This window comes from Saccharothrix obliqua (assembly GCF_019375475.1).
Classification (GTDB): domain Bacteria; phylum Actinomycetota; class Actinomycetes; order Mycobacteriales; family Pseudonocardiaceae; genus Actinosynnema; species Actinosynnema obliqua.
On record NZ_JAHXGQ010000003.1, the window covers coordinates 518,189 to 575,859 of the forward strand.

A 57,671-nucleotide genomic window follows, 5' to 3' on the forward strand; every position below is an offset into this window, starting at 1 on the left:
TCATCCCCGACTCGGTGCTGAAGAACATGACGACGCTGTCGGCGTTCGCCGAGACGCAGCAGGCAATCGTCGTCAACGCCATCAAGCCGTTCCTCGACTCGCAGGCCGCGTGGCAGAAGCAGTTCTCCGTAATCAACAGCGACATCTTCCGGACCACTGCGCTACAGCAGTCCAACCTCAACCGCATCGCCTCGCACTTGACCAGGAACATCGACTTCGGCCTCGGCGGCACGCTCGCCGAGGTCGCGTCACGGTTCGCCGCGCAACAGACATCCTGGCTGAAGGCCATAGGACCGTCGCTTGCCAACCTCAAGTGGACGTTCTATCCACCGAACCTGCAGGACATCGAAGGTCTGAGGTTGGAGCAGGTGGAAGAGGTCGTCATGGTCGACGGCATACCGCTCTACGGGGTGCCGCGCGCCTCTACGGCAGAGGCACTGATCCGCGCCGACAGCGCGAGCAAACGTAGGGGTATTCTCGGACGACGCTGGAGGACCATCTCAGCGGACTGCCGTGAGGTGGTCACGGCCTGCACGACGACGGCCGTCGCCCCGTACGTCCGCTTCGCCGTCGCCGCGCTCGACGCCCTCGATGCCGGCCACACGGAGGCTGCGCAGGCACTCGCCGGTTCACTCATTGACGCCGTCCTCAGCGCCTACTTCAAGAAGGACCGATACAAGTTCACGCCCGACCGGAAGGGCAAACGCACGAAGGACGCCTACGACGAGTTCACGGTCCGTCAGTTCATCGCGTTCGCTCCCATGTGGCAGACGTACCAGCAGTTCTTCGTCGAGGACGGAGACGTCGTGCCGAACACCTTCAGTCGCAACGCGACGGCCCACACCGTGAGCCCTCGTCAGTACAGCCGTCGCAACGCGGTGCAGGCATCGATGCTCGCCTGTTCACTGTTGTGCCGTCTCGACGAAGAGGCCGCAGCCCGGAATGCCGCCTGAGGTCAGGCACCCGAGGACCGGTACCGCACCGGAAGTGACCCTTTTGCCCGCCGTGTGTCGGATGCCGAGCTCAGCGGGACTGTTTCAAGATCGATGTGTTCGGCCCGACATGCCCAGTCGGAGGTCCGACGGGATGGGCACTGTAAGCGATGACATCTGAGCTCGTGGGGACGAGGAAGAGCAGGACCGGGACCGGGCGGCAGCTGTCGCCGGAGCAGGCCGCCGCGGCGGTGGCCTAGGCCAGGCTCGGTGGCTGGCGCTGACCGGGCCCGGACGGGCTGCTCAAGCTGTTCATTAAGGGTGTGCTGGAGACCGCCCTGGCCGAGGAGATGACCGAGCATCCCGGGCACGAGAAGAACCGGGCCGAACCGGGCTGTGAGTTGACCAATGTGCGCAACGGCACGCGGTCGAAAGACGGTGATTTCGGACGCTGCCGGCGAGGTGCAGGTCGAAGTGCCCCGCGACCGGGAAGGCACCTTCGAACCGCAGATCGTCAAGAAGCGGCAGCGTCGTCTCACCGACGTCGACGAGATCGTATTGTCGATGTACACCAGGGGATTGACCACCGGGGAGATCTACGGCGCCCCGGTGTCGGAGGAGACGGTCTCCCGCATCACCGACAAGGTCGTGGCGCAGATGAACAACTGGGCCGCCCGCCCGCTGGCCGCCGTCTATGCGGAGGTGTTCCTCGACGCGATCGTGGTCAGGGTCCGTGACGGCCAGGTCGCCAACCGGCCGGTCCATGCCGTAATCGGGGGGTGACCGTGGATGGCGCGAGGACGTGCTCGGATTTGGACGGGCACCGCGGCGAGGGGGCCGAGTTCTCCGACGGGCGTGCCGGTCGATCTGAAGTACCGCGGCGTCGGGACGTGTTCTTCCTGGTCTGCGACGGTCAAGGGCCTACTGGAGGTGGTGCCAACGTGTGGCAGCGGACCGTGGTCCAGACCTGCATCGTGCATCTGATCCGCAGTACCTTCGCCGCTGGTGGCCCGTCAGGACGGGACGCAGGTGGATGATGCGCCGGAAGCCTGTGCTGAACGCCTTCGCCATCACGTTCGGTGACCGCTGGCCGAACGCCGAGAACTACTGATCAACAACGCCGGGCACACCGATCACGAAATAGACCTGGCCTCCAGCGGGTCGTCGAGGAAGCGGCCGACGTAGCGTACAGTCGCCAGCTGCACGGCGTAGCCGAGCCGGTTGTGGTCGCGGCGCTTGGTTTGGACCAGCGCCCGGTCGACGTTGTCGAGGACGAAGTACCGCTCCAGCTCGGCGCGGGCGAACCCACCGGTGAAACGGCCGTAGGCGGCGGCCTGGTCGTCGGACAGGAACTCAACGGGTACTGCGCTCTCCTGCTGCCTCTCGTCCGCCCACCGTGGTGGGATCGGGGCGAACTTCAGCAGCACGAACGGGTTATGGTCAACCGGTGTATGCCCTGGCCCGGCGCAAATTAGCGCTGTTACCTGTTCCATCGTTCCTCCTCCCTATACGGTGGTTTTGCGCCAGGGTGCTTCGGGGTCGGCGAGGGTATCGAGCAGGAGTTGGCACCAGGTGACCGCGGCGTTGACGGCGAGGTGTGCGTGGCGTGGGCGGAGTCCGACGCGGGCGGCGGCAGTGCCGTGTCCGGTGCCGTAGCCGCGGTTGCGCAGTTCGCCCAGTCCGGCCGTGATGGTGGTGACCGCGCCGAGGATCTTCTTGACCGCGTCGCTGCTGTCGGGGCCGAGTGCGGACGAGGAGGGGTGCAGTGCGAGTGCTTCCTGGGCGGCCCGGGCGAGGGCGGGCAGGTCGTCCTTGTCGTTGACGGGGCGGCCTCGTTCGAGGAGCACGACCTTGGCGGTGCTCTCGACGAGTTCCTTGGCGCTGCCGATGGCCAGTGCGGGGTCATCGGGGATCGCGCGCTGGATGCGGTCGAGTTGCTCCTGGATGGCCGTCGGATCGGTGAGCGTGGCCAGGAATCGCAGCGGCCGTAGCGGGCCTCGGTCGGCGGGTGGGGTGATCAGCCCGGTACCGGGGTGGTCGACCGTGCACCCGTCCCTGCGCAGGGAATCGTAGAAGCGCTGGAGGTAGGGACTGTCGGGCCAGTCGATCAGCAGCCGCTCGAAGACCCGGCAGACGCGGGCGACGTGCCCCGGATGGGTCCAGTCGACGGACTCCAGGTACTGCTGGGTGGTGGTGCGTCGGACGCTGGTGTCGTCGTAGCGGCAGTCCGGGTTGGGGGCGAAGCCCTCGTCCTGGAACGCCGTGCTGATGGCGCCGACTGAGCTGTCAGTCATCAGGCTGCGGAACAGGCCGCGGGTGCTTGTGCTGATCATGTCCTTCACCTGCTGCCCTCCTGCAGTGTCTGTGTGGGCGCTCCGGCGGTGAAGTCCGGGCGTGTGTGCTGAATCTTTGCGCGGACGGTGAACCGGCAGTCGCCGCTCAGGACCTCGCGGATGTCGTCGATGTCGCTCCTGGCGGTGCTGGTGAGCCCATGGGCCAGCGCTAGGCGCACGACTCCGGCGGGATCGGAGGCCAGTCGTCGACCGATGCCCTCATCGCCGCTGTCGATCTCTGCCCAGCAGTGGGCGGCGAAGGCACGGATCGAGGGAGAACGTGATGCGGCGAGCGCGAGCAGGTCGTTCTTGAAGGTGTCGGCCGGAGCCTGGGCCAGCGCGCTCTGCAACAGCCGGGGGTTCTCGATGTCACCGTCCATGAGGGTCAGCAACAGGTTGCGGGCGATCCGGTCGCGTTCCTGCTCGTCCGGGGCGAGGATGACCAACAGTCTGTTCGCCGCGAGCACCAACTCTTTCGGGGAAGCCAGCCGTCGCAGGAAAAGATCCTCGCCGCTGCCGACCCCCTGTCCGGCGGCGATCGGTCGTACGGCCTGGAGGATCGTGGCGCGGAGGTCGGTGTCGAGCGATGCGGCGCCGCATCGTTGGGCGACGGCGGCGATGGCGTCGATCGCCTCGCGGCGCTCGACGTTCAGTTCCCGCGGTTCCAGCGCGATGTCGAGCATGGCGGCCACGAAGCGGTCACGTCGATCCGGGGCGCCGAGGTGGGAGAGGCCGGCCACGCTGACCAGGTCACTGCCGAACCCCGCGGAGCCCGGCGTGTAGGTGCGTGGTTTCGCTGCGGCCTCCAGCGCCGAGTTGGCGTGCTCGACCACGACAGGTGTCCTCACCTCCAGTTCCCCGAGCACGGGCATGAGCCACGGCGCCTCGCCCGTCTCGACCGCACGTGACAGCCGTTCGACCAGGTACTCCTTGGCCGGTGCCAGGAGCTCCAAGGCACGGCCGAGCGCTTTCGGCACCGCTTTCTCCGTCACGCACAGCAGGACGGCGAACTGGCGTGCGGCGTCGGCCACGAGGTCGGGATGTACCCGGGCGCACCCCAGCAGGAGGTCGACGTGCGACTCGATCGAGTGCCGCAGTCCTCCCTTCCCGGCGACCGGCGCCAGGCGGGCGAGCAGTCTGCCCGCCGCGTCCCGCGGCGAGGCCCACACCAAGGCGGCCAGCGCCGTCAGCAGCGTCTCGTTCGCCCCCAGGGTCGCCCAGTCGCGGATGGGCCCCGTGGTGATCAGCCTGCCCTCCAACTTCTCGAACAACTCTCGCGCATGCCGCTCGGCGACCAGATCACCGTGCGCGCCGAGGAACTCGTACGCTGCCCTGGCCTGCCATACCGGTCCGTCGACCCACGACTGCTCGGGCACCAGGTCGGCGTCGGGTTGCTGCCGCAACAGCGCCGTGGCCTTCTTGTGCTCGGCACCCCGCAGATAGCGGTCGACGGCCAACGGCACGTTGTCGTCGCCCAGGGCGTCGCCGAGGCTGGTGTCGCATTGGCGCTGGTTGGCCAGGGCCGCCCCGGTCGACATGCGGTGCCTCAGGCGCATGAACACGCGGTGGGCCCGGTCGCGTTGTTCGGAGGCGAGGGCTTCAAGACCGCGCGCCAGCAGTTGTTCCTTGCCCTCGAACACGGTGAGCTTGTGACTGCGGGGAAGCGACTGTGCAGTGTGGTGCGTCTCGTAGCCCATGCCGGGCCCGCCGAGGGCGAAACGCAGATTGCGCAGGTCGTACAACCATGTGCGCACCTCGGCGTACATCCGCTCACGAGTGCCAGCGGCGACGGCCCGCTCGTAGTTCTCGACCGCGCCCGCGAGGTCGTTGCCCCGTGCGAGCGCCTGCCCGTGTCGGGCGCGGGCCAACACGTACAGCTCGGGACCGCAGTCCGCCTCGATCGAGGCCAACAGGGGCGACCAGTCCCGACGGCACTCCGCGACGGCGATACGCACGCGCCCGGCGAACTCCGCCGCTTCGTCGGGCGCCGCCGCCGCGTGCCCGAGGGCGCGATCGCCCAAGCTCTCGAAGAGCTCGGGCAGACCGGCGGCGATCGCTTCTTCGGCCAGCCACAGCAACAACTCGCCGGCGAACTCGTCGTCATCGCGCATGGCTGCGACGCGTTCGGCCGCAACCGGCAACGACATGTCTCCGGCCTCGTACCGCAACACCGCGTACACCGCCGTGCCGACACGTGCACGGGCGTTTGGCGAGTGCCGGAGCTCGTCGACCAGCTTGAACTCGTCCGGGAACTGGGACGGTACCTCTCCACGCCGCACCGGCCCCCAGGCGGCGGCGACGGCCGCGCGCATCGCGGCATCGTGCTGTCCGCTCGCCCGCAGTGCCCGCGTCAGCTGCGGCTGCAGGCCGGCTGCCTGGTGGAGGTAGCCGTCCTTCTGCAGGTCGGCCATCACCGACTTGTACCGCTGGGCGGCGGCCCGTGGGTCGGACTTCGACATCTTGTCGGCTTCGGCGAGCCGGTCGCGCAGCGCACCGTCGGCGAGAGGGCCGTGAAGGACGGCATCCGGAGCGAACACCGGTCCGGCCTCGTCCTGGGGGTGGAGGATCTCCCTGCAGTCGAGTCCGTCGGCGGCAAGCTCGCCGCGCAGCTCCTGGGCGTTGGTGAACGTCCGGTCGGCCGAGAGGTTTTCGCAGGTCACCAGCAGACTGCGCCAGGCTGTGTCGACCCGGGAGGCATCGGCCATCGTCCTGCCCAGCATGGCGTGCACGGTCTGCAGGTCCCGTCCGCCCGGCTGGAGGTCGAACGCCATCACCCGCAACACCGAACAGAATGCGCGAAGATCCTCGCGCGCGATCTCCGAGTCGGCCTGCTGTCGCCACAGTTGTCGCACGTGCCCGGTGAAGACCGCCAGCGCCGTCCGCTCGCCCGCGCTGTTGGCCAGTTGCTCCTCGCCAGAGGAAGGGGGCGCCGTCGCGAGCCGGTTGACCACGGTCACCAGGTGGCGACGAACCGGTTCGGGAGCATCCGTGTCGGTCGCGATCACGATCCGGTCGATCGTCGGGTTCCACTCCCGTTCCGTTCCCGGTTCCGCTGCCGCGCCCGGCGGTTTCCGACGGAACATCCGGACCGCCTGCTCGAGTGCCTGTGCCAGCGGGGACTCTTCCGTCCGGCCGAGCTTGAGGCCTTTCTTCGCCTGTACGGCGATGAAGCCCTCGTTGTCCGTGAAGGCCACGATGTCGTCGACGGGGTAACCGGCCTGCAAGCCCACATGGGTGAGCCAGCCCGCGGTGCGCGGCCATGGCCGCGTGGCACTGGTGGGCAGGCGGGTTCCCGTCACCACGTGCGCGGCCAGCAACGCGCCCACCTGTATCTCGAACCGGAAGCCGCCAGCCGCTGCCGATCCCCCGCCGCTACTGGTCGCCATCCGCGAACCCTAGCGGTCGCGCGCCCGGCCGGGCCGTCATCCGCGACGCGGACCCGCCGGGCAACGATCTTGGGCGTCTGCCTTTGGCGGGACTGCCCCAACGGGCCGCTCGTGCTGCCGCGGCTCGACTTGGAGCTGGTCCCCGGTCGCACGGTGGCGCTGGTCGGCGCGACCGGCGCGGGCAAGACCACGGTGGCCAAGTTGATCGCACGCTTCCACGACCCCAGCGGAGGCGCCGTGCTGTTGGACGGTGTCGACCTGCGTGAGATCTCCGAGGCCGACCTGCAGGCGAGGGTAATCCTGGTGACCCAGGAGAACCACCTGTTCTCCGGTACGGTCGCGGAGAACATCGGCTTGGGCGTGACCGATCCGGCGGCGATCCGGCGCGCCGCCGAGGCGGTGGGCCTGCACGAGCACATCGCCGCGCTACCCAGCGGTTACGACACCGAAGTCGGCAGACACGGCGTGCGCTTGTCCGCCGGCCACCGCCAGCTCATCGGCTTCGCTCGCGTATTCCTGGCCGACCCGGCGGTGCTGGTGCTGGACGAAGCCACGTCGAGACTGGACCGGTCGAGCGAGCAAACGGTGCAACGAGCCTTGACCACCGTGCTGGGTAGACGCACCACCCTGGTGATCGCGCATCGCCTGTCGACAGTCCTGATGGCAGACCGCGTCCTGGTCCTCGATGCCGGGCGCGTGGTCGAGGACGGCCCGCCCGAGACGCTGATCGCTCAGGGGGAACAGTTCTCCTCGCTGCATGAGAACTGGCAGAGGTCCACCTCAGCGAGATGATCCACCGGAGAAACCGGCCTCGTCGGCCAGCCAGATCATCAAGCCGGCGATCGTGAGGGCGGCCAGGTAGGAATGGGCGGTCTTGTCGTAGCGGGTGGCCGGTGCCCGCCATTGTTTGAGGCGGTTGCTACAGCGCTCCATGGTGTTGCGCTGCTTGTAGGCGGTCACGTCGGAGGCGGGCGGCATGCCGGCTCGGCTGCCTCTGGCCAGTCGGTGACGGACCCGCGTGCTGATGCGCCCGGACCACTGTGGAGTGCACACTCACTGACGACTCCACCGCACCGACGGCGTCGTCACGCACCCGGACGTGTTCCGGCGGCCGCGCCCAGGTCCCGTCGGCCTGCCGCCGACGGAACCGGTCGTAGACCGACTGCCACGGGCCGTAACGCTCCGGCACGTCCCGCCACGGCGCGCCGGTCCGCAACTTCCACAGGATCCCGTTGACCGTCACCCAGCTATCCCTCCACGGCCTGTCCCGACGGACACCCACGGGCAACAACGGCTCGATCCGCGACCACGCGGCATCGGTGGGCTTCCCCCCAACCTGCACAGCCTCCTGGGCGTGCCGACGCGGGTCCGCGAGGAAATCTTCGGCAACCTGTACATGACCGAGAAGACCGATGGCGCCGACTTCACCCCGGACGACGAGGTGGTGCTCACGGCGCTGGCGGCGGCCGGCGTGGCGGTGGAGAACGCGCGGCTGTTCGAGCAGTCCCGGATGCGCGAGCGGTGGTTGGAGGCCACCGCCGAGGTCAACGGCGAGCTGCTGGGCGGTGCGTCGGCCGAGGAGGCGTTGCGGCTGATCGGGTCAGCGCACGGCGGAGCTGTCGCAGGCGTCGCTGTCGCTGGCGTGCTCGCGGAGGGGACGCCGCGCCGGCTGAGCATCGCCGCCGGCGTGGGCGACCAAGTCCAGGCTCTGGTCGGCGGACCGTTCAACGGCACCGGCCGTTCGTCGACGAGGTGTTGGAGTCGGGGATGCTGATCGACACTTGGCGGCGCGCTGGCGGCCATCTCGGTGCACGTGGGGCTGGGAATGGCGGTGCCGTTGCGCACCGGCACGGCCGTGACCGGCGTGCTGCTGGTGGCCGGGACAAGGGAGGCGCGCGGTTCAACACCGAGCAGGTGCCGCTGTTGACGTCGTTCGCCGACCAGGCCGCGGTGGCGCTGGAGTCGCCGAGAACCAGCGGGCGCGCAGGCTGGTGGACCTGCTGGAGGACCGCGACCGCATCGCGCGCGCGACCTGCACGACCACGTGATCCAGCGGCTGTTCGCCACCGGCATGAGCCTCCACAGCGCGGTCGGTTCCATCCGCGAGCCCCGGGCACGCGAACGGGTGCGGAGGGCGGTGGTCAGCCTGGACGAGACGGTGCTGGAGATCCGCACCTCCATCTTCGACCTCCAGGCGAGCGAGGACGCACCCGGCCTGCGGCGACGCCTGCTGGACCTGATCTCGGAACTGACCGAGGACGTCCCCGTGGCGCCGACGGTGCGGATGTCGGGCACGGACAACTCGGTGCCGGAGCACGTCGGTGAGCACGCTGAGGCAGTGGTGCGCGAAGCCGTCAGCAACGTGGTCCGCCACGCCCGTGCGAGCGGGTTCGTGCTCGCATGACCCGCCTCCGGCGACGGTGCGCACGGCGTTTTGCAGGTCGTGGCCCAGGATGCGCTTGCGCACGAACCCCGACGCGCCGGCCATGATGGCGTCGAACAGGGCCTCGTCGTCGGTGAACGAGGTCAGCATCAGGCACTTCAGCTCCGGCAGCCGGGAGCGCAGCTCCCGGCACAGCTAGATGCCGTTGCCATCGGGCAACCGCACTTCCGGCACGGCCACCTCCGCACCGGTGACCGGCACCCGGGCGAGCGCCCCGCCCACGACCTCCAAGTCGTCGTCGCTGTTGCGCAACTCCCGGACACCGACCCGGACCACCTCATGGTCGGGCACAGAGCCGAAAGACCCTGCCGCACCCGCTCGTGCTCCGCCACGGCACCGCTGCTCCCGCGGCTCTCCGCGAGGCTTCGACAGCCTGGTCTGGCACGCGGTCCTAGGTCCCGGACGGATGGGGACCAACGGCTGCGTCCCGCGGCACGGCGCCTGCTTAGCGTCGGAAGGGGAGAAGGAGGTGCGCCATGAGGGCACGCGACATCATGACCAGTCCGGTCATCACCGTGACGCCCGACGTCCCGATCCGCGAGGCGGCGGCGTTGATGGTCTCGCACGGCTTCACCGCCCTGCCCGTCGTGGACGACGACAGGCTGGTGGCCATCGTCACCGAGGCCGACCTGCTGCACGCCCGCTACGGCGACCACGAGTCCGCCGCCACCCCGGTACGTGAGGTGATGCTCGCGCCGGTCTGGGGCATGGACCCCGACGCGCCCGCCGAGCTGCTGGCGCAGGTCATGGTCGTCGACCGGGTGCGCTGCGTGCCGGTCGTGGACGGCTCGCGGCTGGTCGGTGTGGTCACGCGTCGAGACCTGGTGCGCGCGCTGGCCCGCACGGACGCCTCCATCGCCGCCGACGTGCGTGAGCGCCTCGACGCCTACGGCGGGTCCGGCCGTTGGCCCGTGAGCGTGTACGACGGCGAGGCCCTGGTGCGGCGGGCACCGGAGGACAAGTGGACTTCCCGGGTCGTCTCGGCGCTGGCCGAGACGGTGCCCGGCGTGATGGGCGTGCGGCTAAGGACAGAACCGGATGGGGAACCCCGATGAGTGAACCGATCGTGGTTGGTGTGGACGGATCGGCCACGGCGCTGAGCGCCGTCCGCTGGGCGGCGGCCGAGGCCGAGCGGCACCGGGTGCCGGTCAGGCTCGTGCACGCCTACCAGCCGCCGGTGCGCGGTTACCCGGAGATCGTGCTGACGGGCAACGAGGTGCGGGAGGCGTTCGAGGAGACGGGCCGGAAACGGCTCGCCGAGGCCGAGCGGGTCGTTCGGTCCACCGCACCGGGGGTGGAGGTCGTGACCTCCCTCGTGATCGGCGGTCCGGCGGCCGTGCTGATCGGGGAGAGCGGGCGCGCGCGACTGGTCGTGCTGGGTTCCCGGGGCCTGGGCGGGTTCACCGGTCTGCTCGTGGGGTCGGTCGCCGTGGCCGTCTCCGCGCACGGTGCGTGTCCGGTGGTGGTGGTCCGTGAGCAGGTCCCCGCCGAAGGTGGCGTCGTGGTGGGCGTGGACGGTTCCGAGGTCAGTGAGCAGGCCGTGGCGTTCGCCTGCGAGCAGGCGTCCGCGCGCCGCGTGCCGCTGACCGCGGTGCTGGCCTGGACCGACTTCCTCGTGGACAGCGACTACGGCTCCCGCTTCACCGTGGACTGGGCGCAGGTCGAGGACGAAGAGCGCCGCGTGCTGGCCGAGCGCCTGGCCGGCTGGCAGGAGAAGTACCCGGACGTGCCGGTCGACCGGGTCGTCGTGCGTGACCAGCCCGTGCGCGCGCTGCTCAGGGCGGCCGAGTCCGCCCAGCTCCTCGTGGTGGGCAGCCACGGCTTGGGCGGCTTCACCGGGATGCTGCTCGGCGCCACCAGCCAGGCGCTGCTGCACCACGCCTCGTGCCCGTTGGCCTTGGTGCGGTCGGGGCGGGTGCGGTGACGGCGCGGGCCAGGAGTGGGCGTCGTGACCGACCAGCCGGAAATCATCATCGATTTGGACGAGGTGTGGACCATGAGCACTACAGCCCCGATCGTCGTCGGTATCGACGGGAGTCCCGCGGCTGAACGCGCGTTGCGGTGGGCGATGGACGAGGCACAGCAGCGGGGAGCGCCGCTGCACGTAGTCAACGCGTATGCCTACGAGCCGCTGACCGACTGGACGTTGGCGAGTGAGCAGGACGCCCGTGTCCGGTCGGAGGCGTTGATTGAGGACGCGCTCCACGTGGTGGCCGTGGGTCGGGCGGAGTTGCCGCCGATCATCCGCCACTGCGTGCGCGGGCCTGCGGCCGAGGCGTTGGAGGAGCGGGCGCGTGGCGCGGCGATGCTGGTGGTGGCCGCGCACGGCGGCAACCGGTTCCGGCGGGCGTTGCTGGGCAGCACCAGTGCCCACTGCGTGCGGCACGCCACGACCCCGGTCGTCGTGCTGCCCGCCACGGCAGGCGAGCCGGCGGTGACGCGATGAGGGTGCGCGAGGTGATGACGCGCGACGTGGTGACCGTCGCGCCGGAGACGTCGGTTCGCGACGCCGGTGCCGTGCTCGCCGCGCGGGGGTTCACCATGCTGCCCGTGGTGGACGGGCGCGGTGACCTGCTGGGCGTGCTCACCGAGGCCGACGCGCTGAAGGACCGGCTCCCGGTGGACCCCCGCGGGCTGGTGCACGGTGAACAGCAGTGCGACCGGCCCCGGCCCGCGTGCGTCGTCGGCGACGCGATGGTCGAACCTGCGGTCGACACCACGCCCCAGGCCGACGTCGCAGAGGTGGCGCGGCGGATGTTGGAGCGGGGCGTGCGCAGTGCCGTCGTCGTCGACGGCAAGCGCCTTGTCGGCGTGGTGACCCGCCGGGACATGCTGCGCGTGGTCAGCCGCGACGATCAGGCGCTGGCGGCCGAGGTCCGCCACCGCCTGTGCCTCTACGGCGGTCGGCACCGCTGGCGGGTGGAGGTCACCGACGGCCGGGTGACGATCACGGACGAGTGGGGCGACGAGCGCGATCGGCACGTGGCCGCGGTGCTGGCGGGCGCGGTCGCCGGTGTGGTGGACGTGTGCTTCCGCGACTCGGTCCCCGCCGCGGTCGGACATGCGGTCGGCGACCGCTGAGCACGAGGCCGTCAGGGCAGGAGGTCGCGCTGCCGCAAGAGGGTGCGAGCGTGGTCGATGGCGTCGGGCGTGTGGTCGAACGCGCACAGGTCCAGTGCGTCGAGTGCCTGGCGGTGTTCCTCGCGCACACCGGAGACCAGGACGGTGACGCCGCGGTGTTCCAGCCGGCGCACGGCGTCGCGCAGCACGTGCGCGCCGGTGGCGTCCACCGCGGACAGGCGGGACATCCGCAGGATCACCACCGCCACCGGGGCGATCCCGCTCAGCTCCAACAGGAAGCGGTGGGCCGCGGCGAACAGCAGCGGCCCGTCCAGGCGGTAGGCGACGATGTGCCGGGCCAGCAGCGCCCGTTCCTCCTCGTGGTGGTCGCCCGGCTCCAGCGGCACCTCCTCCAGCCGCGCGGTCCGCGACACCGCGCGCAGGGCGAACACGCCCGCCAGCACCAGACCGACGATGACGGCGGTGACCAGGTCCAGCGCGAGCGTCGCCACGGCGGTCAGCACGAGCACCGCGGCGTCGGAGCGGCCGGTCCGGACCAGGGCGCGCACCGAGCCGGCCTCGACCATCCGGACCGCCGTGGCCAGCAGCACGCCCGCGAGCACCGCCAGCGGAACCCCGGCCACCCACGGCGCGGCGACCAGGACGATCAGCAGCAGCACCGCGGCGTGGGTGAGGGCGGCCAACCGCGAGGTCGCGCCGGAGCGGACGTTGACCGCCGTGCGCGCGATGGCCGCCGTCGCAGGCACACCGCCGAACAGCGGTGCGACCAGGTTGGCCACGCCCTGGCCGAACAGCTCCCGGTCGGGGTCGTGGCGCCGGCCGACGCTCATCCCGTCGGCGACCGCGGCCGACAGCAGGCTCTCCAGCGCGGCGAGCGCCGCCACGGCCACCGCCGAGGGCAGCAGCGACCACAGCGCGTCCGGGTCCACGAACGCCAGGGAGGGCGCGGGCAGCGAGGCGGGCAGCTCCCCGATCCGGGCCACGGGCAGCGCCGCCCACTGGGCCACGAGGGTCGCCACGACGACGGCGGGCAGCGAGAACGGCACGCCCGGCCGCCACCTGGCACCGACGAGCATCACCACGGCCACCCCCGCCGCCAGGGCGACGGCCTCCCAGCGCGGCGCGGCGACGAAGTCGGCGAAGGCCGCGACGGCGGCGAGCACCACGTGGTCCTCGTCCGGCGCGGACACCCCGAGCGCGGCGGGCACCTGCTGCAACGCGATCACCGCCGCGATGCCGATCGTGAACCCCTCCACCACCGGCACGGGCACGTACCGCATGTAGCGGCCCGCCCTCGCGACCGCGAGCAGCACCAGCAGGACCCCGGCGAGCAGGCCGACGGTGAGCACGCCGTCCACGCCGTAACGGGCGACGATCGGCACCAGGACCACCGTCATCGCGCCGGTGGGTCCGGACACCTGGAGGCTGGAGCCGCCGAACACCGCGGCCAGCGCACCCGCCACGACCGCCGTGACGAGGCCGGAGGCCGCACCGAGCCCGGAGGCGACGCCGAACCCGAGGGCCAATGGCAGCGCCACGATCGCCACCGTCACACCGGCGAGCAGGTCCCGTCGGCTCGCACCCGCCCAGTCCGCCTTCGTGGGCAGGAACGCCGTCACGCGCGCTCCTCGTCGCGCAGCATCGCCAGCAGCTCGTTCTGCCCGGCCAGCAGTCCGGTGAGGACCTTCCGCGTCACGCTGAGCAGTTCGGCCACGTCGTCGCTGGTCAGTGCGTACACCACGGTCGTGCCGTCGCGGGTCGCCGTGACGATGCCTGAGCGGCGCAGCACCGCGAGCTGGGCGGACAGGCTCGACGCCTCGATCCCGATGTCGGCCAGCAGTTCGCGCACCGGCCTCGGGCCGTCCTGGAGCAGTTCGAGGACCCTGATGCGCACCGGGTGCCCGAGCATCCGGAAGAACTCCGCCTTGGCCTGGTGCAGGGGGAGGGGCACGGCGGACTCCTGGAGTTGAAGAGTTGAAAACTTCTTCAACTGTACAACACGGCAATTCTGCGGCGGCGATGGCGAGCGCTCACTTCTCGGTTCCCGTGCCGGCAACACGGCCCTGTGCCGGCCGGAGCGGCCGTTGGTGGCTCAGTGGTGGACCTCGGGCAGGTCTTCGCTGTACTCGTGGGCGTGGTCGCCGACGAAGCTTGGCACGCTCCCGGGCGGATCCAGAGCGGCCCCCGGTGGTGAACCGGGCACGCAGTGCACACGACCGTCGCAAGTGGCCAGTTCTTGAGGCTGGAGGTAAGCGGTCTCGCCGGAACGAGATGAGGAACGCCCCGGCGGTCGCCGTTGAGGCGGATCCCTACTCGTAGTGGAGGGCTACGGCGGTGCGCGGGCTAGTGGTTGGCCAGCCGGCTGAGCGGGAGCAGGACGGCCCAGATGGCGAGGAAGGGGAGTGGCCAGACGTCGAGTCTTGTGTGTACTCGGTCGTTTGTGTTCGGGGTGTCCTGGCGGGCTTCTTCGATCTGGCGCTTCATGCGTTGTTGCATCCGATTGCCATGACCACAATGGACTGAACGGACCAACAGGGACGTGACAAACCCCATGTAACGCGATCTTTCGGACAATCCGGCAACCCGCCGGGTTGGTGCGTTATAGGGCCGCGTCACGTCTCGTAAGACCTGCAGCGGGCGACGGCCACAGGGTGAAGCCTTCCGACGCGAAGACCTCTACGACGGGCTGCATCGTGATCACCCGGCGAGTGTCGCGCAACCCGCCCTGCATCCCGAGTCGACTCAGTCGAAGCTCGCCAGCAGGCGTTCCGCGCGGCTGGTTTGGTGTTCGTCCCCGGCTCGGCGGGCGAATGCCAGGCCCTCCTCGACGCGTGCTCGGGCGGTTTCGTGGTCGCCGCCGGCGCGTAGTGCCTCGCCCAGGTCGACCAGCGCGATGCCGATCATCGTCAAGTCGTCGATGCGGCGCGCGGTCGCCACCGAGGTTTCCAGCAGGGCCACGGCGGTCCGGTGGTCGCCTCGCCTGCTGTGGATGGTGGCCATCTCCTGGAGCACCAAACCCTCATCGCTCTCGTCGCCGCCGCTTCGCGCGGCGTCGAGGGCGGTTTCCAGCCACTGCAACGCGGCTGCGTCGTCGCCCAGTTCGCGGTGTGCGATGCCGATGATCCGCGCGGCGTGGGTTCGGGCGCCGTCGTCGTTCGACTTCTCCGCCAGGGCGAAGGCCCGGGTGCCGGCTTCCAGTGCGGCGTCGTGGCGGCCTACCAGGTTCTGGACGGCGGCCAGGTTGGCTACGATGATCGACTCGTTGCGCTCGTCGCCGGTCGTGGCGATCAGGCGCATGGCGGCCTCGTAGTGCTCGGCGGCTTCGGCGAAGGCGCCCATTCGGTGGTGGACGGTGCCCAGGTTGGCCAGTGCCACGCTCTCGCCGTGCGTGCTGCCCACCGAGCGGTGCAGTTCCAGGGCGCGTTGGTTGTGCACGACGGCGTCGGGCAACCGGCCCGTGTTCGCGTACGCGCTGGCCAGGTGGGTGCGCGTCTCGGCCTCGGCCACCTGGTCGGCCAGCCGGATCGCGCTCGCCAGCGCGGCGGTGCCGGTGGTGATCCAGTCGTCCATGTGCCTCGCCCGCAGGAAGTAACGGGTGAGGGTGTGGGGCAGGTACCAGCCCTCGGGCAGGTCGCGGGCCGCGGCGTAGCGGCACACGGCGACCAGGTTCGCGCGTTCGGTTTCCAGCCACGCCAGGGCTTCGTCCGCGGTGCCGGGCACCGGGTACCGCTCGGTGTTCCGGTCGGGCGGTGGGTCCAGCCGGCGGCGGTGCGGGTCTACCAGGTCCACGCATTTCGTCGCGGTGGCGCAGTACCAGTCGATGGCACCTCGCACGTCGGCGTCGCCGGCCAGTTCGGCGGCGTAGGAGCGCAGCAGGTCGTGCATCTGGTACCGGCCGGGTCGATGTTCTTCGACCAGGTGTGCGCGCACCAGCGCGTCCAACGCGCGACGCGCCTCGCGGATCGGCGCACCCAGGAGTGCCGCCGCGGCGAGGATGTCCACGTCCACGCCGGGACACGCGCCCAGCAAGCGGAACGCCCGCGCGGGCACGGGTTCCAGCACCCGGTACGACCACGAGAACACCGCGCGCACCGCGCTGTCGGGGTCGTCGCTGTCGAGCAGGTCCAACGTCGTGTCCTCCGGCAACTCGCCGGCAGGCCGACCGGTCAGGCGCTCGGCGGCGACGCGGATCGCCAGCGGCAGGTGCGCGCAGCGGCGGGCCAGTTCCTCCAGCAACGCCGTGTCGGCCGCCGCGGTACCGAGGACGCGGCGGAAGAGTTCGACGGAGTGGTCGCGGGTGAAGCGGTTGACGACGATCCGCCGCGCGCCGTCGCGGGCGACCAGCCCGGCCAGGTCGTCGCGACTGGTGACCAGCACCAGGCCGCGTGGCGCACCGGGGAGCAGCGACCGCACGGCGGTGACGTCACGCGCGTTGTCCAGCACCACCAGCACCCGCTTGTCGGCCAGCAGCGACCGGTACAGCGCGGACGCCTCCTCGACCGACGTCGGCACGGCGTCCGCACGCACGCCCAACGCGCGCAGGAACCGGCCGAGCACGCCGACCGCGGGTTCCGGCTCCTCCCGGCTGTAGCCCCGGAGGTTGGCGAACAACGCGCCGTCGGGGAACAGGTCCGCCAGTTCCCGGCTCCACCGCACGGCCAGCGCGGTCTTGCCGACGCCCGCCGAACCGGTGAGCACGACCACCGCTCCCCGTTCCGCGAGCACGGCGTCCAACTGCGCGCGCTCGACGTCGCGCCCGACGAAGTCGGCGACGTCCGGCGGGAGCTGCGCGGGCACGAGCGAGGTGGTCCGGTGTTCGGCCTGGAGAGCGGCGACCAGCCGCTCCAACGCCGGCCCGCCGGTCACGTCGGCGAACGGCCGCCCCCGCCACAGCCCCGGCGCCGCGGTGTCGCGGAACAGGTGCAGGTCGACCAGCTCACGCGGCAGGTCCAGCCGGTACCCCGAGGACGTGGTGGTGATCGCCACGTCCGGCTCGTCACGCAGCAGTTTGCGCAACCGCGACACGTACACCTGCACGGTGCCGCGTGCGTCCGACGGCGCGGTGTCGCCCCACAGGTACTCGACCAGTCGTTCGCTCGGCACGACGGTGCCCGCGTGCACCGCCAGCAACCCCAGCAGCGCGCGCTGCTGGGGACCACCCGCGCGACGCCCGCGCACCTCGACCGGTCCGAGGACCCGGATCAGCGGGTCGTGGCGGTCGACGGCGGGCGCGTCCAGTCCCGGGTCGGCGGCCAGCACCGCCCGGTGCAGTTCCCAGAGCGCCGGCGTGACGTCCAGGCCCAGCTCGTCGCGCCGCACCCGGCGCGCGTCTTCGAAGGCGGTCAACGCCTCGGCCTGCCGGCCGGACCGGTGCAGCGCCAGCACCAGCCGGTGGACGAACCGGTCGTCCATCGAGTGCTCCGCGGCGAGCACCCGCAACTCGGGCAGCAGTTCCTCGTGCCGACCTAGGCGCAGTTCGGCGTCGAGCCACGCGCACTGGGCGGACAGGCGGCGTTCGACCAGGCCGGGCACCACCGCGTCGCGCAGCTCGTCGGTGACGCCGCCGAGCACCGGTTCGGACCAGAGATCCAGCGCGGCACGCAACTGCCGCACGGCGTTCCGGTCGTCGCCCGAGCCCGCCGAGCGGACGCGTTCGTCGAACTCGACCAGGTCCAGTTCGCCGGGCCCGACGTCGATCCGGTAACCGTCGCCGTTGCCGTGGATGCCGGGGACGAGTCCGCGTAGTGCGGACATGTGGTTGTGCAATTGGTTGCGTGCGGACGTGGGTGGCCGTTGCCCCCATAACAGCCGCACCATGCGATCGAAGGGCACTAATCGCCCGTGTGACAGCAAAAGTGCGGCGAGGACGGTTCGTCGCTTGCGCCCGCTCACCGCCAACACCGCGTTCCCACGCCGAACCTCGACCGGACCCAGCAACCGGTATCGCACGCGCCCCCCTGAGCCACCACGAACCGGCCCGATGCTAGAGCGGTGCGCAAGGCGCGCCAAGTGGCTGTTCGGTGTCCGTTCAGGAGTTGTTCGGTGAGGCACGTCGCCGCTGGTCGGCGGGCATGGCGGGAGGCGGAGCGGCGGGTTGGCGGCGTGCCGGAGAGTGATCTCGTCTCCGGGGGAGCGGTTCGCGGGGGGACCGGGCGCCCGCGACCTCGGGGACTCCGGCCGCGGGCGTCCCCGGTCCTGTCGCCCGCGGTTTTCGAATCAGGGAGGGATTTGAAGATGTTGTCCTGGAAGCGCATGGCGTTGGTCGCCGCCGCGGTGGTGGGCGCGAGTGCCATGGTCGTGTCGCCGGCCTGGGCCGGTGAACCCACCGCGGTCACGTCCGGGGACTTCGAGGCGGTCGAGGCCATCGAGGACCTGGGGGACGATGCCGCCATCGCGGCGGCGCCCAAGTTCCAGGCGCCGTTCAAGTGCGGGCAGAAGTGGAAAGGGACCACGTACAACGGCCACTGGCCGAACACGAACAGCCGCGACTTCTGGCGTTCCGGGGGCGCGACCAAGGGCCAGCCGGTCCTCGCCGCGGCGGCGGGGAAGGTGATCGAGGCGAAGTACGGGAGCAGGCAGGGCTGGGGCGTCTCCATGGACATGGGTGGCGGCTACAAGACCTACTACTTCCACCTGACCGCCAAGCCCAAGGTCAAGAACGGCCAGAAGGTGAAGCAGGGTCAGCTGCTGGGCTACGTGGGTGACACCGGGCAGGCCAAGGGAAGCCCGCACCTGCACTACACCGTCACCAAGGACGGCAAGGGGATCAAGCCGGTCTTCAACGGCAAGACCCACCAGCCCAACGACGTGATCACCAGCAAGAACTCCTGCTGACAGGGGGGCAGTGCGCGGGGTGCGGCCGGAACCCGGTCGCACCCCGTCTGCCGTCCCGGGGGGCGGGGGGACCGCCGCGCGGCTGGTGGAGGGGGCCGTGAGCCGGCGAGGAGGGGGCTGCGGCGCGGCTGGTGGAGGAGGCGGTGGGCCGGTAGAGGGGGCTGCGGTGCGAGGCTGTGGAGGGGGCCGCCGCGCGCCGGTCGGTGGGGGAGGCCGTGCGCCGGTCGAGGAGGGGCTGCGGCGCGCCGGTCGAGGGGGGAGCGGTGGTGGAGGGGGTCGTCGCGCGCCGGCCGGCGCCGGCCACCGGTCACGCGTGGGCGAAGGCGAGCAGGTGCGCGCTGGCGTTGACCAGCAACGGGTCCTGGTCCACCAGGCGCGCGCAGTGCAGTGCCGCCGCCACCCGCGCGTCGAACTCGTCGATCCCGGCCACGTCCAGCGCGGGCCACGCCGGTCCTTCCACGCCGTGCACCGCCACGTCGCCGAACCCGGCCGCCGCGACCTCGTCGGCCAGTTCACCCGCCGTGTGCCAGTGGGTCTCGGTGAAGCCCACGTGGCCGTCGTAGCGACCGGTCGCGATGACCCCGGCCACGGGACCCAGGAGGTCCGGCCCCAGCACGCCCGACGTGCCGGTCTCCAGAACGGAGAGGTACCGACTGATGGCCGCCGCCACGAGCAGGCCGCCCGCGCGCAGGACCCGCCGCGCCTCGGCCAGCGCGCGTGCGCGGTCGTCGGCGGACACCAGGTGGTACAGCGGTCCGAGGAGCAGCACCACGTCGACGGAACCGTCGGGCTCGGCCAGGTGCCGGGCGTCGCCGACGGAGGCCGTCACGCCGGGCAGCCGCGCCGCCTCCGCCACGTGCGAGGGCACCACGTCCACCAGGTGCACCGCGTGCCCGTCCTCCGCGAGCCACCGCGCGTGCACACCCGTGCCACCGCCCACGTCCAGCACGCGCACCGCGCCGGTCAGCCGCGCCCGGACCAGCTCTCGCGTGCGCAGGAACTCCAGCCGCCCGTGCGGTGAGCGCAGCAGGCGTTCGCGTTCGGCGGGCGCGTCGGCGTAGTGGCGTGGCAGATCGGTCACAGCATGATCGTGGCCGACCGGCGTGGACATCGCCACCGGGTATTGCTCAGATCCAGTACGGGTCCGCGCCCCGCGTCAGCCGCGCCAGCGAGCCGACGCCCGCCGGGTCCGACGACGGCCGCACGAAGCCGGCGCGTGCCGCGATGCCCGCCGCCTCACCACGGGACTGGCAGTCGAGCTTCGTCAACAGCCGCTCCACGTAGGTCTCCACGGTCCGGCGGCTCACCACGAGGCTCTCCGCGATCGCCTGGTTCGACAGGCCCGCGACCAGGCCGGTGGCGATGTCCAGTTCACGGGCGGTCAGGCCGGACGGGTTCTCGAACGGCGCGCACGCCGCCACCACACCGCTGCGCGGACCGTCCACCACGCGCAGCAGCCGGACCCGGTACCAGCCGTCCTTGGTGGGCCACAGGAACGGCACCGTGCGCACGCCGAGCGCGGCGAACGAGTCGGCCAGCGCGCGCAACGCGGGGTCGTCCGCGAACGGCGCGGGCGCGCGGCCGGACACCGGGCCGTGCGCGGGCGCGAGCCAGCTCGCCGTCCACTCAGGACCGAACCAGGCGTCGAAGTTGGGGCAGTACAGCGGGTCCACGCGGCGGGCCAGGGCGGTGCCGACCTGGCTGACGAAGTGGCGCGTCTCCTCGTCGAACGCGCCGCGCACCGGTGCGTTCGCGTGCAGCACGCCGACCACCTGGCGGCCACCCGTGCGGAGGGCTGCGGAGAGGCCGGACTCGAAGCCGGCGGGGCGCAGGCGCTCCTGGTAGTGCGGTGAATCGCGGAAGTTGTGCGGCATGTCGTCCATCAGGAGCGGCACCGCGGAGTCGAACAGCTGGCTGCCCCAACGGGTGCGCGGCAGCCCGTGGGCTAAGTCGTGGCTGATCGAGCGCTGGTAGCCGTCCTCGGCCATGACCACGAAACCCCGGGACACCGGGTCCCAGCCGGTGACCTGGACGGCGCACATGTCGGGCATCACCGTGCGGAGCGCGTCGAACACCTCGCCCCACTCCACGGCGGCACCGCTGCCCAGGGCGGAGCCGATGCGCACCGCCGAGGCCACTTTCGTGGTGTCCATCGCGCCTCCTGTGTAGGCGCACAACTTACGGCGTTTCGCCGGATCCGGGCAATACCGACCGCCCGCGGCGCGGGTGGGGGTGCGCTGCGGGTCAACGGGGGTTCCCGGGCGGCAAACCGCCGCACATCACCCGGGTGGTCGATCACCTCCCCGGTCGTGCCGCGACCCGGCGGCGGTCATCGGATGACTTCCTGCGCGAAGGCGGCGCGCAGGGCGGCGGCGGCTCGGGCGTGTGCCTTGGCCGAGATGCTGAGCTGCTCGGTGAGCAGGGCGAAGAAGCCGTGGATCTGGCCCTCGTAGCGGATGAGGGTGACCTGCACGCCCGCGTCCAGCAGGCGGTGCGCGTACTCCTCGCCCTCGTCGCGCAGCGGGTCGTACTCGGCGGTCAGCACGAGCGCGGGCGGCAGGCCGCCGAGGTGCGACGCGGCCAGCGGCGCCAGGTAGGGGTCGTCCAGGTCGGAGGGGTCGCGCGGGTACTGGCTGAAGAACCACTCCATGTCCGCCCGGCTGAGGAAGTGGCCCTCGCCGTAGTCCACGTAGGACGGCCGGTCGCCGGGCGGCGCGGTCACCGGGGACGCGAGCAGCTGCAACGCGATCGGCGGGCCGTCGTGGTCACGGGCCATCAACGACACCACGGCCGCCAGGTTGCCGCCCGCGCTCTCCCCGCCGACCGCGATGCGGCCGTCCACGCCGATCTCCGCGCCGTGGTCGGCGACCCACTTCAACGCGGCGTAGGCGTCCTCGGCCGCGGCGGGGTAGCGGTGCTCGGGCGCGAGCCGGTAGTCCACCGACACGACGACCATGCCGACCGCGTTGCACAGCACCCGGCACGTGCTGTCGTTCTCCTCCAGCGACCCGATCACCCAGCCGCCGCCGTGGAACCACACCAGCGCCGGGAACGGCCCGTCGCCGTGCGGCGTGTAGACCCGCACCGGGATGTCACCCGCCGGTCCGGGCACGACGCGGTCCACCACCGAGTCCACGGGCTCGGCGTCCGGCGACGCGCGCCACGACTCGGCGAACGCGGCACGCAGGTCGGCGGCCGACATGCCGTCCGGAGGGACGAGACCGCTGTGGACCGCGGCTATCACCGCCTTGGCTTCAGGGTGCAGCGGCATCGGGATCGTCCTCCGTGTCCGGTCCCACCCCGAACCACCGCAACACGGCCGCGGTCAGGCGGGAGACGTCGTTGTCGTCCTTGTCGTGGGACAGGGCGGCGCACCAGCCGATCGAGCCGGTCGCGAACACCGCGCCCCCACCAGGTGTTTCGAGCAACGTCAGGTCCGCTCGCCTGCGGTCGAGCGGGTCGCCGAGCGGGTGCGGCGTGGTCGGACCGGTGTCCGCCGACTGGTAGTCGTCGCCGAGCACGGCCCGGCCGAGCAGGGTGATGTTCGGCGGGCTGCCCAGCAGCGGGTCGATGCCGTCGGTCTCGAACGACGCCGCGCCGCCGAGCACCGCGCCGAACCCGCCCAGCGGCGAGGTGATGCCGGCCAGCAGCGGGTGCGGACCCGCCAGCTCGTACGCGGCGCCCGCGGTCAGCCCGGCGGCGGTGGTGCCGATGCCGAACAGCCGGTGCGGTGCCCGACCGCGTTCCTGCCACAGGCCGCCCGGCTCACCGGTCGACGCCAGGTGCAGCTCGCCCGGCTCCGACTCCCACATGCGGACGCCCGCGTAACCACGCCGCAGCTCGGCCAGCCACGGCTTGCGGGGGTGGATCGACGTCACCCAGTACGCGCCGTTGCCGCCCAGGTAGCCGAGCCTGCCGCCGTCGCCCAGGTACGCCTCGGCGGCGTCCAGCATCCGCCCCGTCCAATACTCGGGGTGGCTGCCGGTGACCACCGCCCGGTAGCCGGCGAGCGCCGCCACGCCCTCGGCGTGCAGGTCGTGGTCGGTCACCAGGTCGAACTCGAAGCCCTGCCGCCGCAGCCAGCCGAGCAGGTGCAGGTCCTCGCTGTACTGGTGCGGCGAGGACGCGTGCCGGAACACGTGGTCGTCCCGCACGCCCAGCAACGGCCGCCGCAGCGACGCGGTGGCCGAACCGCTGCCGTCGCGGTGCCGGTCGTACAGGCTGTGCAGGTGGTTGTCCCGCGCGAACGGGGCCGCCACCTCCGCCGGGTCCTCCGGCAGGAACGGCATGTGCACGTGTTCCAGCGCGTACGCCAAATAGCTCAACGTGGGCACCAGGAACGCCAGCCGCGCCGTGCGCTCGCGCGGCCGCACGAACAGCGGCAACCGGTCCACGCCCTCCTCCGACGCCAGCTCGACGGCGTAGCAGCCGCCCGGCAGGTCGTCGGGCAGGGTGAACTCCAGCACCGGCGCCCAGCCGCAGTCGGCCAGGTCGTCGGAGTGGAAGTGCACCGCCGAGTAACCGCGGTCGGCGTACCGCCAGTCCAGCACGTCGCCGGACCAGTCGTGCCCGGTGACCGCGCGCAGCGGCTGGTTGTGCAGCTTGCCGTGCCGCCCGTCCACCAGCTCCAGCACCGCGTCGCCGCCGATGTCGTGCGACAGCTCCCAGTGCGCCCGCGCGCCGAGGTGCCACGCGGACCGCGTGTCGGCGGCCAGCCAGTCCAGCTCGGTGCGCAGGTCGGCGAACACCGTCGGGCCGTCCAGCTTGCCGTCGAAGTACCCGCCGCGCCGCCCGCCCGCGCACCGCGCGGCGAACCACATCGGCGCGGCGCCCTGGACGAGCGGTCCCGCCGGGGGAGCGGTGACCACGGTGTACGCCTCGTCGGCGAGCCGGTCGCGCGGGCGGACCTCCAGCCGCAGCCCCGCCTCGCCGTACCCGCCGACCACCAGGTACCAGCGGCGCGGGCGCAGCACCGGCCCGGCGACGTGGACCACGCCCTGCTCGGTGCGCACCGCGAACTCCGGCGCGCCGTCCGCGCGCAGCGCCAGCTCGGCGTGCGGCCCGTCCTCCGCGTCGCCCTGGCTCATCAGGCCGGCGCGCTCGGCCGGCCGGGCCGTCGGCCACACCCACACCGCGAACGACACCGCCGCGCCGAGCGTCGGCGGGCGCGGCACCAGGCCGTAGGAGCCGTGCGCGAAGTCCTGGTGCGGCACGGTGATCCGCGCCGGGACGTCGACGTCCACGGGTGTCCGCACGGGCGCGGAGCCGTCGTGGTCCACGCGCAGCACGCGCACCGCGACGTCCGGTGTGGTGGAACTGGCGTGCACCGACACGCGCTCGCCGGGCCGGTAGTTCAACCGGTCGGTGTAGCCCACGACGGGGGCCCTGGTGTGGTCGACGAGAGCCACGTCAACCCCTCAGGAGCTGGCCGCCGTCGATCGGCAGCACGGTTCCGGTGATGTGCCGCGCCTCCAGGGACGCCAGCAGCAGCACGGTCGGGACCAGGTCGTCGGTGTTCGCGAGCCGCCCCAGCGGGATGCGCTCCAGCCACGGCGCGCGTGCCGCCGGGTCGTTCATGGCCGCCGCGGTCAGCGGTGTCTCCACGGGGCCGGGTGCGACCGCGTTGACCCGGATGCCGTGCGGGGCCAGTTCCAGCGCCGCCGAGCGCACCAGGGCGTTCATCGCCGCCTTGGTGGCCTCGTAGTGCCCGAGGCCCACCGTCGGCTGCAACGAACCCGCCGACGAGATGTGCACGATCGCGCCGCCGCGCCGGGCCGCGATCATCGCCTCGCCGACCGCCTGGGTGACCAGGAACGTGCCGCGCACGTTCACCGCGAGCACCGCGTCCAACGCCTCCACGGGCAGCGACAGCAGCGGACCGGCGCCGCCGACCACGCCCGCCGCGTGCACCAGCACGTCCAGCGGCCCCAGCTCCGCGACGGCCTTCGCCACGCCCGCCCGCACCGACGCGGCGTCGCGGACGTCCATGTGCACGCCGAGCCCGCCGAACTCCTCCACCGTCCGGGCCGTGCCGATCGGGTCCACGTCGGCGACCGCGACCCGGTGCCCGCGCCCGGCCAGCGCCTTGGCGATCGCGCCGCCGATGCCGCCCGCTCCTCCGGTAACCAACGCCACCATCACACGGCCTCCGCGATCACGACGCGCGGGCTGCCGGGCAGCGCGCGGGTTTCCCGCACCCGCCAGCCCGTTTCGGCGAGCCAGGCGCGCACTTCGTCCTCCGGGTGGACGACCGTGCCGTCCACGACGCTGTACTCACCCGCGATGGCCGGGTCCAGGGCACGGTCGTCGGCGGGGTCCAGCAGGAAGTCCAGCACCAGCAGCGTCGCGCCGGCGTCGACCACCGCCCGCGCGGCGCGCAGGACGGTCTTGTTCCGCTCCGCGTCGAAGCGGTGCACCACGTGCTCCAGCAGCACCGCGTCGTACCGGCCGGGCACCTCGTCGGTCAGCGGATCGGCCTCGTGGAAGGAGATCCGGTCGGCGAGGTCGGCGTGGACCGCGTCACGCACCTTGGCGACGGTCTCCGCGTCGGCGACGAACGCGCCGGTCAGCTCGGGGTTGCGCTTGGCTGCCTCGACGAGGAACGCCGACGACAGGCCGCCGAGGTCCAGCACGTGCCGGTGCGCCGAGAAGTCGTAGTTCTCGGCGAGCATGACGGCGTGCAACGCGTTGTAGGTCTGCACGCCCTTGCGGAGCACGTCGAGCTTGCTCTCGTCCAACTCGAACGGACCGGGGCGCGCGGTGCGCATGGTCTCGGTGTAGTGCACCCAGTGCGGGTAGCTCAGGGCGTCCCAGAACGCCAGGTGCGGGCGCAGGTCCAGCCCGTTGCGGCCGGCGAGGTAGGTCTCGGTCGCCGGTGTGTTGGCGTACTTGCCGTCCCGGCGTTCCAGCAGGCCGACGCCGACCATGGCGTCGGCCAGGACGCGGGCGGAGCGCTCCGGCAGTTCGGCGCGCTCGGCCAGTTCGAGGCTGGTGGCGGGTCCCAGGGCGAGGGCGCTGAACACGCCCAGCTCGCTGGCCGCGAACAACTGCTTGGCGGCCATGTAGCCGGTCGCCACGTTGAGCAGCGGAGTGGGGTCGGTCATGGCGAGGTCTCCTAGTCCAATCCGGGGTCGACGACGGCCTTGACCGCGGCCATCGACTCCATGTCACGGATCGCCTGCTCCGCACCCGACAGGCCGACGGCCGGGGAGAACATGGCGTCCCACTCGAAACGGCCCGCGAAGGCCGACAGGAAGCGCAGCGCGCGGGCCAGGTCGCCCACGTCGCCGTTCAGCGAGCCCACGACGGTGATCTCGCGGCCCAGCACCACGTCCATGGGCACCGGCGCGGCCTGTGGGCCGGCGATGCCGACGACGACGTGCGTGCCCCGCTTGCCGCACATCAGCACGCCCTCGCGGTTGGCGGTCGGCGCGCCCGCGAAGTCCAGCACCAGGTCCGCGCCCCGCGCGCCGGTCAGCTCCTCGACCTGGGCGACCCGCTCGTCCGGGTCGGTCACGTCGGTGACGTCGATGGTGGCGTCCGCGCCGAACTTCGCCGCGAGCGCCAGCCGGTTCGCCGGCCCGCCGAGCGTGATGACCTGACCCGCGCCCGCCGCGCGGGCGTACGCGGTGGCCACCAGGCCGAGCGGCCCGGCGCCCTGCACCGCCACCGTGGAGCCCGGCTGCACGCCGCCCGCGTTGGCGAACGCGCGGACCACGGTCTTCACCGCGCACCCGGCGGCGGCCGCCCAGTTGTCCGGCATGTCGGGCGCGAGCACGATCCGGTCCGCGCCGGGCGGCAGGTAGGCGTACTCGGACAGGCCGCCGATGGCGTACGGCCAGCGGTCGGAGCGCTGGGAGAACCCGTAGCCGCGGTGGTCGCACAGCACCGGCTCGCGCAGCACGGTGCAGCCGGCGCAGTGCCCGCACACGGACTCCGACCAGACGACCCGGCTGCCGATCTCGACGGGTCTGCCGAACGCGTCCCGCCCGGAGTGCGCGCCGAGCGCTACGACCTCGCCCGCCATCTCGTGACCGAGGATGATCGGGAGCGGGATGAACGGCATGACGCCCGCCCACAGGTGCGCGTCGGTGCCGCACAGGGTGGTGCTGGTGATCCGCACGATCGCCGCGCCCGGCGGCAGTTCCCGCGGCAGCGGCACCTCGACGAGTTCGAGCGGTGCGTTGAACTCGCGCAGCACCGCCGCGCGAGTCGCGGTGGGGTGCATCTACGCCTCCCGGCTGGTGAGGTCGGTGGAGGAACGGGCCCCGACGCTCGTTCGCCCGCGGTTCTGGGGTGGGTGCGTGGTGTGTCGCGCTGCGGAGGGGTGGGGCGTGGCACTGGTTCGCCCGCGGGGTGGGGACGGGCGTGGGGTGGGCGGCCGGCCCGGGGTGTGTCGTGGTGCGGCGGGGTGGGGCGCGGCACCGGCTCGCCCGCGATCCTGGAGCGGGTGCGGGGTGGGCTCGCCGGTGGGCGGCGAGGCCGGGGTGTGTCGTGGTGCGGAGAGGCGGATCGCGGAGGGGCGGGGGGCGCGCCGGAGCGCGGTACGTCGCCGGCTCGCGGGCGGGTCGTGGCGCATGGGTAACCCCTTCGGTCGGTCAGGCCATGGAGTCCCAGCGGTCCCGGCGGCGGGTCCACAGGAGGACCACGAGGATCACCAGGAACGGCAGGACGCCGCGGTACTGCTGGAGGGCGACGACGGTGCTGGCGAGGCCCTGGAGGACGCCCAGGGCCACGCCGCCGACGAACGTCCACGCGAAGCTGCGGAACCCGCCCACGAGGGCGGCGGCCAGGGCGGGGGTGATCAGCAGCGCCTGCGAGCCGAAGTCGCTGGCGAGCTGGGGCGCGACGATCATGATCGCCAACGCGCCCGCCGCGCCCGCCGTGCCCCACACCACCATTGACAGCCGGGGCACCGGGATGCCGATCAGCTCGGCGGTGGTGGGCCGCTCGGACAGCGCGCGCAGCAGCAGGCCGACCCGCGTGCGCCGCAGCAGCACGGTGGGCAGCACGGCGAACAGCACCGCGAGGGCCATGGTGACCACCGCGGTCCACGTGATCACCACGCCGCCCACCGTCGCGACCGGGCTGTCGAACGGGCTGGGGAACCGGTGCGGGTGCTGCCCGCCGAACAACCGCAACCCCACCGCGACGAGGCCGGTGAAGACCGCGATGGTCACCGCGGCCTTCACCCCCTCGCCCGCCTCGGAGAACCAGCGCACCATCACCGCACCCAGCCCCATGTGGATGACGGCGGCGCCGGCCAGGCCGCAGACGACGGCCGGGAACAGCGGCAGACCCGCCTCGTGCAGCAGGACCATCCCGAACGCCCCGAACGCGCCGACGGCGGCCTGGGCGAAGTTGACCACCGCGACGAGCCGGTACGTGAGCAGCGTGGACAGCCCCATCAGGGCGTACGCCCCGCCGGTCACCAGCCCCGCGACGGCCGCGGACAGTTGCAGCACGACAAAGCCTCCGGTCAGGCGTTGGGCACGGTGACGAACGTGTCGTCCACGACGACCCACCGCAGGCCGGTGAGGCGGACGATCTTCGACGCCTGGTTCGGCGCGTGCGCCTCACCGGGGCCGAACTCCCACGGCGTGCCGAGCATCGGGTCCTCGATGGGGGTCATGTCGCGCAGCGCGGCGTTGACCGAGTCGCGGGTGACCTCGCCCTTGATGGTCTTGAGCACCTCGACGAGGAACTTCGCGGACAGGTAGCCGCCCTGGGAGAACGCGGTGGCCGCCGCGCCCGCCCGGGTCACGGTGTCCCGCCAGCCCTTGTTCGCGAGGCTGTCCGAGGTGAACGGCTCGAACTCGCTGCCCGCGTACACGTTGAGACCGAGCCCGCCGACGGCCTTCGCCACGCTGTCGGTGTAGGCCGGGGCCAGCAGCAGGAAGTCCACGTCCTGCATCCCCTGCGTCTTCGCGGCCTGGAGCCAGGGCACCACGAGCTGCTCGGACGGGTTGAACAGGATGGCGTCGCAGTCGGCTTCCTTGGCCTTCAGCAGGTACGGGGTGAGGTCACCGCTCTGCGGCACCGTCATGTCGTTGACCCGCAACGCCTGGCCGCTCAGCTTCTCCCACCGCGCCAGGGCTTCCCGGACGGCGTCCTCGTCGCCGGGCAGCAGGGCGGTGAAGTTGCAGATCGCCTTGTCGCCGAGCTTCTGCGTGGCGTGCAGCAGCACGGCGGTCATCAGCGTGAACGGGCCGACGTTCACGGGTGCGATGTTCGGGCTCTGGAAGCACTTCGGCGTCGCGGCGACCGCCATCACCGAGCTGATCTTCTGCTGCCGGTAGAAGCCGTCGTTGACGGCGCAGTCGGTGAAGCTGGCGGAGCCCGCCATGGCGACCACGCCCGCGTCGGCCAGCTCGCGCGCCACCTGCGCGGTGCGCTGCGCGTTGCCCGCGTCGTCCTTGACGATGTACTCGATCTTCTTGCCGTTGATCCCGCCCGACTCGTTGACGTCGTCGAAAACGCGCTGAGCGGTCTTGGCGACCTCCGCGGTGATGAACTGCCCCGTCAGACCGGCGACGGCGCCGATCTTGATCGTGTCCCCGTCCCCGCTGCCGCAACCCGCGAGCACGGATGCGGTCAGCGCGGCCGTGGCGAAGACGGCTCCCGCTGTGAGGTGCTTTCTCATCTAGAGTGTTTCCCTTCGGGTGTTTCAGTGGGCTGCGGTACCCAGGTAGGCCGCGACGACCGCGGGGTCGGCCAGCACCTCGTCGGGTGGCCCGGAGGCGATCACCCGTCCGAAGTCCATGACCACGACCGAGTCGCAGGTCGAGCGGACCAGTTCGATGTCGTGCTCCACCAGCAGCACGGCGGTGTCGAAGCGCTCGGGGATCTCCGCCAGCCGCCGTTGCAGCAGCTCGGTCTCCGCGCTGGAGTGACCCGCGGCGGGCTCGTCGAGCAGCAGCACGGGCGGGCGGCCCGCGGCGAGGCCCGCGACCTCCAGCAACCGGCGGGTGGCGACGTCCACCGCCTCGATCGGCACGTCGGCGGCGGGGCACTCGAACAACGCGAGCTGTTCGTCCACCTCCTCGGAGGTCAGCGACTTGCCCGCCGCGACCTGGAGGAACATGCCGACGGTCAGCCGCTCGGGCACGCGCAGCTGCTGGAAGCTGCGGCGCAGGCCGAGGCGGGCGCGGCGGTGCGCGGGCAGCCGGTCCACGGGCGTGCCGTCGAGCAGCACCTGCCCGGCGTACCGGTCGGTGAACCCGGTGACGGTGTTGATGAGCGTCGACTTGCCCGCGCCGTTCGGACCGACCAGGCCGACCACGTGCCCCCTGGGCACGGCCAGCGAGATGCCGTCGTTGGCGGTCAGCGCGCCGAACCGCACCGTCAGGTCGCGCACCTCCAGCACGGGCGTGGCGTCCGCGGTCTGCCGGGGCTGGCGCAGCCGGATCGGCACCAGCGGTTTCGGGTTGGCGTGCGGGATGGGCAACGCGTCCATCCGCGCGGCCCGCTTGCGCCGGCGACGCGCGCGCATCAGGTCGGTCTGGCTGCCACCCATGCGCAGCACCTGGACCGCCCCGATGCCGAAGAACAGGGCGGCGAGGTCCTGGGGGATGCCGAGCGCGTCGAGCAGCACCGGGAACAACGCGCCGACCAGGCCGCCCGCGATGGCGCCTTCGACGTTGTTGGTGCCGACGAACAGGGCGATCGCGAAGAACGACACGGACGCGAGCGCGGCGAAGTTGCCCGCCGTGACGATGCCGAGCTGACCCGCCATCAGCCCGCCGCCGACACCCGCGAGGAACGCGCTGAGCGCGAACGCCGTCAGCTTGCCCCGGGCGACGCTGATGCCGTGCGCGGCGGCGGCCCGCTCGGAGTGGCGGATCTCCACCAGCGCGCCGCCGGTGCGGGTGCGGTCCAGGTAGTGCAGCCCGACGAAGATCAAGGACACGACGATGACGGTGAACACGAAGAACTGGCTGTCGGTGGTGAAACCCGCCGGCCGCTGGACGAAGTCGTAGTCGGCCTGGCCGGGGAACGGCAACCCGGTGAACACGACGTCCAGCGCGGTGGCGAAGGCGAACGTGGCGACCGCCAGGTTCACGCCGCGCAACCGCAGCGCGGGCAGCCCGATCAGCACGCCCGCGCCGGTCGCCGCGAGCCCGCCCAGGACGAGCCACAGGTAGAAGCCGCCGGGCACGCGCGCCACGTTCGCCCAGCCGACCACCCACGCGCCGATCGCGGCGAAGCTGAGCTGGCACAGGGAGATCACCCCGGCCCGGCCGGTGATCAGGCCGTAGCTCTGCATGAACACGGTGCTGATGGCCGCGCCGGTGAGGATGAAGGTGAAGTTGTTGTTGGCGAACCCGGCACCGGCGGCGGCGACCACCGCGGCGAGCAGGAGGCCGAGCACCACGGGGTGCGGCTTGCGGCGCAACACGTCCACGCTCAGACTCCGGTCTCGGACGGCGTGCCGCCCAGGTAGAGCGCCCGCAGCAGGTCCTCGTCGGCACGCAGCCGCCGCCCGTCGCCGGAGTGCACGACCTCACCGCGGGCCAGCACGTAGGCGCGGTCGGCGATGTCGAGGGCCAGGGCGGCGAACTGCTCGACCAGGAGCACGCCCACGCCGCCGTCGGCGAGCGCCCGCACCGCCGCCGCCAGGCGGGCCACCACGATCGGCGCGAGGCCGAGCGACATCTCGTCGATCAGCAGCGCCTTCGGCCTGCCCAGCAGCGCGCGGCCCACCACCAGCATCTGCTGCTCACCGCCGGAGAGCAGACCGGCCGGCGCGTCGATCTGCTTGACCAGCTCGGGGAACAGCTCGAACACCCGGTCCGGGGTGTCGCCGCGGCGGCAGGCCGCGCGCAGGTTGTCCAGGACGGACATCTCGCGGAAGACCGTCCGGTTCTGCTCGACGTGGGCGAGCCCGGCCCGCGCGCGTCGCCACGCCCGCAGCTTCTCGATCGGCCTGCCGTCGAGCCGGATCACGCCGGAGGACACCGGGATCGCTCCGGAAAGGCCCTCCAGCAACGTGGTCTTGCCCGCGCCGTTCGCGCCCAGCAGCACGGTCACGGAGGCCGCGTCGACGCGGAGCGAGACGCCCCGCACGATGGTCAGGCCGGACCGGCCGACCGTCACGTCCTCAACGGACAGCACACTCACCGATTCCACCGTCCTGTCGGTACTTCCGGGTGGTTCGGCCAGGGTGGTACCGGCGGGGTCGGCCGCCGGTCCGTAGAAATACGGAAGTGCCGGGTCGGAAAAGCGGTCCCGGCGGTCGCCCGGTGGCGTGCCCGAGCACCGCCGCCGGCTTTCCGCGCCGGTCAGGGGCGGGTGCGGGGGGAATTCCGCGGCGCGCGGCCGACAAATCGCGGGCCCGGTCCGCCGTGCACGATTTGGTAACGCGAGTGTCACCCTCCGGACATGCGCGTGCATATGCATCGTCGAATGCGCGGGGCCGGTGTGCGGGCCGCGCGCCGCTCGACCGGGCGGGCGCGGCCTCGCGGGTGCGGTCGGCGCACCGGCGGCACCCGGTCGCAGCACCACCGCGCCCGGCGGGTGTGAAGCCGGGTGTGATCGGCCCGCGGACGGCGAAGCGCCCGATGCCGGGCGCGTGGCATCGGGCGCTTCGCGGCCGTTCACCGGCCGCTCAAGGCGGAGTCAGTGCGCGCAGTGGCATTCACCCGACGGGCAGTGGCGGCACGCCGAGAAATCCGGCAGGTCGAGCGTGGGATTCCGGTCGACGAATCCGAGCGGCCGGAACATGAATCCGCTGTAGTCGACCGGCATCACCGGCCAGTCCTCCGGCCGGGGCAGGTGCGTGGGCCCGAACACGTGCCACAGCACGAGGTCCTCGTCCACCAGCGGCCGGTCCTGCGCGGACCACGCGGGCAGGCCCGCGCCGCCGGGGTGCTGGTCGGGGTACTCGCCCGCCGGGTAGCGCTCGTCCTCGTGGAACCGGGTCACCCACAGGTGGCGGGTGGCGAAACCGGCGCGTGCCGACACCGTCGCGTCCGGCTGGGCCAGCAGCGTCGGGCCGGGCTTGGGCACGAGCTGGTAGGCACGCGGCTTGCCGAGCCGGTTCACCGCGTCCGCGCTGCGCACGACCCACGTCCGGCCGCGCATCGGGTCGGCCAGGCGTGCGGCGTTCGACTCGCGGTCCAGCACGGTCGTGGTCGTGGTGAACGCGTTGCCACGCGGGTTGTCCGGCCCGGTGGGCACGCCGACGAAGTCGACCTCGTCCACCGTGTTCGCCGGACCGGCGACCTCGGTGTCCAGCCGGGCGCAGAACAGGTGCTGGTGGATGGGCGCCATCAGGCCGGGCGCGATCTCCGCGCCGTACGGGTTGTCGCCACCCGCGCCGCAGAACACGACACCGGTCGCCTTGGCCTCCAGCTCGATCGTGCCGTCGAGGTAGAAGTACCAGAAGAAGCCGTAGTCGTAGTTGCCGATCGTGCTGAAGAACGACACCACCAGCCGCCGCGACCGCCGCACGTCCGACGCGCCGGTGAGGATGTTGGTGTGCTTCCACTGCACGCCGTAGTCCTCTTCGTGCATGCAGATCGCCTGGGGGATGGTGACCGGGTGGCCGTGGTCGTCGGCCACCACCGCGTCGAGGTAGTGGATCACGCCCAGGCAGTCGCAGCCCAGCTTCAGCGAGTTGGCGTTCTTGCCGAGCAGGTACTCGCCCGCGTCGAAGTAGCTGATCCAGCTCCGCCACGGCGCGGGGTCGCCGTAGGGCACCACCATCTCCGCCATGGACGCGCGGTGCAGCACCGGGTCGCCGCCGAACGAGATGCGGTGCAGCGTCAACCCCTCGCGCGCGTTGAAGCCGATCCGCAGCCGCCAGCCCTCCCACGTGACCTCGCTGCCCTCGACGGTGAAGCTCACGCCTTCGGGCTGGGTGATGGAGATCGGCTTGAGCGTGGTGCGCGCCGGGACGCCGGTGTAGTTGCCGTGCTCGACGGGCGTGGGCACGTCGCCCTCGTCGGTCACCGCCAGCACCTCGTTGGCGATCAGGTCGACCTCGCACAGCAGGCCCTCGACGGGGTGCGCCCACGGGCTGTCGTCCACGTGGTCGCGCAAGAACGTCAGCGCGCGCAGCACGCGGCGGCCCTCCAGCAGGGGCTCGCCGAAGTAGCCGGGCGACAGCGGCCCGATGAACGTCAGCGACCAGTCCTCGACACCGCGCCGCCGCATGGCCGCCTGCCAGCGCGGGTCGGCCTTCACCAGCTCGGCGCTGCGGTCGTACTCCTCGAACAGGATCGCGGGCTGGCCGTCCTTGGCGGGCTCCAGCTCGCGGTAGGACTCCAGCACGCCCTCGGTCGCGTTCACCACGACCTCGGCGGCGACGCCCGTCGCCGTGTCCAGCAGCACCGCGCGCGCCCGCCGCACCACCGGGTCGCCGGGCCGGTGCGCCCGCACCGACTCCTTGGCCGGCTCCACCGGCAGCACGCTCGGGAAGCGGGTGGTGTCACCCACCTTCCCCGCCTGCACCAGGATCTCGCGGACCCGGGTGATCTCGTCGGCGGTGAACGGGTCGAGCGGATGTGGGCTGTGGGTCATGTCCCGGAGTATCGGCGCGCGCGTGCGAGGCGTCTTGGCCTGCGGCGTACCGGACTTGGTCGCCGGCGCACGTTCACCGGTGATCAAGGGCCGGGCGCTGGAGGACAAGACGACCGGCCGTGCCGCCGTGAGGATTCCGCCATGTCGACGGGTTACGTGTACCACGAGCTGTACGGCTGGCACGACACCGGGACGCACGCCGGGCTGCTGCCGGCGGACCCGCGGCGCGGCCTCCAGCCGTTCCGGCACTACGAGAACGCCGAGGCCAAGCGCCGCGTGCACGAGCTGGTGGTGGCGACCGGCCTGGTCGACCGGCTGACCCGCCTCGCGCCGCGCCCGGCCACCGACGACGAGATCCTGCTCGTGCACACGCCCGGCCACCTGGCCCGGCTGACCGAGGCCGACGCCACCGGCGGTGACGCGGGCGACGGCGGCAGCCCGTTCGGGCCCGGCGCGCTCGGCATCGCCCGCCTGGCGGCCGGCGGCGTGATCCGCGCGGTCGAAGCTGTCGTCGACGGTGCGGTGGACAACGCGTACGCGCTGGTCCGCCCGCCGGGCCACCACGCCCTCGCCGACATCGGCATGGGCTTCTGCATGTTGGGCAACGTCGCCATCGCGGCGCAGGCCGCGCGGCGTTCCCGGGGTGTCGAGCGGATCGCGGTGGTGGACATCGACGTGCACCACGGCAACGGCACCCAGGCGGCGTTCTACGACGACCCGGACGTGCTCACCATCTCGCTGCACCAGGACCGCGTGTTCCCGCCGAACTCCGGGTTCGTGACCGAGCGCGGCACCGGCGCGGGCTTCGGCCGCGCGCTCAACCTCCCGCTGCCGCCCGGCACCGGCAACGGCGGCTACCTGGAGGCCGTGCGCCGGGTCGTGCTGCCCGCGCTGCACCGGTTCCGGCCGGACCTCGTCCTGGTCGCGGCGGGTTTCGACGCGAACCCGGTCGACCCGCTGGCCCGGATGATGGTGACCGCCCGCGGGTACCGCGAGATCGCCCGGATGCTGGTCGGGGCGGCGGCCGAGTTGTGCGGTGGGCGGGTCGTGTTCGCGCACGAGGGTGGCTACGACCCGGTTTACGTGCCGTTCTGCGCGCACGCCGTGATCGAGGTGCTGGCGGGGGTGGAGGAGCCGTTCGAGGACCCGTTCGGGGTGAACTTCGACAACCAGGGCCAGCAGGAGGCGCAACCCCACCAGCTCGCCGCGATCGAGGCGGCGGAGAAGCTGGTCGCCGACATCGGGTGAGCGGAGGGGCCGGGGCGGCGGCCCGGCGCGGGACCGAGGCGGTCGCGGTTGGCTGCCGGGTGGGTGCGGGCGGTTGCCGAGGTGGCTTGTGCGGGCCGGGTCTGGTGGAGCGGGGTCGCCCCCGGTGGGGCGGGCGGAGGCGGCTGGACGGCGGGGTGGCCGGGTCGTGCGGAGCGCGGTCGCCCGCGTGGGGGCGGGGGTGGCTGCCGGTCAGGTGCGGGACAGGCTCGACCGGAACTCGCCGGGGGCGACGCCCGCGCGGTGGCGGAAGAACTTGAAGAAGTTCGCCGGGTCCGCGAAGCCGAGCCGCGCGCCGACCGCCGCCGCGGGCAGATCCGTGTGCGCGAGCAGGCGGCGTGCCTCCAGGACGATCCGCCGGTCCAGGAACTCCTTCGGGCCCATGCCCACGGCGTCCCGGGTGGCGCGGATCAGGGTGCGGGGTGAGTAGCCCAGGTCGCGGGCGTAGTCGGCGACCCGGTGGCGGCCCGTGAAATCACGCTCCACGGCGTCCCGGAACCGCAGGAACGCGTCGTTGTAGACCGGGGCGCGTGCGCCGGACGCCAGGGCCAGCCGGTGCAGCAACGCGCCGAGCAGGTGCGCCAGCAGCCCGCCCGCCGCGGCGGGCGGCGCGTCGGTGAGCGCGGCGTACTCGGCGGCCAGGTGCTCGGCGGCGGTGGTGGCCAGGGCGCGGTCGCGCCCGGTGAGCTGCCAGTGCGTCGGCCCGAACGGGCTCGCCGCACCGGGCGGCGGGAAGTCCGGCTGGAACAGCAGCAGCGGCCCGTCGAACCGGGACCGCGGCTGGAACTGCTGCACCTGCCCGGGGCGCACCCACACCACGCCGCCCGGCCGCAGCCGGTAGGGCGTGAAGTCCACGGTGTGCACCCCGGTGCCCGACGTCACCAGCATCAGCAGGTGGAAACCCGGCCGCTGCGGCCTGGTCAGGTCGTGGCTGGTGCCGGCCCGCGCACGCAGCGCCCGCAACGTGAGCACCTCCACACCCAGGCCGGCGGCGTCGGAGTTCCGGTAGGACACTTCCGGGATGTGTCGTGTTTTCACCATGTCGTGTCCCCCTCCGACCTCGCGCGCGTGTGCGACCGTGGCTTGAATATGCACTAGAGGCGCCGACCGGCGCACACCGTCCACTTTGGAGAAGACCCAGTCATGGCCAAGATCGCCCTCATCGGCGCCACCGGCACGATCGGCTCGCGGATCCTCGACGAGGCGCTGCGCCGCGACCACGCGGTGACCGCCGTCGTCCGCGACACCGCGAAGCTCGACCGGACCGACCCGCGGCTCACCGCGACCGCGGGCGACGTGCTGGCCGCCGGGCAGCTGCCCGGCCTGCTCGCCGGGCACGACGTGGTGATCAGCGCGGTCGGCGGCGGCGACGGCCCCGGCCACCAGGCCACCATCGCACCCGCCGCGAAGGCGCTGGTGGAAGCCCTGCGGACGCTCACCCCCGCGCCGCGCCTGCTGTTCGTGGGTGGCGCGGGCAGCCTGCGCACCGCCGACGGCTCGCGGGTGTGGGACGCGCCCGGCCTGCCGGAGTGGGTGCTCCAGATCATGCACGCGCACGGTGACGCGCTGGACTACCTGCGCGGCGTCACCGACGTGGACTGGACCGTCCTGAGCCCGGCCGCCACCATCGAGCCCGGCGAGCGCACCGGCCACTACCGCACGGGCGTGGACGACCTGGTCGTGGACGCCGACGGCAAGAGCTGGATCAGCGCCGAGGACTACGCCGTGGCGTTGCTCGACGAGGTCGAGCGCCCCGCCAACCAGGGCCGCCGGTTCACCGTCGCGCGCTGAGCACCCCGCGGGTGACCTCCCGCGCCGCCAGTCGTTTTCCCGTTGCACGGCAACGCCATCCGCCCGCCCCGCCGAGATGCGGCGCGCGGGCCCCGGTGGCAGGTTTGCGGTCAGCAGAGGGAAAGGACTTCCAGTGGCGAAGACGGTCGCGGTGCTCGGCACCGGCATGATGGGCGCGGGCATGGCGCGGAGCCTGCTGCGGGCGGGGCTGTCCGTGGCGGTGTGGAACCGCAGCGCGGACAAGGCCCGCCCGCTCGCGGACGACGGCGCGCGGGTCGCCGAGGACCCGGCGGACGCCGTGGCGGGCGCCGACGTCGTGCTCACCGTGTTGTTCGACGCCGATTCCACGGCGGAGGTGGTGCGCGGCCTCGACCTGGGCGAGGACGTGGTGTGGGTGCAGAGCGGCACGGTCGGGCTGGAGGGTGCGCGCCGCCTCGCGGGGCTGGCCGGCGAGGCGGGCTACGTCGACGCGCCCGTGCTGGGCACCCGCAAGCCCGCCGAGGAGGGCGCGTTGACCGTCCTCGCGGCGGGTCCGCTCGCGTTGCGCGACCGCGTGGCCGAGGTGTTCGACGCCATCGGCAGCCGCACGGTGTGGGCGGGTGAGCGGCCCGGCGACGGCCAGCGGCTCAAGCTCGCCGCCAACTCGTGGGTGCTGTCCATCACCGCCGCCACCGCGCAGGCCGTGGCGTTGACCCGCGGGCTCGGCCTGGAACCGGGAGCGTTCCTGGACGCCATCGCCGGCGGCGCGGTGGACAGCGGGTACGCCCAGGTGAAGGGCCGGGCGATGATCGCGGACGACTTCACGCCGTCGTTCGCGCTGGACGGCGCGGTGAAGGACGCCGACCTGGTCCTGGCCGCGATGCGGGAAGCGGGCACCGACGACCGGCTGATGCGCGCGCTGCACGAGCAGTACCGGGTGGCCGCCGACCACAACGGCGGCGACGACATGGCGGCGGTGGTCCGCGCGTTCGGCTCCTGATCACCGCCCGGTAGCCTGCGCGCGTGACGCTCGCCGACGAACGCCCGTTCCCGCCCGCGTTGGCGGCGGTGCACGAGGTCGTCTTCGACTACGAGGACGGCGTGGACTACGAGCCGTACGCGGCTTTCCTGCCCGCCGACGAGACCGGCGACTGGATCCGGGCCTGGACCGGCAACCACGACCTGGACGGCGCGGAGTTCCGGGTGCTCGGGCAGGACGGCACCGGGGGACTGGCCGCGTTCTGGCTGGTCCGCCCCGGTGCGGACGTCGTGGAGCAGCCCGTGGTGTTCTTCGGTTCCGAGGGTGAGCTGTCGGTCGTGGCACGTGACCTGGGCGAGTACCTGTGGCTGCTCGCGGGCGGCGTGGGGCCGAGGGAGGCCGCCGAGTACCCGGACCCCGACGGTCTGCCGCACGAGCACCTGCGTGAGATCGCCGAGCGGTTCGCGCCCGGCCGGGAGCGGCCGACCGCGGACCTGCTCACCGCCGCCCGCGCGGAGTTCCCGGACTTCGAGAGCACCGTGACCGCCCTCTGCCGCTACTGACGGCCGGTGCTCACGGCACCAGGACGACCTTGCCGGTGACCGTGCCGGACTCGGCGAGCGCGACCGCGCGGGCCGCCTCGCGCAGCGGCACGCGTGCCGCGACCTGCGCGCGGACACCGCCCGTCGCGAGCAGGCGGAGGACGGCGCCCAGGTCGTCGGCGAGCCGGGCCCGGAACGCGGCCCGGTCGCGGCGTCCCGCCCAGATGTTGAAGAACGTGGCGCGGCGGCCGTTGGGCAGGGCGTTCCACAGCGCCAGGCGCGCGAACAGCTTCAGCACCGGCAGTCGGGACGACCCGCGCACGTCGCGGGTCGACGCGGTGCCGTAGGCGACGAGGACGCCGCGCGGGGCCAGCAGCCGGTAGGAGTCCACGATGCCGGGTCCGCCCACGTGGTCGAACACGGCGTCCACCCCGGACGGCGCGAGTTCGCGGACCCGTCGCGCCAGTCGCGGGTCGCGGTAGTCGACGGGTGTCGCGCCGAGCGCGCGGACGGCGTCGTGGTGGCGTGGCGAGGCGGTCCCGACCACCTCCGCGCCGGCGAGCCGGGCGAGTTGCACCAGGGTCGACCCGACACCGCCGTTCGCGCCGTGCACCAGGACGGTCTGCCCGGCGGTGACGCGGGCGACGCGGTGCAGCATCTGCCACGCCGTGATCCCGTTGACCACGAACGACTCGGCCTCGGCCGGGTCGACGCCGTCCGGCACGGGCAGCAGGTCCGCCGCGTCGAGCAGCACGTGCTCGGCCCACCCGCCGGTCTTGGTGAGCGCGGCGAACCGCCTGCCGGTGAGGCCGGTGTCCACGCCGGGCCCGGTCGCGACCACCACGCCGACCACGTCGTAGCCGGGCACGAACGGGAACGGCGGCTGGTCGAAATACTTCGCCCGGCGCATCTGCTGCTCGGCGAAGGACACCCCCGTCGCCTCCACCCGGACCAGCGCCTGGCCGGGGCCGGGCGGCGGCAGGTCGCGGTGCCGCAGCTCCAGGCCCTCGGGTTCGACGACGCCGGGTAGGACGACTTCCAGTGCCCGCATGACGCACTCCCAGTATGTGTGGTTGACCAATCACTACTCAGGTCAGGCAAATTCCGGTTCAGGTGCCTGCTGATAGGAGTGATTGAACACTCACACTTGCGCGCCGTCAAGTCGCCGTTCGGTTCGGCGCTGCCCGACGATCACGGACACGGTGGCCGCGAGGAACACGAGTTGCATGATCGTGCGTGGCACCAGCGCGTCGCCGAACGAGGGGGACAGGCCCTCGTGCGCCGCGTGCACGTTGGCCGGGAACATCGCCACCAGCAGCACCGTCAGTCCGGTCGCGGCCCACTTCGCGGTGCGGTGCACCAGGAGTCCGGCGACGCCCGCGAGTTCGAGCAGTCCGGTGACGGTGACCAGCAGGCCCGGCGCGGGCAGGGCGGGCGGCACCATCGCGACGAGTTCGTCGCGCAGCCCGACGAAGTGCGCCAGTCCGGTCGCGGCGAACATGCCGGCCAGGCCCATCCGCACGGCGAACGGCCACGGCGCGATCCGCGTGACGCCCGCGGCGCGCAAGGCGGCGAGCGTGAGCGTGACGGCGACGAGGATGATCAGCGGCTCCACGGCCACCTCCGGGATCGGTGAACTTGTCAGCGACAAGATGCCTGGCCGGCCCCAAACTTGTCAACGACTAGATACCGCTAGGGTGGTGGCGTGACGGACCGCCGCTACCACCACGGAGACCTCCGCCGCGCCCTCCTCACCGCCGCCGTCGAGGCGATCGGGGAGAGCGGGCCCGGCGGGCTCGGCCTGCGCGACCTGGCCCGGCGCGTGGGGGTGTCGCACGCGGCACCCGTGCACCACTTCCGGGACAAGGCGGGGTTGCTCACCGCCCTGGCCGCCGAGGGCTTCGAGCTGCTGGCCCGCAGCCTGGCGGAAACCCGCGACCGCGGCGGTGACTTCATCGACCAGGGCGTCGCCTACGTGGAGTTCGCCGTGTCGCACAAGGCGCACTTCGAGGTCATGTTCCGACCCGACCTCCACCACGCCGACGACCCCGACCTCACCGCCGCACGCGAGCGTGCGGGCGCGTTGCTGGCGGACGGCGTCACCGACGAGGAGGACCCGCGGGTCGCGGCGGTCGCGGCCTGGTCGCTCGTGCACGGTTTCGCGACGCTGTGGAACACCGGCGCCCTGTCGCGCGAGCACGACGAGGACCCGGCGGCGGTGGGCCGGCGGGTGGCCGCCTTCCTCTTCCGCCGTAGCTGAGGCTCAGCCGAGTTCCGCGCGCACCTGCGGCAGGACCTCGGTGCCGAGGAGTTCGATCGCGGTCATCACCAGCCGGTGCGGCACGCCGGACCAGTCCATGTGCATGGCGTACCGGTTGGCGCCGGTCAGCCTGCCGACCGAGATCAGGCGCTCGGCGATCTCGGCGGGGCTGCCCGCGAAGATCGAGGACGCGTCGCGGGTCCACGCGTCGTACTCGGCGCGGGACGGGACGGGCCAGCCGCGCGCCCGCGCGCCGTACTTCATCGTCTCCAGCCAGTACGGGTAGTACGCGTCCTTGGCCGCCTGCGAATCCCGGGCAACCAGGCCGATCGCGCTCATCGTCACGTGCAGGTCGCCGGGCGCGTGGCCGCCCGCCTCGCCCGCGCGCCGGTACAGGTCGACCAGCGGCGCGAAGCGCTCCGGCTGCCCGCCGATCACGGCGTACACGACGGGCAGCCCGAGCAGGCCCGCGCGGACCGACGACTCCGGGTTGCCGCCCGTGCCGACCGAGATGCGCAGGTGCTCCCCGTACGGCCGGGGGTACACGTGCACGTTCTCCAGCGGCGCGCGGAACTTGCCGGACCAGGTGATCGGGTCCTCGCGGTCCAGGCGCAGCAGCAGCGCCAGCTTCTCCTCGAACAGCTCGTCGTAGTCCTCCAGGCGCGCGCCGAACAGCGGGAACGACTCGGTGAACGAACCGCGGCCCGCGAGCAGTTCCGCACGCCCGCGGCTGAGCTGGTCCAGCGTCGTGAACTGCTGGTACACCCGCACCGGGTCCTCGGTGCTGAGGACGGTCACCGCGCTGCCGAGGGTGATCCGCTCGGTGATGCTCGCCGCGGCGGCGAGGACCGTGCCCGGGTTGGAACTCGCGTAGTCGGCGATGTGGTGCTCGCCCAGCCCGTAGAAGCCGATGCCGAGTTCGTCGGCGAGCTTGATCCGCTCCAACTGCTGCGCCAGCGCGTCGGCCACCGAGACCTGCTCACCCGTGATCGGGTCGGGGTGGCGGTCGGCGAAGCTGAGAAGGCCGAGTTCCATACCTGTTGCGGACACACCGGCAATCTAACCGGACAACCCCGATGCGGCTCGTGCACGTGGTGGGGTGCCGGTTCTCAGGGAACGCGGGATAGCCTGCGGGCGAAGTTCCGTACGGTGCCGTATGGAAAGGGTCCGGGGGAGGTACCTGGTGATGGCGTTGGCGCTGGTCATGTCGGTCGTGCTGGGCGCGATCGGGCTGCTGCACGTGGTGTGGGTGTTCTCGCCGTGGCCGCTGCGGTCGCGGGAGGAGTTCGCGGCCCGCGTGGTGGGCGTGCCCGAGGCGCGGCTGCCGTCGCCCGGCCTCACGATCGTGGTCGCGGCGTTGGTGGCGGTGGCGGCCTACCTCGTCGCCGCGCGCGGGGGAGTGGTCGGCGCGCCGGGACCGGCGTGGCTCACGGCCGCGGGCGCGGGCGGTGTGGCCGCCGTGCTGCTGCTGCGTGGTGTCTCCGGGCTGGTCCGCTCGACCCGCGCCGACACCCCGTTCGCCCGCCTGGACGTGCGGGTCTACTCGCCGCTGTGCCTCGTGCTGGCGGTCGGCACGGGCTTGGTGGCCGTGCTCGGGTGAGCAGGTGGCGGGCCCCGCGCTGAGCAGTGGCGCGGGGCCCGCGGTGAACCGGTGGCGGGCGTCGGCGTGCCCGCCACCGGTGGCTAGCCGGTCGTGAACACCACGTCCACCCAGTAGTGGTTGCCCTGGAAGCCAGCGTCCGGGAAGCCCGTGCCGACCTTGTACAGGCCGTTCGGCACGCCTTCCGCCGTGGCGGGTGCGGACAGCGGCGGCGAGTTCACGGCGCGTCCGGCGAAGTAGCCCTCGTTGACCGCGTAGTGCCCGTCGGGTGCGGTATAGGACGCCACGTACGAGGTGCCAGCGGTGACCGCCAACGGCGTCGAGAAGGTCAAGGTCTGCCACCCGTCGGCCGACTCGCCGCTGAAGGTCCCGGTCTTGAGCGCGACCCGGTCCGCGGACCACACCGTGCCCGTGTGGGTGCCGGTGTTCCCGTTGCCTTTGTAGAACTTCACCCCGGTGATGAAGCCGTTCACCGCCGGCGTGAACCGGACGCCCAACTCGAACGGCCCGCTCGCGTCGGTCGCCGGCACCGCGGGCACGGTGGCCGAGCTGAACAGCGAGCACGGGCACCCGGTCGCGGCGGCCGTGGTGAAGGACCACGCGACCGGAGCGGCCACGACGTTGCCGCCGGTGTCCGCCGCACGCACCGACACCCCGTACCGGGTCGAGCCCGCCAGCGGCGCGGCCGGTGTCCACACCACCGCCTGCCGGTCGGCCGACAACGCCACCTGCCCCCGGATCGTCGCGCCACCGGGGTCGGTCACCGCGAACGTCGTGTTCCCGGGGTCCACCGGCTCGTCGAACGACGCCGTCACCCGGGTCGCCGGGTCCACCGCCACGGCGTCGCTGAGCGGCGTGTGACCGGTGTGCGCGGGCGGTGTGGTGTCGCTGCTCGGCGTGTAGTCGACGTCGACCCAGTAGTTGTTCCCCTGGTAGCTCATGGTCGGGAAACCGCCGCCGGGCATGAACACGCCGTTCGGGTTGCCCTCGCCGGTCTGCGGCGCGGTCAGCGGCGGTGTGTTGACGCCGGTGGCCTGGAAGTAGCCGTGGTCGATCGCGTAGTGCCCGTTCGGCGCGGTGTAGGAGGCGACGTACGTGGTGCCCGGCGCGACCACCACGGGTTCCGGGAACGTCAGCGTCTGCCAACCGCCGGCCGTCTCGCCGGTGAAGGTGCCGGTCGCGAGCCGTGTGCCCGTCGCCGACCACAGCGTGCCCGTGTGGGTGCCGGTGTTGCCGGTGCCCTTGTAGAACTTGACGCCCGTGATCCGGCCGCTGCGCGTGGGCTTGAACCGCACGCCCAGTTCGTACAGACCGGTGTCCTCGGCGGACCGGATGGTCGGTTCCGTGGCCGAGCTGAAGAGCGAACACGGGCATGACGGCGTCGTCGTCGTGGTGAACGACCACGTGGCCGTGGACGTCATCGCGTTGCCGTTGACGTCGGCCACCAACGCGCTCGCCGTGTACCTCGTGTTCGGCTTCAGCGTGCCGTTCGGTGCCCACGTGACGATCTTCTGATCACCGGACAACGTGACCGTCCCGGACAGCTTGGCGCCACCCGGATCGGTCAACCACACCTGCGTGGACGCCGGGTCCATCGCCTCGGGGAACCCGAGCACCAGCGCGGAGTCCAGGGCCACGTCGGTGGCGTCCACCCCCGGTGCGCGGTTGTCCAGCGCGGGTGGGGTCGTGTCGCCGTTGAGGCCGCTGCGGTAGACCACGTCGACCCAGTAGTTCGTCCCGTTGTACGAGGACGTCGGGAATCCCGCGCCGTTGTAGCGGTAGAGCCCGTTCGGTCCATCCGTCCCGTTCGACAGCGCGCGGATCGCGCCGTAGCCGGCGCTCTGCCCGTCGAAGTAGCCCGGTGTCGCCGCGTAGTGGCCGTTCGGGGCGAAGTAGGACACGACGTACGTGGTGTTCGCCTGCACCGTGACGGGCGAGGAGAACGTCAGGGCCTGCCAACCGGATGCGGTCTCGTCGACGAACGTCCCGGTCGCCAGCAACAGGCCGTCGGACGACCACAGCGAGCCGGTGTGCGTGCCGGTGTTGCCCGTGCCCTTGTAGAACCGGACGCCGAGCACTTCGCCCTTGCCGTTGAACCGGACCTTGGTGCCGACCTCGACGGGGTTGGCGTCGTTCGCGCTCGGCTCGGCGGGCACCGCGAAGTCGTCCCACACGGTGCAGGGGCACGTGGCGGGCCGGTTCGAGCCCGTGGTGAACGGCCAGTCGTGAACGGCCGTCTGGTTGCCGGCGGCGTCCTTCACCCGGACCGATGCCGTGTACCCGGTGCCGGGGCTGAGCGGGTCCGCGGGCGTGAACTGGGCGGTCTTCCCGTTGCCGGTCACCGATGCCGCGCCCGGCACGTCCCCGGCGGGGCCGGTGAGCGTGAACTGGAGCGAACCCGGGTTGACGGCCTCGTCGTAGGTCGCGCTCAACGTGGGCTTGAGCGCGACGCTCGCCGCACCGCTCTGCGGTGTGGTGCCGACGAGTTCCGGTGCGCGCGTGTCGGGGCCGGGGTCCGGCGCCCACACCACGTCCACCCAGTAGTTGCTGTCCTCCGCACCCGGTCGGTCGGGGAAGCCCGCGCCCGAGCGGAACACGCCGTTGGGTCCGTCGACACCGGTTTGCAGGCCGTTCAACGGTTCGAGGTACTTCGCGGACCGGCTGAAGTATTCGGTGTCGGCCGAGAAGTGCCCGGTGGGTGACAGGTAGGACACGACGTAGGTGGTGTTGGCCGACACCGCGACGGGCACGGGGAACAGCAGTGTCTGCCAGCCGGACGCCGTCTCGTTGGTGAACGTGCCAGTCGCCAACTGCCGGCCGGTCGAGGTCCAGAGCGTGCCGGTGTGCGTGCCGGAGTTGTTGGGCCCCTTGTAGAAGCGGACGCCACGCACGTACCCGTCGGTGTTCGCCCGCCACTTCACGCCCAGCTCCAACGCCGACCCGTCCACGTTGTCCGGTGTCTTGGGCGTCTCGTGGTCCGCCCAGATCCCGCACGGGCACGTGCGCGCGGCGACACCGGGAGATGCGCTCTTGGGCGCGGACAGGTTGAGCGAGTCGTCCACCGCCCGGACCTGGATCCGCGCGGGGCCGGACGACGCCGGTGTGTACGTGTAGCTCCACGAGGACTGCCCGGCCTCCCACACCGCGGGGTGCCAGCGCACGCCGCCGTCGGTCGACACCTCGACCCCCGCCACCTGACCGGTGTCCGTCACCGTGCCGGAGAACGTGTACTGCTGCCCCACGGTGGACTGCGTCGGGACGTTCGTGAACGTCACGACCGGTGCCGCGGTGTCGCTGGTCCCGGTGGCCTGCACCAGTCCCGGCATCAAGGACGCGGCCTGGACGCCCATGTCGGCCAGCAGGTTCACCGTCGCCTGCTGCATCCGGATATCGGACGTCGGTGTGTTGGTCAGGAACGCGTGCTCATCGTCCAAGCCCCACGCCCACTGCACCGTGCCCGCACCGAACACCAACGAACCCGACGGGTACTTGTAGTAGGTGAGGGCGTGGGTCTCGGTGCCCGGTCCGTACAGGTCGCCGTGGTTGCGGAGGATGTACTGGCCGTCGTCCATGGTCACCGTGGTGCGTGACATCCGCGCCACACCGGCGGGTTGGAGACCGTTGTCCGGCACGGAGTTCCACTCGTAGCCGAGGGTGCCGGGCTGGAAGGTGTACGTGCTGCCCGCGGCCATGCTCTGCAACGACGTGTGCCGCCACAACCGCATCCTCCCGTACGCCGCCGGAACCCGGAGCGAATCGTCCCGACGACCGTTCACCGTGAAGATGTTGCCCAACAACGCGTTCTCCGGCCGACCACCGTCCTGCGGCGGGCTGTACCGCGGATCACGCCACGTACCCGTCCAATCCGCCAGACCGTCGTTCTGCGTGCCCTTCGTCTCCTTGAAGCACGCCACCGTCCGCCAATCCGTCCGCGACGGATCGATGCTCTTCTCCCACCGCGTCTTCCAGAAGACCTCGTTACCCGTCAGGAACGCCAGATGCACACCCGCGTCCCGCGCCGCCTCCACGTTCGCCCGCTGCTCGTTCGACCAATACTCGTCATGACCCACCGCCATGAACACCCGGTGGTTTTTGATCAGGTGCCCACGCCGCGCGCTGTCCACATCCGTCGTGTAACTCAGGTCGTACCCATTGCGCTCCAGGAACCGCAACATCGGGTACTCCGCGTTGAAGATGAAGTTCTCATCCCCGTCCCCACCCGTGTACGGCCGGTTGTAACTCACCTTGTACGCCTGACCACCCTGACCAGGACCATCACCGAAGTACAACGAGTTCCCGCCGTACCGGTTGTACGCCACCCACGTCGCATCCGACGTCTGGAACAACACCTTCGACCGACTGGCGTCGTCGCGGACCACGAAGACGATCTCGTTGCGCAGACCGTTGTCCTCCCGCGTCACGCGGGCGTAGTAGATGCCGGACACCGCGTCGGCCGGGACGTGCCACGAGACCGAGACTTCCCAGTTGCCGCAGTCGATCAACGCCGTCGGGCCGTCCCGCAGGCACGGCGGCTGGCTCTGGGCCTGGTCACGCCGCACGGTGTCGACGTGCCGCGCGCCCTTGCCGCCGTACCAGCCGAGCCGGAAGACGTCGATCCGGTACCGGGTCGCGTTGGTGAGCACCTTGAAGTCGACCACGCCGCCCGGCGTGGTGCTGATGTCGGTGGTGTAGCCGACGATCGAGTCGTCGCGCGACAGCACCTGCCAGTCGTCCGCGCCCTCGTTCAGGTTCTCGCACAGGACCTTGTTGAGCACCGGCGGGTCGCACGGCGCGGCCCGCGCCACCGGCGCGAACCAGACCGGTGGCGCGACCACGGCCGCGGCGAAGACGAGGAGTGCGAGCACCCGCGTCAGCGCCGCGCCGGTTCTGTGTCGGGCAGCGCCCGGTGACGTCATCGGTCCTCCCCCTCCCGGAGCCCGGCGGCCCCGGTACACGGCGGAGATCGGCGTCGGCGTGCGGACCGTTACGGCGGGGCGAAGTGCTCACGCCTCGCCGCATCCTTTCGATAAGCGTTGTGGCGCAACGGATACCGCCGAATCGCCGGGGTGGTCGCGGCCGGCCGCGTCACCGGCGCTGCTCCCGGAGGACCTACCGCTGGGACTCCAGCAGCAACCGCATCGCCAGCTCCTGCAACTCGGGACCCGCCTTGTCCGGGCTGCCCGTGTCGAACGGCGGCTGCGGGTCGTACTCCAGCGCGAGCTGGACCGCCTTCGCCGTCGTGTCGTCGGTCAGCGCCGCCGCCAGGTAGAGCCCCATGTCGATGCCCGCCGACACGCCCGCCGCGGTGACGTACTTGCCGGACCGCACCCAGCGCTGCGGCACGTAGACCGCGCCCTTCTCGGCCAGCACGTCCTTGGCCGACCAGTACGTGGTGGCCTCGCGGCCGACCAGCAGACCGGCGTAGGCCAGGATGAGCGAGCCCGTGCACACCGACGTCGTCCACGTGGTGTGCCGGTCGATGTGGCGGATCCAGCGCATGGTCGGCTCGTGCTCGACCACAGCCGTCCCCGCCGCACCGCTGCCGCCGGGCACCAGCAGCACGTCGAGCCGGTCCACGTCGTCGATCCGCAGATCCGCGATCAGCGCGCCGTGCCCGGTGTCGCCACGCACCTCACCACGCCGCCGCCCGATCAACTTCACCTCGGTGTTCGGCAGCCGCGACAGCACCTCGGCCGGCCCCACCGCGTCCAGCAAGGTCATCCGGTCGAAGACCAGCACCCCGATCCGCCGCTTGCGCCCACCGGCCACGCCGGCGCCCTCGGCGGCGACCCCGGTGGCGGCCAACACACCCGCCACCGCCGCGGCCTGCAAAACCTGCCTGCGTCCGTGCACTTCCAACCCCCAGGAGTCGACAACACCGGTCAGGTTGTCGTGGGGGAGGCGGCCGTAGTTCCCGCGAGCACAAGGGAATTCTGCCTCGCCTGGACTCGGCGGGTCGCGCACTCGTCCGGTGCCGACGGTGGTGCGCGTCGCGCCCGGTGCCCGACCCGTCCGAGGTCCGACCCGTCCGGCCCCGGGAGGCCGCGCGCGCCGCACTCCGACCGGCGGTCGGCGGCGCGCACGGCCCGCCGCCGACCTGCGCCGGTGGACGAGCGTCGGAACAGGTCGGCGGGCGCGGGTTCCTCCGCTACCGCTTCCGGGCGATGGTGAGCGATTGGCCGGGTGCGCTGCGCAACGGGTGCGTGGTGGTGTCGGCGAAACCCGCTCCGGCCAGCCACTCACCGATCTCCGCCGCGCCGTACACCTGCCCGCCCTGGCCGTGGAACAGGTTGAGGCTGAACACGCGTGCGAACGCCTCCGCCGAAGGGTCCTCGGCGTGTTCGTCCAACTCCAGCAGGGCGACCACCCCACCCGGCCGCAACGCCGCCGCGACCCGCCCGAGCAACACCCGGTTCGCCGCCGCGCCCCGTCCGTGGACGACGTTGAACAGCAGCACCGCGTCGTGGTCCGCACCCAGGTCGATCTCGTCGTAATCACCGGCCCGCAACGTGATCCGGTCCGCCAACCCCGCGTCGTCCACCGCACGGCGGCCGACCTCCAGGGCATCGGGCAGATCCACGACGGTCGCCCGCAGCGCCGGGTGTTCGGCACACAGCCGGATGGCGTACTTGGCGTGCCCGCCACCCAGGTCGAGCACACTCGCGCCGACCGGCACGAGGCCCGCGACCTCCGCACCCGTGGTGTCGGCGAGCCCGGACAGCATCCCCTGGAACCGGTGCAGCGTCTCGGGTCGCGCCGCCAGCCAGCCGTAGAAGTCCAGTGCCGGGCGGCCGGTGCGCAGCGACTCCTCCAACCCGTCCCACGACTCGAACAAGACCGCCGCCCAGAACTGGTCGACGTCGCGGTAACCGGGGCCCGACAGCCACCTCCGGGTCGGCTCGGTGTTGGCGTACCCGCCGTCGACGTGCTCCAGGTAGCCGAACGCCACCAGCGCCTCGGCCAGCAGCCCGGCCCCACGCGGGTCGACGTCGAGTTCGGCGGCCAGTTCGGGCGCGGGCAGTGGTCCGTTCACCAGCGCGCCGAACACGCCCAGCCGCAGGGCGGCGGCCATCGCCCGGTAGCCGGCGGCGGCGAGCAGGTCGGGGAACGAGGGCGGGCCGTCGCCCGGCTCCAGGTGCAGCGGCATGTCAGGACCTCTCCGGTAGTGCGCCCACGCGGGCCAGGTAGTCGATGTGGCGGCCGATCATCTCGACGTCGGCGGGCGGGAACTCGACGCCGCACGCCGCCGCCGCGGTCCAGGTGGCCGTGCAGTCGAAGCGCGGCCGGGGCCGGCCGGTGGCGGTGAGGCCGAACGCCAGCGGGCCGAAGGCGCTGTCCGGGTTGTCCAGCATCAGCGACCGCCACGCCGGGTAGTCCAGCACCCGCGTCGGGTACCCCTTGGCGGTCAGCACCTCGCCGAGCGCCGGGTAGGTCAGGCCGTCCTCCCGGTAGTAGTGGAAGTCCCCGCCCAGCAGCTCCGGCCGGGTGGCGATGCCCGCGATCGCGCCCGCGACCCGGTCCACCGGCACCATGTCGATGACGTCGGACGTCCGCGGCACGGCGCCGGTCTGCGCGCAGGTCGCGATCTGCCTGCTCAGGTACGACTCGGCCTTCGCGGTGCCGGTGGCCACGTCGCCGACGATCGCGGCGATCCGGTGGATCGACACCGGTAGGCCCCGGTCACGTGCCAGGACGCCCATCATGTCGGCCACCCACTTGGTGGTGTTGTAGCCGGTGTCCAGGCCGGTCGGGTCGTCGGGCCGGTCGGTCTCGCGCACGACCACGCCGCCGTAGCCGGTGCCCAGGAACACGCCGAGCGTGGACACCAGGTGCAGTGGTTTGGTGGAGTGCTTCGTGGCCAGCCGGAGGATGTCCACGGTGCCGGACACGTGCTGCGGCATCATCAGGTGGTACGGGAGCACGAAGTTGAGCACCGCGCCGTTGTGGAACACGGCGTCCATGCTTTCCGCGAGCCGGTCGAACCCGTGCTGCCCGAGGCCGAGCAGCGGTTGCGACAGGTCGCCCACCACCGGCACCACCCGCGCCCACCGCTCCTCCGGCACGTCGAGCCGCGCGCGCCGCAGGTTCGCGCGCAGCCGGGCGCCGGCCGCGTCGGGCGACTCGGCCCGCACCAGGCAGTGCACCTCGGCGGTCGTGCGGGCCAGCAGCTCGGCGAGCAGGTGCGCGCCGAGGAACCCGGTCGCGCCGGTGAGCAGCACGCGCTCGGGCGGGCCGGTCCGCACCGGGTGCGTCGGCACGATGTCGTCCGGCGGTCGGGCGTCGGCACGCATCCGGTCCGCGCTGGGCAGCCCGGTCCGGTAGCGCTCGGCGAACGCGTGGTCCGACGCGGCGGCGGCCGTCACGACCTCGGCCAGCTCGGCGAGGTCGGCCGTGCCGAACAACGCGCGCAGCGGCACCGTGACGCCGAGCAGCGAGCGCACCTTCGCCAGCACCGCCGCCGCGATCAGCGAGTGGCCGCCCAGCCCGAAGAAAGAGTCGTGCCTGCCCACCAGCGGCACGTCCAGCACCTCCGACCAGACGTCCGCCAGCGCCCGTTCGACGGGCGTGCGCGGTGGCTCGTAGGGCGCGACCGCGATGTCCGGTTCGGGCAGCCGCGCCACGTCCACCTTGACGTGCGCGGTGAGCGGCAGCTCCGGCAGCACGACCCGCGCGCCCGGCAGCATCGCCGCCGGCAGGTGCTCGGCGCAGAACGCCCGCAGCTCGGCCAGTTCCGGCGCGGTCGCGCCCGGTCGCGGCACGACGTACGCCACCAGGGTCTCCGACTTGACCGCTACAGCCGCGTCCGCGAGGTCCGGGTGTTCGAGCAGCACGGCCCGCACCTCGCCCGGTTCGATCCGGTGGCCGCGCAGCTTCACCTGGTCGTCCACCCGGCCCAGGAACTCCAGGGCGCCGTCCGGCAGCAGCCGGACCAGGTCGCCGGTCCGGTACATCCGGCCGCTCGGCACGGTGGGGTCGGGCAGGTACCGGGCGGCGGTGCGTGCCGGGTCGTTCCGGTAACCGCGAGCGGGTGCCGCGCCGCCGATGTGGAGCTGACCGGGCACGCCGACCGGTGTCGGCCGCAGGTCCTCGTCCAACACGTACGCGCGCACGCCGGGCAACGGCCTGCCGATCGGCAGCGTCGCCGCCCGACCATCCACTTCGGACGCGTCGAGCGTGCGGTGCGCCGTCGCGCACACCGTGGCCTCGGTGGGGCCGTAGTGGTTGACCAGCTCCACGCCGGTGGCCTTCGCCCAGTCCGCGACGGTACGCGGCGGCACGGTCTCGCCGCCGATCATCATCATCCGCAGCGGCGTGTTCTCGACGGTCACGCCCGCCAGGTCGGCCACCCACCGCTTCCACAGCGGCGCGGGCGCGTCCACGGCGGTCAACGCGTGGTCGGCGCACAACCGCACCAACTCCGGCCCACCCACCGCGGCCGGTTCCGGGTGGACGACCACGGCCGCGCCCGCGCACCACGCCGGGAACACGATGCCCGCCGACGCGTCGAAGCTCAGCGGTGGCACCATCAGGACGCGTTGCCCCGGCCCGAACCCGTGCAGGTCCACGAACGCCCGCGCCAGGTTCGCCAGGGTGTCGTGCTGCACCTGGACGCCCTTGGGCACGCCGGTCGACCCCGACGTGTAGATGATGTACGCCAACGCGTTGTCCGCCACCCGCACGGCGGGCGGCTCGGCGGCCTCCTCGGTGAACGCGGTGAGGGAGGTGTCCAGCAGCACACCGCGGTAGTCGCCGAACCGGTCACGCGCGCCGGGCGCGGCGACGACCACCGGCGCGCCGCAGTCGGCGAGCAGCCCCGCGAGCCGGGCGGGCGGGTGCGCCGGGTCCAGCGGCACGTACGCGCCGCCCGCCTTGAGGATGCCCAGCAACGCCACCAGCGCGTCCGGTCCCGCGCGCAGCGCGAGGCCGACCGGCGTCTCCGGGCCGACGCCCAGTTCCACCAGCAGGTGCGCGACCCGGTTGGCACGGCGGTCCAGCTCGGCGAACGTCAGCTCGGCGGCGGTCGCGCCGTCCGCGTCGAGCGCCAGCACGGCCGTCGTGCCGGGGTGCGCGGCGGCCTGCGCGGCGATCCGGCCCACCACGCCGGGCGCGGGTTCGACCGGCGGCCCGTTCAACGCCGCCGCGGCGGCCCGGTCCGCCGCCGTCGTGGTGTCCAGTTCGGACAGTCGCGCGTCCGGGTGGTCGGTGACCGCGGCGAGCGCGGCGAGCACCTGCTCGGCCAGGCGGGCGACGGTGTCCGGTTCGAACAGGTCCGCGCTGTAGTCCAGGTTCGCGGGCCAGTCGCCGTCGGTCTCCCGCACGTGCAGCGTGAGGTCGAACCGGCTGGTGCCGCGGTCGACCGGCAGCGCGGTCGCGGGCAACCCGCCCCAGTCACCCGTGCCGCCGCCCCGGTTGAGCACCAGCATCACCTGGAACAGCGGGTGGTGGGCGAGGTCGCGGCGTGGCGCGACCCGCGCGGTCACCTCGTCGAAGCTCACCTCGGCGTGGTCCAGCGCGTCCACCGCCACGTCCCGCGCGCGGGCGAACAGCTCGGCCACCGTCGGGTCGCCGGACAGGTCCACCCGCAGCGCGGTCGTCGTGACGAACATGCCGACCGCGTTCTCCAGCTCCGGGAACGGCCGGTGCGTCGTCGGCGCGCCGACCACCAGGTCGGTCACGCCCGCGCGGCGGCCCAGCACCACCGCGAACACCGCCAGCAGGCCCGCGAACGACGTGCAGCCGCGTGCCCTGGTCACCGCGGTGAACCGGCGTGCCAGGTCGGCCGGGACCGTGAACCGGTGGCTCCCGCCCGCGACGGTGCGCCGCCGGTTGCGCGGCCGGTCCGCCGCGAGGTCCAGCACCTCGGGCGCGCCGGCCAGCCGGTCCGCCCAGTGGTCGAGCTGCCGCTGCCGCTCGCCGTCGCCCAGGCGGGTCGCCTGCCAGTGCGCGTAGTCCGGGAACTGCGCGGGCGCGGGTGGCAGCCCGCCGCCCGCGTAGTGGTCGCCGATCTCGCGGGCCACGACGGTCAGCGACAGGTCGTCGCACACGATGTGGTGGCCGACGACCAGCAGCACGTGGTCGTCCGGCGCGACCCGGACCAGCCGCACCCGCAGCAGGGGACCGGCGGCCAGGTCGAACGGCGCGTCGACGGCGGCGACCACCAGCTCGGCCAGGTCCCGGTCGCCGAGGTCGGTGGCGGTCACGTCGACCACCGCGTCCGGCGACACGACCTGCACGGGTGTGCCGTCGTCCTCCGCGATCCGGGTGCGCAGCGCCTCGTGCCGCGTGACGACGGCGGCCGTCGCCGCCCGCAGCCGCTCCTCGTCCACCTCGCCGTGCACGCGCATCGCGGCGAACATCGCGTACGCGCCCGCGTCCAGACCAAGGCGGCCGGTCAGCCACAGGCCGCGCTGGTTGCCGGTCAGCGGCGCGGTCGCGCCCGCGGGTCGGCGCGGCACACCGCTCGGTGCGGCGCCGAGGCCGCGTTCGGCGAGCAGGCGCTCCAGCAGGCGGGCGCGGGCGTCGGACAGGTCGGTCACGGGCTGGTCCTCTCCGGTGTGCCGGCCACCGCGTCCGGCAGGTCGTCCACGGTCCGCAGCCGGGGCCGCGTCCAGGCGTACGCGGCCAGCGCGAGCATCAGCACGCCGGTCACGAGGAACACCAGGGCGATGCCCCGGCCGGGCCCGGTGCCGATCAACGCGCCCACCGACAACGCCAGCGGCCCGTCGGGCGTCATCAGGGGTTCCGCCACGCCGTCCGACAGGGGACCGATCAGCAGGTACGCGACCGGCATCGCCGCGGTGCCGAGCATCCGCACCACGGCGAGCACCCGGCCGAGCACCGCCGGGTCGACCTTGGTCTGCAACAGGGTGACGCAACTGGTGTTCATCAGCGGCAGCGTGGCCAGGAACGCGGGCGCGGCCAGGCCGATCAGCCACGGGGACGGCGCGAGGGAGTGCAGGACGAGGAACACCCCGCCCAGCGCGAGCCCGAGGTAGACGCCGAGGACGCGGCGCTTCGGGCCGCCCCACGCGCCCATCACCAGCCCGCTCGCGAACAGGCCGCCACCACCGGCCGCCATCAGCACGCCCAGCGTGGCGGGGCCGGAGAAGGACAGGATCAGCGGCTGCACCAGGCCGCCCGCGACGGCGAACAGGAAGTTCCACACCCCGAACACCACGCAGAGCGCGAACAGGCCGGGCGCGCCGCGCAACCACCGCAGCCCCTCACCCGCCGCCGCCCGACCGCCACCGCCGCCACCACCGGTGACCGCGGGCAGCCTGGCGACGAGCAACGCGCCCACCGCGAACACCATCGAGACCACGTCGATCAGCAGCACGCCGGGCAACCCGACCAGGCCGAGCAACGCGCCCGCCACCAGCGGAGCGGCGACCTGGACGCCCTGGGTGAGCTGCATCAGGCCGTTGACCCGGCCCAGGTGCTTCGGCGGCACCAGCGCGGGCACCAGCGCCTGGTAGGCGATCAGGTGGAACAGGTTGAGCGTGGCCGTGAGCGCCGCGGCGGCGTAGACCTGCCACACCGCCAACGCGCCCGCGCCGACCGACACCAGCAGCAGCGCGGTGACCAACCCGCCACCCACGTCGGCGACCAGCATGATCCTCTTGCGGTCGTACCGGTCGGCCAGCGCGCCCGCGTACGGCGCGAGCAGGATGCCCGGCACCACGGCGCAGAACTGGATCAGCACGAACTGCGTGACCGAGCCCGTGCCCATGTACACCCACACGCCGAGCACGAACGCGGTGAGCGCGGAACCGATCACCGACACCAGCTGTCCGGCCCATACCACGGCGAACCGCTTCACGGCGCCTCCCCGAGCATGGCCGCGACCTCGTCGTCGGACAGCCCGGCGAGCCGCACCCGCAGCTCCGCCACGGCGGCGATGCGGTCGGGTTCGTCGAGCGCGGCCAGGGTGGCGGCCATCCCGGCGACGGTCGGCGCGGCGAACATCCGGCCGATCGGCACCGTGACCGCGAACGCGCCGTGCACGCGGGCCAACGCCTTGGCGGCGAGCAACGAGTGCCCGCCCAGGGCGAAGAAGTCGTCGTGCACGCCGACCTCCGGCAGGCCCAGCACCTCGCGCCAGATGCCCGCCAGCACCTCCTCCACCGCGTCGCGCGGCGCGACCCGCTCGCCGACCGGCGACCAGGACGGCTCGGGCAGCGCGGCGCGGTCGACCTTCCCGTTGGGCGTCAACGGGAACGCGTCCAGCAGCACCGCGGCGGCGGGCAGCATGTAGTCGGGCAGCCGCAGCGCCAGGTCGGCACGCAGCCGGGCCCACAGGTCGGCGGAACGGCGCGCCGGCACCAGGTACGCCACCAGCCGCGCGTCACGCAACGCCACCACGGCCTCGCGGACCTCGTCGGACGCCAGCAGCGCCGCCTCCACCTCGCCCAGCTCGATCCGGAAGCCCCGCACCTTCACCTGGTGGTCGGCGCGGCCGAGGAACTCCAGCGTGCCGTCCGGCCGGTGCCGCACCAGGTCGCCGGTCGCGTACAGCCGGCCGCCCGGCGCGGCCCCGAACGGGTCGGGCACGAACCGGCTCGCGGTCAGCGCCGCCCGGCCGCGGTAACCACGCGCCACGCCCGCACCGCCGATGTGCAGCTCGCCCACCACGCCCGGCGGCACCGGCTCCAGCCGCGCGTCCAGCACGTACAGGCGGGTGTTGCCGATCGGTGGTCCGATCAGGACCGGCGCGGGTGGCGGGTCGACCAGCCCGGCCGCCGACCACACGGTGGTCTCGGTCGGGCCGTAGGCGTTCCACAGCACGGCGTCGTCCGACAGCAGGTCGTCGGCCAGGTCGCGGGGCAGCGCCTCGCCGCCGCAGATCCGGGTCGTGACGCCGGCGGGCACGCCGCCCGCCGCGTGCAGCAGCCGCCACGTCGCCGGGGTGGCCTGGAGCGCGGTGACCCGGCGCGCGTCGAGCAGGTCCCGCAGCGCGACGCCGTCGCCGGCGACCTCGCCCGGCACGACCAGCACCTCCGCGCCGGACACCAGCGGCAGCAGCAGTTCCAGCACCGAGATGTCGAACGACAGCGTGGTGACGGCGGCCAGCCGGTCCGCCGGGGTGAGGGCGAACAGGTGTTGGAACGACACCAGCATGTTCACCACCGCGCGGTGCGGCACCTCGACGCCCTTCGGCGTGCCGGTCGAACCCGAGGTGTAGATGACGTAGGCGAGTTCTTCGCCGTCGACCGCGACGGGGTCGGGTTCTCCCTCGCCGACGTCGGCGAGCGAGAGCGACGTGCCGTCGAACGGGAGCGGTTCGAGCGCGGGATCGGTGAGCAGGGTGGTCGCGCCGGAATCGGCCAGCATCAACGCGAGCCGGTCGGCCGGCCAGCCGGGGTCCAGCGGCACGTAGGCCGCACCCGCCCGCCACACGCCGAGCACCGCGGCCACCAGTTCGGGCGTGCGCGGCAGGTGCACGGCCACCAGCGAGCCGCGACCGGCACCACGTGCCTGGAGCGCGGCGGCCACGTGGCCGGACAGCTCCGCCAACCGCCGGCGTGACAGGGCGTGGTCGCCGGTGCCGGACACCGCGGTGATGTCCGGCTCGCCGGTGAGGAGGTCCAGCGCGGTGCGTGCGGCGGGCAGCGGCAGGTCGCTGTCGTTGAAGCCCTCCAGCACCTCCCAGCGCCGCACGCCGGTCAACGCGTCCAGTTCGGAGATCCGCCGCTCGGGGTGCCGCGCGGCGTTCGCGAGCAACG

43 protein-coding genes and 3 pseudogenes (2 of these 46 running past the window's edge) are annotated in these 57,671 nt (G+C 72.6%); 16 read left to right on the forward strand and 30 right to left on the reverse strand.

Annotated features, from left to right (window positions below; translation table 11 throughout):
• Together KZQ38_RS12005 and KZQ38_RS37600 are read left to right on the forward strand one after the other, a co-directional pair.
• On the forward strand, positions 1-953 hold the 3' portion of the coding sequence (locus KZQ38_RS12005; protein ID WP_219441200.1) for a hypothetical protein. The gene continues 163 nt to the left of window position 1, outside the view; the window shows 953 of its 1,116 coding nt (coding positions 164-1,116); the start codon falls outside the window, past its left edge; the stop codon is at positions 951-953.
• 149 nt (positions 954-1,102) lie between these two features.
• A pseudogene (locus KZQ38_RS37600) lies at positions 1,103-1,930 on the forward strand (IS256 family transposase); the annotation flags it as partial.
• 135 nt (positions 1,931-2,065) lie between these two features.
• On the opposite strand, the gene KZQ38_RS12015 reads toward KZQ38_RS37600, so the two are convergent.
• The 3 genes from KZQ38_RS12015 to KZQ38_RS12025 form a co-directional block, all read right to left on the reverse strand.
• Positions 2,066-2,359 carry a DUF4158 domain-containing protein gene (locus KZQ38_RS12015; RefSeq protein WP_219441204.1) on the reverse strand — a complete coding sequence of 98 codons (294 nt, stop codon included), beginning with the start codon at positions 2,357-2,359 and terminating at the stop codon, positions 2,066-2,068.
• 78 nt (positions 2,360-2,437) lie between these two features.
• Positions 2,438-3,265 (reverse strand): abortive infection family protein, encoded by an 828-nt coding sequence (locus KZQ38_RS12020; protein WP_219441824.1) that lies wholly within the window; start codon positions 3,263-3,265, stop codon positions 2,438-2,440.
• A gap of 5 nt (positions 3,266-3,270) precedes the next feature.
• A complete protein-coding gene (locus KZQ38_RS12025; RefSeq protein ID WP_257901201.1) occupies positions 3,271-6,651 on the reverse strand; it encodes a hypothetical protein in 3,381 nt (1,126 codons plus the stop codon).
• A 111-nt stretch (positions 6,652-6,762) separates the two neighbouring features.
• Between KZQ38_RS12025 and KZQ38_RS12030 the strand changes: the two genes are divergently transcribed.
• Positions 6,763-7,443 (forward strand): ABC transporter ATP-binding protein, encoded by a 681-nt coding sequence (locus KZQ38_RS12030; RefSeq protein ID WP_308258355.1) that lies wholly within the window; start codon positions 6,763-6,765, stop codon positions 7,441-7,443.
• Here the strand turns inward: KZQ38_RS12030 and KZQ38_RS12035 are convergent.
• A pseudogene (locus KZQ38_RS12035) lies at positions 7,432-7,993 on the reverse strand (transposase). The gene KZQ38_RS12030 and the pseudogene KZQ38_RS12035 sit on opposite strands and share 12 nt — an antisense overlap.
• Positions 7,994-8,005: 12 nt before the next feature.
• On the opposite strand from KZQ38_RS12035, the gene KZQ38_RS36060 reads away from it, so the two are divergent.
• The gene (locus KZQ38_RS36060; protein ID WP_257901202.1) at positions 8,006-8,425 is read left to right on the forward strand and encodes a GAF domain-containing protein; all 420 of its coding nucleotides are present in this window, start codon (positions 8,006-8,008) and stop codon (positions 8,423-8,425) included.
• A gap of 297 nt (positions 8,426-8,722) precedes the next feature.
• Positions 8,723-9,055: a sensor histidine kinase gene (locus KZQ38_RS36065; RefSeq protein ID WP_257901325.1), complete on the forward strand. Its 333-nt coding sequence runs from the start codon at positions 8,723-8,725 to the stop codon at positions 9,053-9,055.
• Here the strand turns inward: KZQ38_RS36065 and KZQ38_RS12045 are convergent.
• Positions 9,053-9,385 (reverse strand): annotated as a pseudogene (locus KZQ38_RS12045) (response regulator); the annotation flags it as partial. The gene KZQ38_RS36065 and the pseudogene KZQ38_RS12045 sit on opposite strands and share 3 nt — an antisense overlap.
• A 185-nt stretch (positions 9,386-9,570) precedes the next feature.
• On the opposite strand from KZQ38_RS12045, the gene KZQ38_RS12050 reads away from it, so the two are divergent.
• The 4 genes from KZQ38_RS12050 (at position 9,571) to KZQ38_RS12065 (ending at position 12,175) form a co-directional block, all read left to right on the forward strand.
• Complete coding sequence (locus KZQ38_RS12050) at positions 9,571-10,149, forward strand: CBS domain-containing protein (RefSeq protein WP_219441209.1); 579 nt, start codon at positions 9,571-9,573, stop codon at positions 10,147-10,149.
• The gene (locus tag KZQ38_RS12055; protein WP_219441211.1) at positions 10,146-11,018 is read left to right on the forward strand and encodes a universal stress protein; all 873 of its coding nucleotides are present in this window, start codon (positions 10,146-10,148) and stop codon (positions 11,016-11,018) included. The genes KZQ38_RS12050 and KZQ38_RS12055 overlap by 4 nt, the downstream gene beginning before the upstream one ends.
• 72 nt (positions 11,019-11,090) lie before the next feature.
• Entirely contained in the window at positions 11,091-11,540 is a 450-nt protein-coding gene (locus KZQ38_RS12060) for a universal stress protein (protein ID WP_219441213.1), read from the forward strand.
• Positions 11,537-12,175: a CBS domain-containing protein gene (locus tag KZQ38_RS12065; protein WP_257901203.1), complete on the forward strand. Its 639-nt coding sequence runs from the start codon at positions 11,537-11,539 to the stop codon at positions 12,173-12,175. Before KZQ38_RS12060 ends, KZQ38_RS12065 begins: the two co-directional genes overlap by 4 nt.
• An 11-nt stretch (positions 12,176-12,186) precedes the next feature.
• Here KZQ38_RS12065 and KZQ38_RS12070 read toward each other — a convergent pair whose 3' ends face one another.
• From KZQ38_RS12070 to KZQ38_RS12080, 3 genes are all read right to left on the reverse strand, one after another.
• The gene (locus KZQ38_RS12070; protein ID WP_219441215.1) at positions 12,187-13,794 is read right to left on the reverse strand and encodes a SulP family inorganic anion transporter; all 1,608 of its coding nucleotides are present in this window, start codon (positions 13,792-13,794) and stop codon (positions 12,187-12,189) included.
• The gene (locus tag KZQ38_RS12075; RefSeq protein ID WP_219441218.1) at positions 13,791-14,126 is read right to left on the reverse strand and encodes an ArsR/SmtB family transcription factor; all 336 of its coding nucleotides are present in this window, start codon (positions 14,124-14,126) and stop codon (positions 13,791-13,793) included. The genes KZQ38_RS12070 and KZQ38_RS12075 overlap by 4 nt, the downstream gene beginning before the upstream one ends.
• A gap of 791 nt (positions 14,127-14,917) precedes the next feature.
• Entirely contained in the window at positions 14,918-17,929 is a 3,012-nt protein-coding gene (locus tag KZQ38_RS12080; protein WP_219441220.1) for an AfsR/SARP family transcriptional regulator, read from the reverse strand.
• A 480-nt stretch (positions 17,930-18,409) separates the two neighbouring features.
• Here KZQ38_RS12080 and KZQ38_RS12085 point away from each other — a divergent pair, with 480 nt between their 5' ends.
• Complete coding sequence (locus tag KZQ38_RS12085; RefSeq protein WP_219441222.1) at positions 18,410-19,009, forward strand: M23 family metallopeptidase; 600 nt, start codon at positions 18,410-18,412, stop codon at positions 19,007-19,009.
• Between the two features lie 307 nt (positions 19,010-19,316).
• Here the strand turns inward: KZQ38_RS12085 and KZQ38_RS12090 are convergent, their stop codons facing one another.
• The 12 genes from KZQ38_RS12090 to KZQ38_RS12145 all read right to left on the reverse strand — a co-directional run bounded on the left by KZQ38_RS12090 (position 19,317) and on the right by KZQ38_RS12145 (position 34,531).
• On the reverse strand, positions 19,317-20,090 hold the full coding sequence (locus KZQ38_RS12090) for a class I SAM-dependent methyltransferase (RefSeq protein ID WP_219441224.1): 774 nt from the start codon (positions 20,088-20,090) through the stop codon (positions 19,317-19,319).
• 46 nt (positions 20,091-20,136) lie between these two features.
• On the reverse strand, positions 20,137-21,162 hold the full coding sequence (locus KZQ38_RS12095; protein ID WP_219441227.1) for a LuxR C-terminal-related transcriptional regulator: 1,026 nt from the start codon (positions 21,160-21,162) through the stop codon (positions 20,137-20,139).
• A gap of 176 nt (positions 21,163-21,338) precedes the next feature.
• Positions 21,339-22,280, reverse strand: a complete 942-nt coding sequence (lipP1, locus tag KZQ38_RS12100) for a LipP1 family hormone-sensitive lipase (RefSeq protein WP_219441229.1) — start codon at positions 22,278-22,280, stop codon at positions 21,339-21,341.
• Complete coding sequence (locus KZQ38_RS12105; protein ID WP_219441231.1) at positions 22,264-24,417, reverse strand: N,N-dimethylformamidase beta subunit family domain-containing protein; 2,154 nt, start codon at positions 24,415-24,417, stop codon at positions 22,264-22,266. The genes lipP1 and KZQ38_RS12105 overlap by 17 nt, the downstream gene beginning before the upstream one ends.
• 1 nt (position 24,418) lies before the next feature.
• On the reverse strand, positions 24,419-25,147 hold the full coding sequence (locus tag KZQ38_RS12110) for an SDR family NAD(P)-dependent oxidoreductase (RefSeq protein ID WP_219441233.1): 729 nt from the start codon (positions 25,145-25,147) through the stop codon (positions 24,419-24,421).
• A complete protein-coding gene (locus KZQ38_RS12115) occupies positions 25,147-26,112 on the reverse strand; it encodes a methyltransferase (protein ID WP_219441235.1) in 966 nt (321 codons plus the stop codon). The genes KZQ38_RS12110 and KZQ38_RS12115 overlap by 1 nt, the downstream gene beginning before the upstream one ends.
• Before the next feature lie 11 nt (positions 26,113-26,123).
• Positions 26,124-27,236, reverse strand: coding sequence for a zinc-binding dehydrogenase (locus tag KZQ38_RS12120; RefSeq protein WP_219441237.1), 1,113 nt, complete (start codon positions 27,234-27,236; stop codon positions 26,124-26,126).
• A 370-nt stretch (positions 27,237-27,606) separates the two neighbouring features.
• On the reverse strand, positions 27,607-28,473 hold the full coding sequence (locus KZQ38_RS12125; protein WP_219441240.1) for a branched-chain amino acid ABC transporter permease: 867 nt from the start codon (positions 28,471-28,473) through the stop codon (positions 27,607-27,609).
• Positions 28,474-28,487: 14 nt separating this feature from the next.
• Entirely contained in the window at positions 28,488-29,651 is a 1,164-nt protein-coding gene (locus KZQ38_RS12130; RefSeq protein ID WP_219441242.1) for an ABC transporter substrate-binding protein, read from the reverse strand.
• 24 nt (positions 29,652-29,675) lie between these two features.
• Positions 29,676-31,412 carry a branched-chain amino acid ABC transporter ATP-binding protein/permease gene (locus KZQ38_RS12135; RefSeq protein ID WP_219441244.1) on the reverse strand — a complete coding sequence of 579 codons (1,737 nt, stop codon included), beginning with the start codon at positions 31,410-31,412 and terminating at the stop codon, positions 29,676-29,678.
• 2 nt (positions 31,413-31,414) lie between these two features.
• Positions 31,415-32,128 (reverse strand): ABC transporter ATP-binding protein, encoded by a 714-nt coding sequence (locus KZQ38_RS12140; RefSeq protein WP_219441246.1) that lies wholly within the window; start codon positions 32,126-32,128, stop codon positions 31,415-31,417.
• Positions 32,129-32,626: 498 nt separating this feature from the next.
• Positions 32,627-34,531 carry a primary-amine oxidase gene (locus KZQ38_RS12145; RefSeq protein WP_219441248.1) on the reverse strand — a complete coding sequence of 635 codons (1,905 nt, stop codon included), beginning with the start codon at positions 34,529-34,531 and terminating at the stop codon, positions 32,627-32,629.
• Positions 34,532-34,672: 141 nt separating this feature from the next.
• Here KZQ38_RS12145 and KZQ38_RS12150 point away from each other — a divergent pair, with 141 nt between their 5' ends.
• Positions 34,673-35,779, forward strand: a complete 1,107-nt coding sequence (locus KZQ38_RS12150; protein WP_219441250.1) for a histone deacetylase-like amidohydrolase — start codon at positions 34,673-34,675, stop codon at positions 35,777-35,779.
• Positions 35,780-35,989: 210 nt separating this feature from the next.
• On the opposite strand, the gene KZQ38_RS12155 is transcribed toward KZQ38_RS12150, so the two are convergent.
• Positions 35,990-36,838: a helix-turn-helix domain-containing protein gene (locus KZQ38_RS12155; protein WP_219441252.1), complete on the reverse strand. Its 849-nt coding sequence runs from the start codon at positions 36,836-36,838 to the stop codon at positions 35,990-35,992.
• A 102-nt stretch (positions 36,839-36,940) separates the two neighbouring features.
• Here KZQ38_RS12155 and KZQ38_RS12160 point away from each other — a divergent pair, with 102 nt between their 5' ends.
• The 3 genes from KZQ38_RS12160 (at position 36,941) to KZQ38_RS12170 (ending at position 39,109) form a co-directional block, all read left to right on the forward strand.
• The gene (locus KZQ38_RS12160; RefSeq protein WP_219441254.1) at positions 36,941-37,588 is read left to right on the forward strand and encodes an NAD(P)-dependent oxidoreductase; all 648 of its coding nucleotides are present in this window, start codon (positions 36,941-36,943) and stop codon (positions 37,586-37,588) included.
• 133 nt (positions 37,589-37,721) lie between these two features.
• A complete protein-coding gene (locus tag KZQ38_RS12165) occupies positions 37,722-38,567 on the forward strand; it encodes an NAD(P)-dependent oxidoreductase (protein WP_219441256.1) in 846 nt (281 codons plus the stop codon).
• Between the two features lie 23 nt (positions 38,568-38,590).
• The gene (locus KZQ38_RS12170) at positions 38,591-39,109 is read left to right on the forward strand and encodes an SMI1/KNR4 family protein (protein ID WP_219441258.1); all 519 of its coding nucleotides are present in this window, start codon (positions 38,591-38,593) and stop codon (positions 39,107-39,109) included.
• Between the two features lie 10 nt (positions 39,110-39,119).
• Here KZQ38_RS12170 and KZQ38_RS12175 read toward each other — a convergent pair whose 3' ends face one another.
• On the reverse strand, positions 39,120-40,139 hold the full coding sequence (locus KZQ38_RS12175; protein ID WP_219441260.1) for a medium chain dehydrogenase/reductase family protein: 1,020 nt from the start codon (positions 40,137-40,139) through the stop codon (positions 39,120-39,122).
• A gap of 90 nt (positions 40,140-40,229) precedes the next feature.
• The gene (locus tag KZQ38_RS12180) at positions 40,230-40,703 is read right to left on the reverse strand and encodes a DoxX family protein (RefSeq protein WP_219441262.1); all 474 of its coding nucleotides are present in this window, start codon (positions 40,701-40,703) and stop codon (positions 40,230-40,232) included.
• 90 nt (positions 40,704-40,793) lie between these two features.
• Between KZQ38_RS12180 and KZQ38_RS12185 the strand changes: the two genes are divergently transcribed.
• The gene (locus KZQ38_RS12185) at positions 40,794-41,348 is read left to right on the forward strand and encodes a TetR/AcrR family transcriptional regulator (RefSeq protein ID WP_219441264.1); all 555 of its coding nucleotides are present in this window, start codon (positions 40,794-40,796) and stop codon (positions 41,346-41,348) included.
• A gap of 3 nt (positions 41,349-41,351) precedes the next feature.
• Here the strand turns inward: KZQ38_RS12185 and KZQ38_RS12190 are convergent, their stop codons facing one another.
• Positions 41,352-42,383: an LLM class flavin-dependent oxidoreductase gene (locus tag KZQ38_RS12190; RefSeq protein ID WP_219441828.1), complete on the reverse strand. Its 1,032-nt coding sequence runs from the start codon at positions 42,381-42,383 to the stop codon at positions 41,352-41,354.
• 121 nt (positions 42,384-42,504) lie between these two features.
• Between KZQ38_RS12190 and KZQ38_RS12195 the strand changes: the two genes are divergently transcribed.
• A complete protein-coding gene (locus KZQ38_RS12195; protein WP_219441265.1) occupies positions 42,505-42,948 on the forward strand; it encodes a DUF3995 domain-containing protein in 444 nt (147 codons plus the stop codon).
• An 83-nt stretch (positions 42,949-43,031) separates the two neighbouring features.
• Here the strand turns inward: KZQ38_RS12195 and KZQ38_RS12200 are convergent, their stop codons facing one another.
• The 6 genes from KZQ38_RS12200 to KZQ38_RS12225 all read right to left on the reverse strand — a co-directional run.
• Positions 43,032-47,864, reverse strand: coding sequence for a DUF4082 domain-containing protein (locus KZQ38_RS12200; protein ID WP_219441267.1), 4,833 nt, complete (start codon positions 47,862-47,864; stop codon positions 43,032-43,034).
• Between the two features lie 193 nt (positions 47,865-48,057).
• Positions 48,058-48,801, reverse strand: coding sequence for a DJ-1/PfpI family protein (locus KZQ38_RS12205; protein ID WP_219441830.1), 744 nt, complete (start codon positions 48,799-48,801; stop codon positions 48,058-48,060).
• Between the two features lie 295 nt (positions 48,802-49,096).
• Positions 49,097-50,095 (reverse strand): class I SAM-dependent methyltransferase, encoded by a 999-nt coding sequence (locus KZQ38_RS12210; protein WP_219441269.1) that lies wholly within the window; start codon positions 50,093-50,095, stop codon positions 49,097-49,099.
• Position 50,096: 1 nt separating this feature from the next.
• Positions 50,097-54,485: a non-ribosomal peptide synthetase family protein gene (locus tag KZQ38_RS12215; protein WP_219441271.1), complete on the reverse strand. Its 4,389-nt coding sequence runs from the start codon at positions 54,483-54,485 to the stop codon at positions 50,097-50,099.
• On the reverse strand, positions 54,482-55,768 hold the full coding sequence (locus KZQ38_RS12220; RefSeq protein WP_219441273.1) for an MFS transporter: 1,287 nt from the start codon (positions 55,766-55,768) through the stop codon (positions 54,482-54,484). Before KZQ38_RS12220 ends, KZQ38_RS12215 begins: the two co-directional genes overlap by 4 nt.
• Positions 55,765-57,671 carry the 3' portion of a non-ribosomal peptide synthetase gene (locus KZQ38_RS12225; protein ID WP_219441275.1) on the reverse strand. It continues 1,327 nt past the right edge of the window, so only the last 1,907 of its 3,234 coding nucleotides appear in the window; its start codon lies beyond the right edge, outside the window — the gene reads right to left on this strand; the stop codon is at positions 55,765-55,767. The genes KZQ38_RS12220 and KZQ38_RS12225 overlap by 4 nt, the downstream gene beginning before the upstream one ends.

Coding starts and splice junctions, on each gene's coding strand:
- KZQ38_RS12020 (WP_219441824.1), bottom strand. CDS start 3,265: ATGATCAGCACAAGCACCCGCGGCCTGTTCCGCAGCCTGATGACTGAC.
- KZQ38_RS12025 (WP_257901201.1), bottom strand. CDS start 6,651: ATGGCGACCAGTAGCGGCGGGGGATCGGCAGCGGCTGGCGGCTTCCGG.
- KZQ38_RS36065 (WP_257901325.1), top strand. CDS start 8,723: ATGAGCCTCCACAGCGCGGTCGGTTCCATCCGCGAGCCCCGGGCACGC.
- KZQ38_RS12050 (WP_219441209.1), top strand. CDS start 9,571: ATGAGGGCACGCGACATCATGACCAGTCCGGTCATCACCGTGACGCCC.
- KZQ38_RS12055 (WP_219441211.1), top strand. CDS start 10,146: ATGAGTGAACCGATCGTGGTTGGTGTGGACGGATCGGCCACGGCGCTG.
- KZQ38_RS12060 (WP_219441213.1), top strand. CDS start 11,091: ATGAGCACTACAGCCCCGATCGTCGTCGGTATCGACGGGAGTCCCGCG.
- KZQ38_RS12065 (WP_257901203.1), top strand. CDS start 11,537: ATGAGGGTGCGCGAGGTGATGACGCGCGACGTGGTGACCGTCGCGCCG.
- KZQ38_RS12080 (WP_219441220.1), bottom strand. CDS start 17,929: ATGTCCGCACTACGCGGACTCGTCCCCGGCATCCACGGCAACGGCGAC.
- KZQ38_RS12085 (WP_219441222.1), top strand. CDS start 18,410: ATGTTGTCCTGGAAGCGCATGGCGTTGGTCGCCGCCGCGGTGGTGGGC.
- KZQ38_RS12095 (WP_219441227.1), bottom strand. CDS start 21,162: ATGGACACCACGAAAGTGGCCTCGGCGGTGCGCATCGGCTCCGCCCTG.
- lipP1 (WP_219441229.1), bottom strand. CDS start 22,280: ATGCCGCTGCACCCTGAAGCCAAGGCGGTGATAGCCGCGGTCCACAGC.
- KZQ38_RS12110 (WP_219441233.1), bottom strand. CDS start 25,147: ATGGTGGCGTTGGTTACCGGAGGAGCGGGCGGCATCGGCGGCGCGATC.
- KZQ38_RS12115 (WP_219441235.1), bottom strand. CDS start 26,112: ATGACCGACCCCACTCCGCTGCTCAACGTGGCGACCGGCTACATGGCC.
- KZQ38_RS12120 (WP_219441237.1), bottom strand. CDS start 27,236: ATGCACCCCACCGCGACTCGCGCGGCGGTGCTGCGCGAGTTCAACGCA.
- KZQ38_RS12130 (WP_219441242.1), bottom strand. CDS start 29,651: ATGAGAAAGCACCTCACAGCGGGAGCCGTCTTCGCCACGGCCGCGCTG.
- KZQ38_RS12145 (WP_219441248.1), bottom strand. CDS start 34,531: ATGACCCACAGCCCACATCCGCTCGACCCGTTCACCGCCGACGAGATC.
- KZQ38_RS12150 (WP_219441250.1), top strand. CDS start 34,673: ATGTCGACGGGTTACGTGTACCACGAGCTGTACGGCTGGCACGACACC.
- KZQ38_RS12155 (WP_219441252.1), bottom strand. CDS start 36,838: ATGGTGAAAACACGACACATCCCGGAAGTGTCCTACCGGAACTCCGAC.
- KZQ38_RS12160 (WP_219441254.1), top strand. CDS start 36,941: ATGGCCAAGATCGCCCTCATCGGCGCCACCGGCACGATCGGCTCGCGG.
- KZQ38_RS12175 (WP_219441260.1), bottom strand. CDS start 40,139: ATGCGGGCACTGGAAGTCGTCCTACCCGGCGTCGTCGAACCCGAGGGC.
- KZQ38_RS12190 (WP_219441828.1), bottom strand. CDS start 42,383: ATGGAACTCGGCCTTCTCAGCTTCGCCGACCGCCACCCCGACCCGATC.
- KZQ38_RS12195 (WP_219441265.1), top strand. CDS start 42,505: ATGGAAAGGGTCCGGGGGAGGTACCTGGTGATGGCGTTGGCGCTGGTC.
- KZQ38_RS12200 (WP_219441267.1), bottom strand. CDS start 47,864: ATGACGTCACCGGGCGCTGCCCGACACAGAACCGGCGCGGCGCTGACG.
- KZQ38_RS12210 (WP_219441269.1), bottom strand. CDS start 50,095: ATGCCGCTGCACCTGGAGCCGGGCGACGGCCCGCCCTCGTTCCCCGAC.